The sequence below is a fragment of the Entomobacter blattae genome, from assembly GCF_014672835.1.
Classification (GTDB): Bacteria; Pseudomonadota; Alphaproteobacteria; order Acetobacterales; family Acetobacteraceae; genus Entomobacter; species Entomobacter blattae.
Genome location: NZ_CP060244.1, coordinates 500,344 through 558,014, shown reverse-complemented (window position 1 = coordinate 558,014; position 57,671 = coordinate 500,344). Strand labels below are relative to the sequence as shown.

Genomic DNA, 57,671 nt, shown 5'->3' with positions numbered 1-57,671 from the left:
GCACGGGTTTGGTCTGAATGTCGGGGTTGGTTGCAGGGTCGTTGATAAAAGTGCGGAACCGTTTAACTTTTTCTGGATCGTTAATGGTTGCTTTCCATTCACATTGGTAGGTATCGATCACGTGCTGCATTTGGCGTTCCAGCTCTTCGGCCAGCCCAAGTTTATCGTGGATGACAACATCCTTAATGTGATCAAGCCCGCCTTCTAGGTTTTCCCGCCAGACAGAAGTACGCTGCAGGCGGTCTGCCGTTCGGATATAATACATCAAGAAGCGGTCAACATAGCGGATCAGCGTGGTGTCATCGAGGTCAGAGGCAAGCAATTCAGCGTGGCGAGGGCGCATGCCTCCATTGCCGCAAACATACAGGTTCCACCCTTTTTCTGTTGCAATAATCCCAATATCCTTCCCCTGGGCTTCGGCGCATTCCCGTGTACACCCCGAGACGCCAAATTTGATTTTATGAGGAGACCGTAAGCCCTTGTAGCGATTTTCAAGCAAGATGCCAAACCCCACGCTATCCTTTACACCGTAGCGGCACCAGGTGTTTCCTACACAGGTTTTTACAGTCCGGAGGGATTTGCCATAGGCTTGCCCTGTTTCGAACCCAGCTTTGATCAGCTCATCCCATATCATGGGAAGCTCATGAACTTGGGCTCCGAACAGGTCTATCCGCTGGCCTCCTGTGATTTTTGTGTAGAGGTGATATTTTTTGGCTATTTGCCCTAGAGCAATAAGCCGATCGGGAGTAATTTCCCCCCCTGCGATACGGGGCACAATAGAGTAAGTGCCATTTTTTTGCATGTTAGCCAAGAAGGTATCGTTGGTTTCTTGCAAAGGGATAAGGTCTGGCTTGGTAATAAGCTCATTCCAGGTGGAAGCGAGGATGGAGGCCACAGCAGGTTTGCAAATATCGCATCCCATGGCGCCGTTGCCATGTTTTTGGATCAGCTCTTCAAAAGAGGTAATTTTTTCAACCAAGATAAAGGCATATAATTCTTGGCGTGTATATTTGAAATGTTCGCAAATGCTTTTATCGACTTCTACCCCACGGGCAGTGAGCTCAGAGTTAAAAACATCTTTTAAAAGACTGGCACAGCCCCCGCAGCCTGTACTGGCCTTCGTTTGGGCCTTAAGGGTGGCAAGATCCGTACAGCCCCCATCAATAGCCTGGATAATAGCCCCTTTGGTAACATTGTAACAAGAACAGATGGTTGCCGTTTCTGGCAGGGCACTGGCGCTTAATGTTGGAGCGCTGCTATTTGATGGCAGGATAAGGTTTGAGGCATCTTCTGGAAGTTTAATGCCATTCAGATAATATTGAAGAATAGAATCATAATAGCTGTTATCGCCTACCAATATTGCTCCCAGAACCTGTTCTCCATCTTCGGAGACGACCAGTTTTCGATAAGAATTGTGGGTTTGGTCAAGGAATTGGTAGTTTTTAGCCCCGGGGGTTTTGCCGTGGGCATCTCCAATAGAGCCGACATCTACGCCCAGAAGTTTAAGTTTGGTTGAGGTATCACCCCCTTTAAAAGTGGCTTCTTTTCCCTCTAGCTGATCTGCAATGACGCGCGCCATACTGTAGCCTGGGCCAATAAGCCCAAGAATACGGTTTTCCCATGCCGCGCAATCCCCAATGGCAAAAATATCAGGGTCAGAAGTCAAGCAGGAATCATTAATGGCAATTCCTCGAGGGTGGGCAATTTCAAGGCCCGCAGCACGGGCAATTTCGTCATTAGGGCGAATGCCAGCAGAGAAGAGAACCAGATCTGTTTCCAGGTTGGTGCCGTCTTCAAAATTCAGGCGGTAGCGAAAGTCTTGCCCTGGAACAATATCTTTTGTGGCATGAGAGAGGTGAATGTGGATGTTCAGTTCTTCGATGCGTTTTTTGAGCGCCTCACCAGCGACACTATCGAGCTGAACAGGCATAAGTTGGTTAGCAAATTCAATAATATGGACTTCAAGACCAAGGGTTTTAAGAGAATTGGCCGCCTCAAGCCCTAAGAGTCCGCCCCCAATCACAACCCCTCGAGCAGCTCCGTTGGCGGCTTCGCGAATGTGGTCTAGGTCATTCAATGTACGGTAAACGAGGCCAGCATTGCCATCACTTCCCGGAATGGGTGGAACAAACGGATAGGATCCCGTGGCCAAAATCAGCTTATCATAAGAAAGGGTGCCCTTGTCTGTCTCAATGGTTTTCCCTTGTCGGGCAATAGAGAGGACTTTTGTTTTAAGAGAAAGGGTAATGTTGTGGTTGGTGTGGTAATTGGCTGCACAAAGGGTAAGGGTTTCAGCGTTATTATTGTCAATATATTCGGAAAGATGCACTCGGTCATAAGCCTGGTAGGGCTCATCGCCTATGATATGGATATGATATTTTTTGTTGAGCCCCCTGTCGATGAGTTGCTCTACAAGGTAGTGCCCCACCATGCCATTGCCAACGATTATAAGGGTGGGAAGAGAGGATGTCGTATGTACAGGCATGAGCGTTATCCATTTCCAAAAATAAAAGGATCTACCACTGTTAGTGTGGAGTACTATAAGGGTAGTTGTCCGTAAAAAAGATAAAAAAAAGAAAAATTAAAAAAAATTAAGATTCAAAATCACAGGATTTAAATCAAGTTTCAAAAACCTACGCTGTTAACAACCGATTAGGCTGATACAGGGCAAGGTAAAGACAATATGTTTTATGGTTATCTCATTATATATATGTCATAAACGTTAACATAGTTTTAATGTTAAATGTAAGGAAAAAACGATGGCCCTGTTATAAAATTCATAGAGCGGGGTTTTGCTCTTTATGACTCGAATCGTTTCAGTCGGGTATTTTAGGTCTAGAGCATTTCACAGGCCCTTCACTGGTCACGAAAAACAAGGACGAAATGCTTAAGAGGTGCCAGGAAGTGGGCTTTTTAAGGACGGGCTTTCTGAAAGGAAGAAAGCGGGTAAGAAAAAGGCTTTAAAGTTGTCTCGTAAGCTCCTATCACTGGTGGGGGTCATTTAAAACTGGATAATGAAAATGAAAAGCATTATCGTTTCTATACATTTTTTTCTCGCGATCGTCATAAGCTATGGGGGAGCCTGGTGTCTTGGATATTGCGTCATACTGGCCATGTCGTTATGGGCAGAAAGCCCTGGCGAGTTGGGCTATCTTATCTCTGTTATGGCTTTTCCTATATTGCTGCCCTGTGTGTATTCTTTTCTTGCAGCGAGCAAGCTGTTGGCCAGTGGTAAAGTGATAGGAGGTCTTATGGGTTTGGCAGGGGCAGCTCTGGTGGGGTTTATGTGGTAAAGACATATTTTCTCGGAACATTCCAGTGGCTCCATTCCTGGGTTGGGTTTTATTGTGGATTAATTCTTTACTGTATGGCCCTTACTGGCACCCTCGCTATTTACAGCCAGGAGCTAAACGATTGGATGCAGCCAGAAGTCGCTCAGATTCGTTCTCCAGAGGTCTCTTCTATGGGGCTTTATGCGGCCTATCAGCAGGCTGTGGCCTTAAATCAAAAAGGTCAAAAAAATATTGTTCTTTTTCCTACCCAGCGCAGCTGGCCTTTACGAGTAGAGCATTTTAACGGTCATGTTTTTACAGGTTTGGTCTTTCACCCGCAAACAGGCCACCTCCTGCAGGTAAGAGAGACAGTAGGCGGTGAGTTTTTTTTCGACTTTCATTATACGCTCCATATGGGGCGGTTTTGGGCCAAATGGATTTGTGGGTTTTTTGGGCTATGGTTTATTGTGCTTATCGTAACCGGCTTTATAGCCCATTGGCCTTTTTTATGGTCTGACTTGTTCGTGGTCAGGCCTTTTGCCTCCAAGTTGCGGTATTGGCTGGATATTCACATTATTGGAGGGATTATTTTTGTCCCGTTTTTGGCCGGTATGGCTTATAGCGGTATGGTATTTCATCGTCACGCGTATTTCCATTTTCCTCAGCATAATCGGCCAGGCCATATTTTTGATCATGGTATGAACCATGAAAAAAAATTTATCCCACTGCATGGGGGCACGCTTTCTCCAGAAGATTTGTTTCAGATGTACCAAACAGCCCAAACCCTATTAGGCCGAGTGGGGTTTATTCAGTTCAGATCGCAAGGGAAGCTGACCTTTGTCCAGGCCATAGCCCATAGAATGGCAATAACTCGCGATTCTGTGGTATTTTCTACAACTTCTCCCACGCAATATACCCATAATCGATTGCAAGATTTTTCCCAGTTTTTACCCCGCGCAATAGAAGGGGCCCATATGGGTAATCAGCTGCCTTATCCTTTTAGGGCGGTTTATTTTCTCTCAGCTTTTGCCAGTAGTGTTATGATGGGAACAGGCCTGTTTTATTATGTATATAAACGGGAGAAAAAAAATAACGCCCTTCTCAAGAACGATCTTCGTAAACAAAGCCTTCTTATGAGGTGGCAAGGTGGAGTGGTGGTGAGTGTTGTTTTGGGGTTACCTGTGGCTTGTGCTGGGCTGCTATGGATTGCGCGTTTTTTACCCCCAACGCTTCCCCTTTGGTTGCCGGAAAGAATGACAGTGGAAACATTAGGGTTTTTCCTTTTGTGGGGTGGAGTTGGGATTTATGGTTTGGTTGTGACCTTCCTGAAAGGCTGGCAAAAGACTGGGAGGAGTTTGGCATTTCTATTGAGTGGCTTAAGCTTTGGTTTGCTGCCTGTTGATCTGGCAACGGGCTATGTTCCCTTGGCTTTTTGGGCTGTTGATGGAACAGCCTGTCTGATAGGGAGCGTTAGCCTACTGATTGGGTTAAGCTTGCAGACCGGAGTCCCCCAGTCAAAACCCACCAGCAAGGGATCTCGTCCGCCAGTTTCTGGTCAGACGGTTTCTGATCAGGCTATGAGTCATTCCTCTTCCTTGGTCAGCGGGGAATAGAGTGTGGCTTTTGTGGTTATTTTTCTTTTATGCTTTGGGGCATGCCATGCTTTGTCATGGTGTATGGCTAAACCTTTAAGGCAGATGCGTGCCCCTACCCTTCCCTTTGGCAGGCAAAGCATAATTTTAATTTATGCTCTATGTCTGACCGCTGGAGGAATGGGGGTTGCTGTGTTGTCGTTAAAAGTTACGGGCTTGCTGTGCTGGATCGGAGTGCAAAGTATAGCCGCTTGCTGCTGGAGCGTGTTATTGGCTTTCTTTCCGATGGCAGCTCGAAGGGCCGGGTGGTACGTTGTGCCGGCCCTATTATGGATACCGATATTTTTTTTCCAGTTATAATAGATTTACCAGTTATAGGTTACTCGGCCAATAATGGTGCGACTTTGACCAAAGGAGCATCCAAAGCTGGAGCTATAACAGCTGGTAATATAATGTTTGTTTAGAAGGTTTTGGGCTGAAAGTTGAAGATTCATACCTTTAAACCTCGCATCGGCATTGCCTACATTATAATGGATCTGACCATCCACTAACGCATAAGCAGGCGTCTGGAACTGGGAGGTTAAATCTCCATTGGTATTGCCTATATACCGTACCCCTACCCCAAGGCCTAATCCTTTGGCTGGCCCATCAGGTTGGGTATATGTGCCGTAAAAAGAGGCAAACTGGGCTGGGATTTGGGTAGGACGTACGCCCTCATATTCCCCTTTAGTGAGCTTGACAGACTGGTTGGTATAAGCGGCAATCAGGTTAATATCATCCGTAAGGGAGGCATGGATTTCAAGCTCCACCCCGCGCGAGCGCTGCTCAGCAGATTGTATACTAAAATTGGGATGGAGCGGGTCAGTTGTAAGGATATTGCTTTGTGTTAAGTCGTAAAAGGCAACTGTCATGAAACTTTTAAAACTTTTGGGTTGAAATTTTACCCCTACTTCATATTGTTCGCCACGAGTGGCCTTGAAAGGGCTGTGTTGATAATCTGTACCTTGTAAGGGTTGAAAAGACTGGGCATAGTTAAAATAGGGGGCTACACCCACATCAAATTTATAGAGGATTCCCCCCCGGTAGGTAATGGCCTCATCATTAGTATTGACAGCCGTGGCTTGGGACGAGGACTGGTCTCGTGTGTTGATTTTGGACCAGTCCTTCCGAAAGCCAAATTGGAAGTGCCAATTTTCAAAACTAGCCTGGTCTTGTACAAAGATTCCTTCTTGGTTGGTGGAGGTGCCAAAGATACCGCTAGGGGCTGCAATGGGAACGGTCATGCCATAAATAGGGTGAGTAAGGTTTAAAGCGGGGATGCCTGCAAAATTAAAAGCATAGTTATAGCTGTCTCGCAAATTCTGCCAGCTTACTCCAACCAGCACATCATGCCTTACATTTCCTGTATAAACAATGCCGTTAATGCGTTCTTCTAGGGTTATAGTATCAAAATGTTCTTTGGCACCGTAAGCATAACGATTGAGTAAAATATCGCCTGATCCTTGTGGGTCAAGAAACGGATCACCTGAAACACCAAGCTCATTATAATTCGTTCCCACATTGGCATAACGTGCCATGGAGTGTAAAACCCAGTCGGGATGAAATTGGTAGTCGAAGTTATAGCCTACCGAAGACTGGGTACGGTCAAACTTGTTATAATTAGGATCTCCCGTGTAAAACCCGGGGCTAAAATTAAACAAGCCTGGTAGAACGGTACCCTGAGTTGGCCAGACCTGATAACTCGCGCTGGTAGGGTCTTTTTGGTAACGGCCATAAAGGGTAAGGTTGATATCTTCATTGGGTTTGTAATTAACCGAAGGAGCAAAAGTATAACGCTCTGATCTGGTATATCCATCATAGCCATTCTGGCGAGTGGCTGTCCCTACCAAACGGTAGGAGAAGTCAGAAGAGCCAGGGATTTTATCCCCAATATCGAAAGTTCCGCGCCCATAATCAAAATTCCCGCCCTCAAGTGATATTTCTCTCACACGCTTACCGTTGGCCCATTTGCTGGTAAGAGCTACAATCCCTCCAGGGTTGCTCTGCCCGTAGACTACAGAAGGTGGGCCTTTCAGTACGTCAATACGCTCTAGAAGATAGGAATCGACTTGTTGGGTGGCGAATCCTCCTCCGCCGAAGAGTTTTAGCCCATCCAGATATTCTGAGGCACCAGCCGTACCTTCAATAAACCCACGGATAGATAATTGGTCATATCGGCTATTTCCCCCGCGTAGGTCAGCCACAACGCCTGAACTATACCGCAAGGCCTCATTAATGGAGCGAGCATTTTGCATGTCCATTTGCTCACGGGTGACAACGGAAACGGATTCGGGGGTTTCAATAAGAGGGGTGCTGGTTTTTGTGGCCGAAGAGGAAGTGGTGGCTACAAAAACAGGTTTGGTGGCTCGAATAACAACATGTTCTGTGGATTGGGCTGCTTGTGAAGCAGGTTGTTCGCTGTTTGTAGCAGTAGCTACCGGGAGGTTTTGGGAAGCAGATTTTTCTTTTCCCGTATTATTGGAAGTGTGTTTAATACCCAAACGTTTCTTTTTATGGTTATGATGCGGGTGCTGGGCCCAAGCTGGAAAAGTATAAAAACTTATTCCTGACCACGACAAGAAAACCAAGGCCAAGGTGCTAGTTGCACAGTGAGAAAGTAGATGGTCAGAAATTTTTTTTTTCATTGGTATAGACCGTTTGGGTTGTAAATAGTAACAGAATATTAATTGAGATTAATTCTTATTTATAAAAACAAAGTCAAGAGTGTTCTGGCCATTTTTGTAGAAAATATTGGATTATGAAGCTTTTTTTATTTAAATAATCGGAATTATTTATTGTTTAATAAATATCGATAAAAATATTAAAATTTTATAGTGAAGTAAAAATTTCATTTATGAAATGAACGATACTTAAAACAGCTGGTTAATAAGTCTGGTTAATAAGTAACGTGCTTCATAGGGAAATGAGACTGGGAATAAAAGGATCAGGTGTGCGTCAATACAGAAATGTTCTAATCGTGTGGGCTTTAGGTTTGCTGGGAATGGCCTATAAAGGGGAAGTGGTCTATGCGGCAGATCAAACCGCTCCTGTGACCACAATCCAGCCTGTGGAAGAAAATTTTTTTGGGGATAAGGTAACAGATCCCTATCCATGGTTAGGGATCTCCTCTAGCCCAGAGGTAAAGGCTTGGGATAAAGCCCAGAATAGGCGTACCCAAACCTACCTTAGTTCTTTGCCGCAGCGCAAAAAACTTTATACTCGTTTCATGGCTGCAGCTACCCAAACCTCCGGCGGTTGGAAAGGACTACGTGTGGCAGGGGAAAGAGTGTTTGCCCAAACACGCCTTCCTTCTTACCAACAGCCTGTGATTGTCAATATGGATCTTTCTGCAGATCCCCACACTCAAATTGTAAGCGTAAATCCCAATCTTTTGGATCCTTCAGGTCATACTGCTATTGATTGGTTTGTGCCTTCGCCTGATGGTAAATGGGTGGCGGTCTCCCTTTCTAAGAATGGAAGTGAAATCGGAGAACTTCATATTTTTGATGCCAGAACGGGAAAAGAAACCAAGGAAGTCCCCATTTCTCATGTTCAATACCCTACTGCGGGGGGAAGTGTGGCTTGGCGGGCGGATAGCACTGGGTTTTGGTATACACGTTATCCGGAGGGAAACCTCTCCAATAAGCGGCAATATTTTAACCAGCAAATCTGGTACCATTCTCTAGGAAAAAAGGATGGAGAAGATAGGTATGTTTTTGGTCGTGATCTGCCAAAAATAGCAGAAATCCGGCTGGATAACAGCCAGAATGCCCTTTATACGCTGATTTCCGTTGAGAATGGCGATGGGGGAGAATTTGCTCATTATGTTATGGATTCGCGTGGCCATATCCGCCAGATTACCCATTTTGCCGATCATGTAACTGCCGCTTCAATTGGGCCCGATAATGTGTTGTATCTTCTCTCTTACGATCATGCCCCTAAAGGGAAGATTCTGGCAATGTCTCTGGATGGTTCTGCAGCTGATTTGTTGTTAAGTCGTGCCAGATTGCTAATTCCTGAATCGGACTATGCCATTCAGGGGGAAGAAGAGCTTGGAGGGGCGGCTATCGTTGTTACAGCCGATAATCTCTATCTTAAAATGCTGGATGGTGGCCCGGTTCGGGTTGGTATTTATACCCATAATGGGAAACCAAAAGGTATGCTGCCCGTAGGGAAAATCGCTTCCGTTTCCGATATCGTTTCTACACGGAAAGGGCAGGTGTTATATGCTGAGGAAACTTACCTTACTCCGCAAGCGATTGTTCGTTATGATGAGCAAAAGGGCAAATCAGAAAAAACAAAGCTGGTCCAGAAAACCCCCGTAAGCTTTAAGGATATAGACGTTATAAGGGAGTTTGCGTTTAGTAAAGATGGCACGAAAATCCCTTTAAATATTCTTCGTAAGAAGGGCCGAAAGCTGAATAAGGAGACCCCCGCTATCCTGTGTGGTTACGGAGGATATGGAATATCCTTAGTGCCTCATTTTGCAGGTATTGGTGTTAAACAATGGGTAGAGGCCGGGGGGATCTATGTGGTGGCAAACTTGCGCGGTGGGGCGGAGTACGGGGCCTTGTGGCATCAGATGGGCCAATTGGAAAAAAAACAGACTGTTTTTGATGATTTTTTGGCATCAGCGCATTATATGGTACAAAAGCACTATACCTCCCCACAGCATTTGGCCATTATTGGGGCCAGTAATGGGGGATTATTAGTCGGGGCTGCTCTGACACAGGAGCCGACCTCTTTTAGGGCAGTTGTTGGCCTAGAAGGAATTTATGATCTCCTGCATGCGGAATATAGCCCTAATGGAGCCTTTAATGCCACTGAATTGGGGACGGTAGAAAACAAGAGTAATTATGAAAAAATGAAAACTTATTCTCCCTATCAAAACATTACCGAGGGTAAGTCTTACCCTGCTGTATTGCTGATGATGGGGCTTTACGATGGAAGGGTCAGTCCAGAACAGTCCCGTAAAATGACTGCACGGCTCCAGGCTGCAACAGCATCTGGTTTTCCAGTTTATCTCTCGGTAAGCGAGAGCACAGGTCATGGGAATGGGTTATCTTATAGTATTGGGCAAATGGCCGATTATTATGCCTTTATTTACGATCAGCTCGGTCTTGTGAGATCTGGAGTTAAAAAGAGCATGAAGGGGAGTAGAAAAATAATAAAATCTTCAAGACGCTGACTTACATCACGGCTTGACCTAAGCGGGTGTGATTTTGTAAAAGCCTTCTGCAAAGAACAGTATTAAGACCTCATTTTTTTAATTTGGGCAGTGGCCTTTGCGCTTTTGCCTGCCATTTAAGTAGCGAAAGTTGAAAAATAATGAGTAAAACAGAAGCTATAGAAAATTCTTTACCTAAACGGCCATTAAGTATCCGTTTAGGCAAGTATCTTCGCCCTCTATTTAATGATCTTATCGCAAGAAGTTCTACTGTCTCTAACGATCCTGTCCTTGATCCTGCCATTATGCCTTGGACGGCGATGTTGGAAAAAAACTGGAAGATCATTCGCGCTGAGCTGGATGCCGTTCTTAAAAGGCGCAATGCTATCCCCCCTTTAGGCCAGATCTCTCCTGATCATGCCCGCATTGCAGCAGACCAGCGCTGGCAGTCTTTTTTTCTATTTGGTTATGGGGTGAAAGTAGAAGAGAACTGCAAGCAGTGCCCGCAGACGACGGCTCTGATGAAGCGTATTCCTCGTCTGAATTCTGCATTTTTTTCCATATTGGGGCCAGGGTGTCATATTCCCCATCATATCGGGGTAACAAAAGGGCTACTCACCAGCCATTTAGGGCTTATTGTCCCCAAGGATAGAAAAAATTGCCGCTTTCGGATTGGGACTAATATGGTGCATTGGGAAGAAGGAAAAACGATTCTTTTTGATGAAACCTATGACCACGAGGTTTGGAATGATACAGATGAAACCAGGGTTGTTCTGCTCATTCAGGTTGAACGTCCGGCTCGTTTCCCTGGTAATATTGCTCGTAATATTTTTATGGAAGGGGTAAAGAAATCCGCTTTTGTGAAAGATGCTCAGGACAATATGGCGGAATGGGAAAGAGCCCATAGAGATGTTGAAGTTGCATTACGATAAAAATTTGCCGACAAAGCGGCATGGCGTAAGAGTATCTTTAAAGCCCCTTTCTGGGGCTTTTGTATTTTTGAAGGCGCTCTTTTTAATGCAATAAAAGGCTAATAAAGTAAAAGGTTCATGAAATAGAAGGTCTGTGCTTCTCTTATCATTTTGGTTACGCAACGGGTTGAGGTCTTTCACATCCTATTGATTCTAGATTAGAGATAAACCCAATGTGCAAATTTTATTGCTGCCTCTATAGATTTTTTCTATACATCAAGGATAAATCTGGGACTTGCTGAAAGTTTTAGTATTAAGGTTTTTGGCACTGGTGAAAGCTTCTCTGCTTTTTTCTATCAGGGCAAAATATCAGCAGGGAGTGGTTCAGTGAAAAAAATAAAAAAATAAAATTTCAGGGCCATTCTTGGAAAAAGCCACTCTTGAAATAAGAGTTGGTGCAGGCCTGGCAAGCTCTCTATTGGAAGCCCTTTCAAACAGGGGTTGCGGAAGAAAAGCCCGATCATGCAATCATAACCTCTCTGGTAAGACGAAAAGACGGGAAACTTCCCAAAATCTTACCAAGTTTGCTCGTTCTTTCGGCAGCACTTTCTCCTTTTGAGGCCATGTTACGTGAACAAAAAAGCTATAGTTTTGAAGATTTTCATTTAACGCCATCCTGTAAGGCAGATGATGTGCTTGTTATAGAAGGAGCTGGTGGTGTTATGGTACCTCTTACTGCTCATACCCTTCTCCGTGACGCCATTTTAAAATATGAAGGTGTTTAGTGGGGTATCCAGCCATCCATTTCCAAGGCTTTTCCGGCTAGGTATAAACTTCCACAAATAAGGATTCTTAGGGGCTTTTGGTGATCGTTCTGTGCTAGGAGTGTCGCAAGGGCACTGTTAATATCTGGCCCAGATGTGGCTTTATTATTTGATGCCGAAATAAGGGTAGGAATATCTACAGCCATATGTTGGCCCTTTTCACAAACAGCCTGGAGACTGGTAGCAAAGGGAAGCAGTGGGGCAATAAACCCTTGAACATCTTTAGTGTGTTTCATACCCAGAATAAGATGGAGAGGTTTATCCCTCCATAACTCCATTTGGCGGGCAAGGGCATGGCTGGCGTGGGGGTTGTGCCCACCATCTAGCCATAACTCCCATAGGGGAGGAAGTTTTTTTTGTAAAAACCCTTCAAGCTTTTGCAACCGGGCTGGCCAAAAAGTATGAGAAATAGCGGCATAGGTATGTGGTTTCACACTGAGCTTACTAGCTTGTAAGGCAGCGATAGCAAGACCAGCATTATCAATTTGATGGGGGCCTAGCAAATGGGGCAGTGGGGTTTTTATGTGGATCGTGCTCTCTTCGTATAGCGCAGTATGGTTAGAAGTTGGTGTAAATGTCCACTCTCTGTCTTGCACCATAAGGGGAGCATTTTTTTCTGCTGCACTTTGTGCAATTTCTGCTAAGGCCTCAGGGTGTTGACGTGCACAGACCACAGGCCTACCGGGTTTGATAATGCCTGCTTTTTCGTGGGCAATAGCCTTAAGGGTTGAACCGAGAAAGTTTTCATGATCCAAGGCAATGGGGGTTATAACCGAAACCAAAGGGGATGCTATAACATTGGTGGCATCAAAGCGCCCACCTAGCCCGACTTCCAGCAAGATCAGGTCAGCTGGGATACGGGAGAATAACAAAAAGGCGGCAGCTGTCAGTACTTCAAAAAGGGTAATAGGGGCATTTGCGTTGGTTTTTTCAATCTCTTCCAAAGTGGTGCGCAAAGTGGGTTCATCCACTAGTTTTCCTGCAAGGCGAAAACGCTCTGTAATATTTACGAGGTGGGGAGAGGTATAGGTATGAACTTTAAGCCCAGCAGCCGTTGCGATTGTATAAAGATGCGCTGTGGTGCTGCCTTTGCCATTCGTGCCAGCAATATGGATCACCGGGGCTATTTTTTGTTCAGGATGGCCAAGCTTGCCTAATAAGATTTCTAGCCGGGAGAGGGAGAGATCAATGAGGGTTGGATATAAACGGTTAAGCCGCTCCAGAATGGGAAGGATCGGCCCAGAAAATTCAGTGGCAAGGGTTTGAGAGCCAGACATTGTTTATCCATAAGGGCTTGGCATAAAAAGGGATATGGGGATTTAGGCAACCGGGGTAACAGTATTTCGGCGCTGCTCAAGAAGCCCAAGGATACGTCCTAACATGGGGCGAAGATCTTTTCTTTCCACCACCATATCAACCATGCCATGATCCTTAAGGTATTCTGAGCGTTGAAATCCTTCAGGCAGTTTTTCCCTGACAGTATCTTGAATAACACGGGGGCCTGCAAAGCCAATCAGGGCATTGGGTTCTGCAATATGGATATCTCCCAGCATGGCAAAGGAGGCCGTTACGCCCCCCGTAGTTGGGTGAGTATGGATAACAATGTAGGGAAGTCCCGCCTCTTTAACCATTTGTGTGGCAATAACTGTGCGGGGCATTTGCATAAGGCTAATGAGCCCTTCTTGCATCCTTGCACCGCCAGAGGCTGTAAAAACAATGAGGGGAACTTGCTGTAATGTGGCAAGCCTTGCAGCAGCCAGAAAAGCCTCACCTACAGCAGCCCCCATCGTGCCTGCCATAAATTCAAAAGCCATAATGGCTACCACACAATTATGATTTTCTATCCTGCCATGGGCAACCAGCAAGGCTTCTTCCAGGCGGCTTTTGGTTTTGTTTTCCTTTAGGCGGTCAGTATATTTTTTCTGATCCTTAAAATTTAAAGGGTCAAGGGGAACCTTGGGAAGCTCAATTTTTGTGGCTGTTTCTTTATCGAAAACCCAATCTAGACGTTTTTGGGCTGGCATGCGCATATGATGCGAACAGTGAGAGCAGACATAAAGGTTTTTCTCCAGATCTTTTAGTAAAACCATCTGCCCACAGGCTTCGCAGTTTGTCCATAAATTGTCTGGTACATCCCGTTTTAGCAGGCTGTTAATTTTAGGGCGAACATATTGGGTTAACCAGCTCATGATAAAACCTTGAAAATAAGGAGAAAAACCGGATGATAAAGATATTTCTTAGCGTTATATCATAGCCGTCAGGCCAGGAAAAGTTTAGTGTTTGGCATCGGCGAGGGTCTTCAGTTGAGAGAGTACAGCTGGTAAGGTTTGTTCTGTTGCCTGATGGTTGGCATCCAGGCTGTTTGCAAGGGTTTTGATAAGGGCAGAAGCGACCACTGCACCATCGGCCACTGTAAGGGCTTGGCGAATATGTTCTGGTGTGGAAAGGCCAAAACCTACAACCACCGGGAGATCCGTTTTCTTTCTTATACGGCTAAAAGCCGCATTGAGCTGTTCTGTGCTGGCGGTGCGTGTGCCTGTAATGCCATTAATACTGACATAATATAAAAACCCACTCGCCTGAGAGGTAATATATTCCAACCGTTCATCTGTTGAGGTTGGCGTGATCAGGCGGATAACATCAATCCCGTTTTTTTGGGCTGGCTCGCTCAGAAAGGCGGCTTCTTCAGGCGGTACATCTACAATAATCAGCCCATCTACCCCTGCTTGGGCGGCATCGTGACAGAAACGTTCAACACCGTAGTTTTCAACAGGGTTGAGGTAGCCCATAAGAATAAGAGGGGTGGTGGTGTTTTCTTGGCGAAAAGTGCGCACGAGGGAGAGCGTTTTTGCCATGGTTGCCCCGGCTTTCAAGCTACGCTTGGCCGCTTCTTGGATGACGGGACCATCGGCCATGGGGTCAGAAAAGGGCATGCCAATTTCAATAAGGTCTGCCCCTGCTTCAGGCATGGCCTTTAACAAGGCAAGCGAGGTATTATAGTCTGGGTCACAGGCCTCCAGATAGGAGATGAAGGCGCCTTTATTCTGTTTTTTCAGGGCGTTGAAGGTTTGGGCAATACGGCTCATAGAGAAACTCCAAGATGCTGGGCAACAGTATAGATATCTTTATCGCCCCGCCCTGATAGGTTAAGAACAATGGTTTGGTCGGCCTTCATACTGGGGGCTATTTTTATGGCATGGGCAATGGCATGGGCACTTTCTAGAGCGGGGATTATCCCTTCTGTGCGGGTACAGGTTTGAAAGGCCTTCAAAGCTTCCTGATCAGTAATGGAAACATATTCCGCCCTTTTGTGGTCTTTTAACCAAGAATGTTCGGGTCCAATGCCCGGATAGTCTAGGCCTGCACTGATGCTGTGGGCTTCCATGATCTGGCCTTCTTCATCTTGTAACAAATAAGTACGGTTGCCATGCAGGACACCTGGGCGGCCGCGCAGAAGAGAGGCAGCGGTTTTTCCACTATCAAGCCCATGGCCTGCGGCTTCAACACCAATGAGCTTGACTGAAAGGTTATCCAGAAAGGGATGAAAAATACCCATAGCATTGGAGCCCCCCCCAATGGCGGCTACGATGACATCGGGGAGCTTCCCTTCTGCCTCAAGGATTTGTTGTTTGGTTTCTTCTCCAATGACAGACTGAAAATCTCTGACCATTTGGGGGTAAGGATGGGGCCCAGCTACAGTGCCAATGAGGTAGTATGTCTCTTCAATATTAGTGACCCAATCGCGCATGGCTTCATTCATGGCATCTTTTAAAGTACCAGCCCCTGCGCTGATGGGCTTAACCTCTGCTCCTAAAAGATGCATCCGAAACACATTGGGCTTTTGGCGTTCTACATCGGTTGCCCCCATGTAGATGACACATTGCATTCCAAACAGGGCGCAAACAGTGGCGGTGGCCACGCCGTGCTGGCCCGCTCCAGTTTCAGCAATAATGCGTTTGCGCCCCATGCGGCGGGCGAGCAGGATTTGTCCCATAACATTGTTAAGTTTGTGGGAGCCGGTGTGGTTAAGCTCTTCACGTTTGAAATAGATTTTTGCACCTTTAAGCTGTTCGCTTAAATGCTGAGCATACCATAGTGGGCTGGGACGGCCGACATAATGTTTCAGGTAATAGGCAAGCTCGCTATGAAATGTCGGGTCGGCTTTTGCCGCCTCATAGGCTTTTTCAAGCTCCAGGATGAGAGGCATAAGGGTTTCTGAAACAAAACGGCCTCCGAAAATACCAAATTTCCCTTCAGAATCGGGCCCGTAACGAAGGCTATTAGCCTGAGAGGAAATGGAATTGCCTGAATGTTGACGCATGTTATAGACCTGATGATGAAATGTCATGGATAAGAGCTTTCCCTATAGTAAGCCCCTATATATGGATAAAGGAAGAGGATAATAGAGGTTTTTGGCATATCCTTCTTGACGCTGTAAAGGAATATTAGGATTTTAGACTATTAAGACTACTGGGTTTAAGGCGCTGAAAAAGGTTTTGTATGAGAATGTGTGTTTCTTAAATTTTCCCTATGAGGGAGTGGCTATGGAGAGAGTGGCCATATCAGTGCCCTTTTAAGGGGAATGTTAGGGAATTTTCTGACTCTGGACAAGAATAGACTTAAACCTTGGGCTGACAGTATGATAAAAGGGAAAACTATACGAGACCAGTTATTCCAAGAACGAGAACGGTAATGAACGATGCTTTTAGCCCATAACTGGGGACAATCCAGCCAGGAATATTCTGACCAGGAACATGCTGCGAAACTCCATGAGAATATTCCATGGCTTGACCTGCTCAACCCAACAGAAGAAGAAGAGAATATCGCTGAGAAAATTACTGGCTTTCGTATTCCTACGCGGGTGGATATGGAAGAGATAGAAAGTTCTTCTCGTCTCTATATGGAAGATGATCGTGTTTACATGACCACCCCCATGATCCGTTTTTTGGGTGAAAGCTTTGTGGTCTCTCCTGTAGGGTTTGTGTTGAATGGCTTGCAGCTTAACGATCCGCTTTTCAAATTTTACCTCTTTTGAGGAGGCTGCACGGGTTGTGGCATCTTCAAAAAAGCCGTTAACAGCAGAAGACTGTATGACAGTTCTTGTGGAATCAATTGTCGATAGGCTTGCGGATATTTTAGAAAATCTGGGACGCACAATAGATACCATTTCCCATGATATTTTTCAGGTGGGTCCCCATAGCCAGGGCAGGAAAGGCAATGAGCTTAAAAAAATGCTCAAAAGAATTGGCCGTTGTGGAGATGTGGCCTCTGCTATAAGAGATTCCCTTGCGGGATTGGATAGAATATGTAATTTCATTACAGAAAATGGCAAAAGGCCTTTAGCGCCCGTTTTGCAAGGGCAATGGGGTATTATTAATCGGGACATTACCTCGTTAACGGACTTTGTTTCACAAAAAAACGTTAAGGTGCAGTTTCTTCTGGATGCTATCCTGGGTTTTGTTAGTATTGAGCAAAATACAAGCGTGAATATTCTTACCGCTGTAAGTCTTAGTGGAATAATTCCAACTTTAATTGCGGGCATTTATGGCATGAATTTTAAGAACATGCCGGAATTACAATGGGCCTATGGGTATTATTATTGCCTTGGGTTAATTGTTGCCAGTATCCTTTTACCTTTATGGTGGTTTTGGTACAAAGGATGGTTTGGTAACAAGCTTTGAAAAAGCCTTTACTTAAGTTTGAAGAGTTTTTTAGCTACATTAGTAAGTTTAGCTGGGTTATAAGGCTGTTTTTTTACTTTAAGCCCAAATGTTGCAGGCCGCAGGGAGAGTTAAAATTTTTGAGCCCCTTTCGGCCTGAGATAAAGGGGTTATGTGATAATTTTAACGAAAGCGTTAATAAACACGATATTTTTATATTATACTATTGACCTCATAGAATGTTTGTGAGAAAAAAGTTTCACTAGCCTTTATTTTAAGCGCTGGTTTTCCTTACAATATCGAACAGCTTTCATACAGAACCATATTTGTATGTTGTAATTATTAATTGTGACACTGACGATCTGTTCTGATGCCAGGTATTAAGGCTGTTCTCATTCTCCCCAATTTTGCCACCTCAAGGCTCGTTTTCTATGCATCTTGCCGAATTAAAGGCCAAATCCCCCTCCGATCTGCTTGAATACGCAGAAGACCTTCAAATTGAAAATGCCTCAGCTCTGCGTAAGCAGGATATGATGTTTGCCATCCTTAAAAGGCTCGCAGAAAATAATCAGGCGATCTATGGTGAAGGCACATTAGAAATTCTTTCAGATGGTTTTGGTTTTCTTCGTTCTCCAGAGGCCAATTATCTACCAGGGCCTGATGATATTTATGTTTCTCCCCTTCAAGTTAGGCGATTCGGCCTTCGTACAGGCGACACTGTTGAGGGGCAGATCCGTGCTCCTAAGGATGGGGAACGCTATTTCTCGTTACTAAAAATTAATGCGATTAATTTTGAAGAACCAGAAGCGGTTCGCCATCGTATTAATTTTGATAATCTTACTCCTCTCTATCCCGATCAGCGTTTGCGGATGGAAATGGAGCAGACAGAAACAACCTCCAAAAACTCTGGTAAAGACCTAACCTCCCGGGTGATAGATTTGGTGACCCCTATCGGAAAAGGTCAGCGTGCCTTAATTGTGGCCCCTCCCCGTACGGGTAAAACCGTAATGTTGCAAAATATTGCCACAGCTATTGCTGCAAGCCATCCCGAGGTTTTTCTCATTGTTCTTTTGATTGATGAGCGCCCAGAAGAAGTCACCGATATGGCGCGCTCTGTTCGAGGAGAGGTTGTTTCTTCCACCTTTGATGAACCCGCTACCCGCCATGTGCAGGTTACGGAAATGGTTCTTGAAAAAGCGAAAAGGCTTGTTGAGCATAAACGCGATGTGGTGATTTTGCTGGATTCCGTTACCCGTCTTGCCAGGGCGTATAATACGGTTGTTCCTTCATCGGGAAAGGTGCTGACAGGGGGGGTAGATGCCAATGCTCTTCAGCGTCCCAAAAGGTTTTTTGGTGCGGCCCGAAATGTTGAGCAGGGCGGCTCTTTAACCATTATTGCAACTGCCTTAATTGATACGGGTAGCCGTATGGATGAAGTGATTTTTGAAGAATTTAAGGGAACAGGGAACGCAGAACTTATTCTTGACAGGAAATTGGCTGATAAAAGAACCTTTCCAGCTATTGATATTACCAAGAGTGGTACAAGGAAGGAAGAGCTGTTGGTCGATAAAGCAACCCTTTCCAAAATGTGGGTTTTGCGGAGGATTCTTGCTCCAATGGGAACAATGGATGCGATGGATTTTCTGCTAGATAAGCTTAAATACAGTAAAACCAACCAAGATTTCTTCGACGCTATGAATACTTAGATCATGAATATTTAGGCACGGGCAAAAATCCCTGTTGTCTTATGGCAGGTTTTCTCAAGAAAGATTAGCCAGGAGCTTAAAGGCCAAGAACAAATATGTTCTTGGCCTTTTGTAAAGCTAGAGATGTTCCAGATTAAGAAGAAACTGTTTTGTTGCAATGTCTCCCATGCCGGAATATCCTCCCAACCCTTGTTTACCAATAACCCGATGACAGGGAATAAGAATCGGTATAGGATTTTTGGCATTGGCTTGCCCTACGGATCGTGCAGAGCCACCAGCTTGCAGGGCGATATCGTAGTAAAAGCGGGTTTCCCCATAGGGAATTTGGGTTAAGGCCTGCCATATCTTTTTTTGGTAATCCGTGCCCCATGGTTGAAGGGGGAGAGAAAAACTAGGATTTTTTCCTTCAAAATAAGAACGGAGCTGCTCCTGAGCTTCCAGAAGAAGCGGGGTTTCTGCTTGATCCCGTCCCCAGCCCCAGTCTAGGGAGACAATAGAGCCGTTTTCTTCGGAAATCGTCAGATCTCCAATGGGAGAGTGGAGGGAAAGCTGGGGCATATTTTTTCTCTGGGTGAAGGGAAATGGGGGCATAATATCCTCAACCATTGAGGAAAACTTTTAAGATTTTAATGGTATTTTGCTAAGACTTCAACATACATTCATGCTTTCTACTATTTGGGTATTTTAAACAAGAGTTAGAGTCTGTGCAGAAACCAATCTCTTCATTTTCTACAACAATTTTTGCTTTGGCAACTGGGGCAGCTCGTGGGGCTATTGCGGTTATGCGGATTAGTGGCCCAGAGAGCCTAACTTTTTTGGAAAGGCTCTGTTATGGTGGTTGTCCTGCCCCGCGTCGAGCTTCTGTACGAAAAATTTTTAACCCCAAAATTCCCGATGATATGATTGATGAAGCCTTAATCCTGACGTTTAAGGGCCCTGCAAGCTATACTGGGGAGGACTGTGCGGAGCTTCATCTGCACGCCAGCCCAGCCGTCATTGAAGCTGTAGCAGAAGGTTTGGTCTTTTTGGGGGCCCTTCCTGCCGAGCCAGGAGAGTTCAGCCGTAGGGCTTTTATGAATGGCAGGCTAGATTTGGTTCAGGCCGAAGGAATTGCAGATCTTATAGCTGCAGAAACTCAAGGCCAACGCAGACAAGCCTTACAGCAGGCTCAAGGAAAGCTAAGCACAGTTTATCAAGATTGGGCACAGCGTTTAAAAAAAATTCTCTCTTGGCAGGAAGCGTTGATTGATTTCCCTGATGAAGAGTTGCCAGACGAAGTAGAACGGCAATTAAAGTCAGAAATTACTCAATTGGGGGTAGAGTTTTCTCACCATCTTGCAGAGGGGCGTAGGGGAGAGCTCGTTCGTGAAGGGCTTGTCTTTGCGATAGTTGGTGCGCCGAATGCAGGGAAATCCAGCTTGTTGAATTATTTGGCGGGTCGTCCGGCCGCTATTGTGTCTTCCCAGGCCGGGACAACCCGTGATGCGATAGAAATACGCATAGAAATTGCTGATGTACCGGTGACGTTGGTTGATACCGCTGGGTTGCGAGAAACAGGTGATGAGATTGAGGCTGAGGGAATCAAGCGTGCTCACGCCTATATGCAGCGTGCAGATTTAATTATTTATCTTATCGCACCACAAGATCCTCTTCCTTTAGAGGTTCCGGCTGAGGCTTTGTTGGTTTATAGCAAGGTTGATTTGGCCCCTCCGCCAATAGGGTGTTTGGGAATTAGCATAAGAGAAAAGATGGGCCTTGAAGAATTTTATCAAGAGCTTACTCAACGTACTAAAACCTTTTTAGGGCCAGCCACACAACCGCCACTGACGCGAGTGCGCCATAGGGCTGGCATTGAGCGGGCCTATCAGCATTTGGCACGGGCTGGGCAGGATGGCTGGCCAGAAACCAGAGGAGAGGAACTGCGGTTAGCCTTACAGGCTTTGGGGCAGATTACAGGAAAAGTTGGTGTTGAAGAAATATTAGATTCCATTTTTGGGGAGTTTTGTATAGGAAAATGATGATTGACCTGTCAGGAAATCTCTCTTTCTTAGGTGGAGTTTTATGTTTTGATCATTGTTTTTAATATTGTATGGCAGTATGGCGTATGGCAGAGCGAGGATAAGTAAGGTGACCAAGACAACCGGGTTGTATGATGTTCTTGTCATTGGGGGTGGCCATGCTGGCTGTGAGGCTGCGGCTGCGGCTGCGCGGCTGGGGGCAAAAACGCTTTTGATTACCCATAAAAAGGAAACCATTGGTGTTATGTCCTGTAATCCTGCCATTGGGGGAATTGGTAAGGGGCATTTGGTAAGAGAGATTGATGCTCTTGATGGGGTAATGGCGCGGGTTGCTGATAAGGCTGGCTTTCATTTCAAATTACTGAACCGTTCAAAAGGGCCGGCTGTTCATGGCCCTCGGGCACAGGCAGATCGGTATCTCTATAAAAAATTCATGCAAGAGGCGTTAGAGAACACGCAAGGGTTGGAGATTATCGAGGGTGCGGTTGAGGATATCATGTGTGATGATAAGGGAAGGGTAGCAGGAGTTTTCTGTGCGGATGGAAAAGCCTACCGTTCCGGTTCTGTCGTGATTACAGCCGGCACCTTTTTAAGGGGAACCATTCATTTTGGGCATAAGGTTATCTCCGCTGGGCGGATAGGGGCATCCCCAGCAAATGCACTGGGGCAACGGCTTGAAAATATGGGTTTGAGAATGGGGCGCCTTAAAACCGGTACGCCCGCTCGCCTTGAGCGTTCAACCATTGATTGGGAAGCCCTTAAGGAAGATAAAAGTGATGAGAACCCACAGCCCTTTAGTCGCTTGACACGGGAGTTTGCCAATTCTGTTTTATCTTGTCGCATTACTGCTACCACATCCAAAACCCATGATATTATTCGTAAGGCCTTGCATCTTTCTGCGGTCTATGGGGGAGAGATTTCTGGTCGTGGGCCGCGATATTGCCCTTCTATTGAAGATAAGGTTGTGCGTTTTTCCGAGCGAGAAAGCCATCAGATCTTTCTTGAGCCTGAAGCCCTCCCTGGGCATGAGGGGGATAATTTGGTGTATCCTAATGGGATATCCACCAGCCTTCCTCTGGAAGTGCAAGAGGAAATGATGAAAACCATTCCTGGGTTGTCACATGCTCGCATTGTTACGCCTGGATATGCTGTTGAATATGACTATATTGACCCCCGAGAGCTTTTGCCTACCCTTGAGCTTAAAAAGGTTCCAGGGCTTTTTTTGGCGGGACAAATTAATGGTACTACAGGCTATGAGGAAGCCGCAGCACAAGGGCTATTGGCTGGATTAAATGCGGCCTTGGTGGCTGGAGGGGGAAGAGGGATTATCTTAAGCCGTGGGCAGGCTTATTTGGGTGTCATGGTTGATGATCTTACCACGCAAGGGGTTACAGAACCTTACCGAATGTTTACCTCACGCTCAGAATATCGCCTGACTCTACGAGCTGATAACGCAGATCTTCGCCTGACAGCCATTGGGATAGAGTTGGGGTGTATTAGCTCCGAGCGTGCGGCTCTCTTTTCTGCTGAAAGCAAGCAGATTAAAGAAGCCTTAGCGCGTGCAAACACAGCAGAGTTCTTGCCGTCACAAATCGCTGCTTCAGGTCTTGATGTTTCATTTGATGGACGAAAACGGAGTTTGATAGATATGTTGGCTTCGGGCATTTCTATAGAGCGGCTTATAGGTTTAGCGCCCTGGATATTGGGTCTTTCTGACCGGGTTCGTGATCATCTCGTGACAGAAGCGCGCTATGGAGGTTATATTGCCCGTCAGAATAGGGAAATAGAACAGCTTGAAGTTGAATCAAAAATTCTTTTTCCACAAAATCTGGATTATGGTTTGATTGGTGGGCTGAGTAATGAGATGAAGGAGCGCCTTGAGGCTGTCCGCCCGCCAGATTTTAGCTCGGCGCAGAGAATACCCGGCATTACCCCTTCTGCTCTTATGGCTGTGTTAACTTATGTCAGACAGAAAAACAGGGATGTTTCACGTGAAACGCAAAGAGCACCATTATGAAAACGCTGCTGTTGCTGTTTCACGTGAAACAGAAGAAAAGCTGGAGGTTTTTGTAAAATTATTGGAGAAATGGAATCAAAAGATCAACCTTGTCTCTCGTCAAGATATAGAAAATATTAGAAAACGCCATATCATAGACTCACTCCAACTTGCCCCTTTTGTGAACGGGCACGACAAGGTGCTGGATATGGGGTCTGGTGGGGGGTTTCCGGCTATTATAGTCGCGATTGTTACGGCTGTTCCTGTTGTTATGGTAGAGTCTGATGCTCGAAAGGCGAGTTTTCTCCGTGAAGCCCTGCGGGTTTTGGCTTTAGAGGGGGAGGTCTTGTGTGCCAGGGTAGAAAAGGTGAATATCTCCCCTGTGAATGTTGTTACAGCGCGAGCCTTGGCTTCAATGGATGTTTTGCTGAAATGGGCTGTGCCGTTGTTGCGAAAAGAAGGAATGGGCCTATTCTTAAAAGGCAAGACGGTGACGGAGGAAATTGAGCAAGCGAGGCAGAATTGGGTTATGGATATAGAAGTGTATCCCAGCATAACCTCTTCCGAAGGTGTTATTATAAAGGTGACTAACGTTGAAGCTGTTTAGTAAAAAAGAAGAGCAGTCCTCAAAGCGCAACCCTGCGGATAGAATACGATATGCGCAGAAGAGAACCTATATTTTGGCATTTGCCAATCAAAAAGGGGGAGTAGGCAAAACGACAACCGCCATTAATTTGGCTGCTGGGCTGGCCCAGTTGGGCGCGCGCGTGCTGCTCATCGATCTTGATCCACAAGGAAATGCTTCAACTGGTTTGGGAATTGAATATGCCCAAAGGGTAGGAAGAGGGAGTTATTCCTTGCTCACGGGGTTGGGGGATCGGGATGAGACGATAACTCCTACGGATATTGAGGGGCTGGATATTATGACAGCCTCCCCCGATCTTGCTGGGGCTGAGCTTGAGTTGGTTGATGAAGAGAGACGTGAATACAAGTTGCGAGACGCCTTGGAGTTGGAAAAAGGGCATTATGACTTTATTTTAATTGATTGCCCCCCGAGCCTGGGATTGTTAACCCTCAATGCACTCGTGGCAGCAGATGGTGTGGTGGTTCCCTTGCAGTGTGAATTCTTTGCCCTTGAAGGGATTAGTCATCTTGCCAAAACAGTGGGAAGAATTAAAGAAGCTTTTAACCCCAAATTAAAGATAGAAGGGATCGTTTTAACAATGTTTGATAGGCGTAATAACTTATCATCATTGGTGGAAGCCGATGCGCGGGCTTTTTTTGGAAAGCAGGTGATGAAAACAACCATAGTTCGTAATGTGCGTATTTCAGAAGCCCAAAGCCATGGTAAGCCTGTTATGGTGTACGATAGTCGTTCTTTGGGGGCAATAGCCTATCAGGATCTGGCTGCTGAGCTTTTGGAGCGTATAACGGTTCCTTTAGTATAAGAGAAAGAATAGTATAAGAGAAAGAAGTCAATGGTTGGAAAGTTTTTATAGGCCATATGGGTGAAGGGGGTTTTCATGGAAGCTAAAAAAAGAAATACACGCTCTCAGCTAGGAAGGGGCCTTGCTGCACTGTTGGGTGAGCCCCCTGTGATGGAAAGGGAAAAAGGCCCAAAAGCTGAGTCTTCCATAGCCATACCCGTAGAAAAACTGGAACCAGGCCCCTTTCAACCGCGCCAGATTATGCATCCTCAAGCTTTGGAAGAGCTTGCAGCCTCTATTCGAGCACGGGGCGTTTTGCAACCTTTACTTGTGCGCCCTCATCCAAAGGAAGAAGAGGTTTATCAGATTATTGCGGGGGAAAGGCGTTGGCGTGCAGCCCAAATGGCTGGGTTACATGAAGTTCCCGTTCATGTCCGGCATTTAAGCAATAGCGATGCTATGGTTGCAGCCTTGGTAGAAAATCTTCAACGTGCTGATTTAAACAGCATGGAAGAGGCAGAAGGCCTCCACCGGTTGATACAGGATTTTGACTTAACCCAGGAAGAAGTTGCTCAGGCGGTTGGAAAGTCTCGCTCTCATATTGCCAATACTTTAAGATTGCTGAATTTGCCTTCCGCAGTGATCGAATGGGTTCGACGGGGAGATTTAAGTGCAGGCCATGCCCGTGCCTTACTTGGGGTAGCAGACCCTGTCCAAGAGGCGAGAATGGTGATAGATAAAGGGCTTAGCGTGCGCCAGGTCGAGCAATGGGTGGCAAGCCAGAACCGTAAGAAACCTAGTTCCCAGCAAAAAAAGGAGCATAAGGAGAATACCAAAGATGTGGATATCCTGGCTTTGGAAAAAGATTTATACCGTAAATTAGGCTTGGATGTAAAAATTGCCTTTGATGGGAAAGGTGGTCACATTAAGATAAATTATAAAACATTGGATCAGCTGGATTCTGTTTTGGCCCTTCTTAATGCAGGCCTGGAGGCGTAGCCGAGCGCTTTTGTTTTATTTTTTATAAATCCCCTTGTCTAAACCCTAAGGGAGTGTTACACACTTTTCAATTCATGAAGAAATGAGCGGGCGCATAGCTCAGTTGGTAGAGCAGCTGACTCTTAATCAGCGGGCCCAAGGTTCGAGTCCTTGTGCGCCCACCAAAACTCAATTTTGGTGGTAGAATATTGCTCAAATTGCAGAGAATTCCTGAGTTTTTTATGATCATAAGTTTCTTCTGATCATAAAATCCCCAAAATATTAAATGCCAGGCAGCTCATTGACGGTAACAATTCTCCATGCAGGAGGGTAATGCTCTATAATGGTGAGAGACAAGTTCTGTATGGAAAAATGAAGGGCTGTTTCTACGTGAATTTTCAAAGCGTGGGCTAAGGCAGCCCGTATAGTTCCCCCGTGGCTAACAGCAATAATTTCCCGCCCTGTATATTGTGTGGCCAATATGTTAAGGGATGTTGCCACTCGGGCAGCAACATCCATCATGCTTTCTCCACCGGGAGGGCGCTCTGTGGCGGAAAGAGACCAGAATAGATGAGAAGGCAGGGAAAGTTTTCCGGGCAGCTCCTCATGACGGGTGCCATGCCACTCCCCCATAGATTGCTCGATTAATCCAGGCTCGGTAATAAGGGCATGGGAACCATACCCAGCCTGCTGGATTGCTTTTGCCGTATGGTGAGTACGTGAAAGCGGGGAAACTAACCATACGGCCTTTTGGGGAAGCCGTGCAGCCAAGGCTTCATACATAGGTTTTTGGGCTATAAGGCTATCAGGGCAGAGCGGTACATCCTGGGCGCCATAAACCTTCATACGGGCATTTTCTTCTACCAGAGCATGGCGGATAAACCAGAAACGAGTAATACCAGGTTGGAGTTTGGGGGTATCTAGGAAAGTACCAAAATTTTCTGTATTCATGTTTTCGTAATAAAGTTAAAAAGCATTTTTAGAGTGTTGAGTGTAGAGCAGTATCATAAAGAGGTGTGGTTTATAACATAGACTTGAATAAGAAGTCAGATTTTTTTAACGTAAGGCAGACAGCAAGAGCGGGTTGGTTGGAGTAAATCGTATTTTTTGTGAAACTGGTTGTTGGATTTTTTTGTTCTGTAAGAATAAAGAGATAATTTTAACTGAGAAATGGTTGTTTGTTTGGAAAAAGGCTTCATAAAATTGTAAACATATTTTTTTCATGATTGTATATCATTTGTAAAGTGTAACCATTGGGAGAAAATCACAGGGCTATTCACTTTATGGGGGAGTTTTATGTAATGTTGGAAGGACAAGGGTAACTCTATAATGAAAATTCTGTTAACTGGTGGATGTGGGTTTATTGGTTCGGCTGTTGTTAGGCATATTATTCGTTCAACAAACCATTCTGTACTGAATGTTGATAAAATGACTTATGCCGCTTCGGAAGAAGCCTTGGAGGATGTGGGCTCAGATAGTCGTTATGCTTTTTTAAAAGCCGATATCGCCGATGGAACAGCCATGAATAAGGCGTTTGAATCTTTCCAACCTGATGCGGTTATGCATCTGGCTGCAGAAAGCCATGTTGATCGTTCTATTGATGGGCCAGGGCAGTTTATACAAACCAATATTGTTGGGACATTTACCCTTTTGGAGGCCGCTCGGAAGTATTGGCTCTCATTAGGCAAGGAGGCGCAAAAGCGTTTCCGGTTCCATCATATTTCCACGGATGAAGTGTTTGGTGCCCTGGATGTCAACGACCCGCCTTTTACAGAAACAACCCCTTATGATCCCCGAAGCCCATATTCTGCTAGTAAAGCAGGCTCAGACCATTTGGTTTCAGCGTGGTTTCATACTTACGGGTTTCCGGCTTTTATTACTAACACAACCAATAATTATGGGATTTGGCACTTTCCAGAAAAGCTTATTCCGCTCGTTACCATTAATGCGATTGAAGGAAAACCGCTCCCTGTGTATGGCAATGGCACCAATATGCGGGACTGGCTTTTTGTTCTGGATCATGCAGAGGCCTTGGTGAAAGCAGTTGAGATCGGGGAACCTGGCGAGACCTATGCTATTGGAGCCCGCCAACCCAGAACAAACCTGGAGGTGGTCAAGACCATTTGCTCAATTCTAGATGAATTGGCCCCTTCTGCTAAAGGCAAGCATGACTCACTTATTGAGTTTGTAACCGATAGACCTGGTCATGATTTTCGCTATGAGATAGATCCCCAAAGGGCCGAAAAAGCTCTGGACTGGAAAGCTAAGCATAATTTTGAAGCGGGAATTAGAAAAACAGTTCAATGGTATTTAGACCATAAAGACTGGTGGCAGAAAATCAGAGAAAAAAATTACAAAGGCCAAAGATTAGGCACAACCAAATAACAAATAAGAAAAGGTAGTTTAATGATGACAGCAGAGTCCAATGGTCAAGAAATGAAAAAAGGCATTATTTTAGCTGGTGGGTCTGGAACCCGATTACATCCTGTTACGACAGCTGTCAGTAAACAGCTTTTGCCAGTTTTTGATAAACCGATGATTTATTATCCTCTTTCAACGCTGATGTTGGCGGGGGTACAGGATATTATGATTATCTCTACCCCTGTTGACCAAGAGCAGTTTAAACGGCTTTTGGGGGATGGCTCTCAATTTGGGGTAAAGTTTTCTTATGCGGTGCAGGAAAAACCCGAAGGAATTCCCCAAGCCTTCCTGATAGCTGAAAAGTGGCTCGACGGGAAAGCTTGCGCCCTGGCATTAGGAGATAACCTGATTTTTGCCGCCTCTTTAAGTAAGTTGCTGGAAAGGGCAGAGAATAAGGAAAAAGGGGCCACTGTTTTTGCTTATCGTGTCAGAGATCCAGAGCGCTACGGGGTGGTCAAGTTCGACGAAAACGGTAAAGCTCTGCAGGTGATCGAAAAACCTATGACGCCTTTTTCACATTGGGCTATCACAGGGCTTTATTTTTACGATAACCGGGTGGGAGAGTTTGCCCGGAAATTGCAACCTTCTGAACGCGGCGAGCTGGAAATAACAGACCTAAACCGAATGTATCTGGAAGAAGGGACCTTGCAGGTTGAAAAACTGGGGCGGGGATGTGCCTGGTTTGATGCTGGTTTGCCAGAAAGCCTTCTTCAGGCCAGTACTTTTGTACAAACCATACAGTCCAGACAAGGGCTGTTGGTGGGCAGCCCAGAAGAAGCAGCATATCGGCGGGGATTTATTGATGCCACCCAGCTGCGTAAATTAGCCGATAAATTGAAGAAAACAGATTTGGGGCGGCTTTTATACGAACTGATTGAGGGGAATTCAGAAATCTAAAGATCCCTTTTTTGAGCATTTTTAAATTAATTATGGATTGAATCATGGAAGTAAAACGATTAGCGATACCCGATGTGATTTTGGTAACTCCCCCAAAATTTGCCGACAATAGAGGGTTTTTCTCTGAGACTTATAATGCCAGAAAAATGGCAGAGGCCGGTATTCCCGATGTATTCGTGCAAGATAACCAAAGCCTTTCACGGCAAAAAGGGGTTATTCGTGGCCTACATTGCCAACTTCAGCCTCATGGCCAGGGCAAATTGGTGAGATGTACAAAAGGTGCGATTTGGGATGTTGCTGTAGATGCAAGAACAGGTTCTCCTACTTATGGGAATTGGGTTGCAGAAGAACTTTCTGAAGATAATTGGTCCCAATTATGGATTCCTGTTGGGTTTCTTCATGGTTTTTGCACCCTCACAGAAAATGCAGAAGTGCAATATAAATGCACCGATTTTTGGGATAAGGAAACAGAACGTTCTGTTCTATGGAATAGTCCAGGGTTGCGGATTGATTGGCCGGTAAAAGAAAATGAAGCCGTGCTTTCAGAAAAAGATCTTCAAGCCCCTAAGTTTTTAGAAGTCAAAGATTGGTTTCAATATTAATGGATATGTTTCGTTTACATGGTAAAACCATTTTGGTAACGGGGGGGAATGGCCAGCTGGCTACCTCGTTAGAAAAGTTGGGGCAAGCAAATGTCAAGCGTGTGGGCCGTCCAGAGCTAGACCTTGAAAAACCTCAAACCCTTAAAGCCGCCATAGAGAAATACAAGCCTGATTATGTGGTTAATGCCGCAGCTTGGACTGCGGTCGATGCCGCAGAAACCAATGAAGAGCAGGCCAAGGATGCAAATTGTACCGGCCCTCGCTATTTGGCCGAGCTGTGTGCTGAGCGGCAAATCCCCTTTATTCATGTTTCCACGGACTATGTTTTTGATGGGGAAAAAGGTGGACCCTACAAGGAAACAGATGAGCCCCACCCTAAAACAGTGTATGGCAGCACCAAACTTGCTGGTGAAAAAGCAGTGCTTTCAGCTTGGGAGCGTTCCATTATATTGCGAACAGCTTGGGTTTATTCTGCTCATGGCAAAAATTTTGTAAAAACAATGTTGGTTGTTGGATCAAAAAACCCACAACTTAAAGTTGTGGGTGATCAATATGGTAACCCGACCAGTTCAGATGATTTGGCCAAGGCGATTTTGGAGATTATTTTCAAAATAGAAGAAACAGGCTGGCAAAAACAGTATGGGGGCGTTTTTCATGCGGTTGGTACAGGGGATGCCACATGGCATGAACTGGCTGTAGCAGCCTTACAGCAAGCCCGTCATCATGGGCAGGAAATGCCAGAGGTTTTGGCTATTACTACCGAGGAATGGCCTACTCCTGCGCATAGGCCTTCTGATTCCCGCCTGAATACGGATAAATTACAAGAGGTTTTTGGTGTTCGGCTTCCAGCTTGGCAGGAGAGTATACGTAAAATTGTTGATGAGTATTTTAAAACGGTTTGATCGTAGGTCTTGCTGTGTCTGAGGGGGAAAGTGCATTTGTGGGAAATAAAGCTCAACGCAGGGTAACTATTTTGCTGTCGGTCTTTAATGGTCAGGCTTTTTTGCCGCAAATGCTGTTCTCTCTTGCAGAGCAAAAAGGGGTAGAATGGCAATTACTTTGGCATGATGATGGCTCATCAGATCAGTCCGTTCAGCTTCTTAAAGATTTTGCAAGCCGTTACCCAGGCAGGGTAAGTTCGGGTCAGTCTTCAGGGCAAAAACTGGGAATTGCGAGGGCTTATATGGCCTTACTTCGTGAGGCCTCTGTCTATAGCCCATTTATGGCCTTTGCCGATCAAGATGATGTATGGCTCCCTTTTAAGCTTTATAAGGCAGTCCAAGCTTTAACGAGTATAACCCATGAGAAATGTGCCCTATATTGTAGCCGTCAAATTCTGGTGGATACGTCTTTAAATTATTTGGGGCTTTCTCCTGAAATAAAAAAATACGCTCCTTTTCCTTTTGCCTTAACCCATAATATGGCTACAGGCTGTACGGTTGTGTTCAATCAATCAACAGCAAAACTGCTGGCCTTTCTGCCAAACCCGCCTGAGGAAACCTTCCATGATTGGTGGGTTTTTCTGTGTGTTAATGCGGTAGGAGGAATAGTTTTTGCCGATGAAGGGGCTGATATTCTTTACCGTCAACATGCCAGGAATGTCGTAGGAACGACGCCGTCCTTTTTAAAACGGGCTAGTCGAGCCTTTAAGAGGGGACCTCAAAAATTTATAAAAACCCTAAAAGCAAATGTAGAAGCCTTGTTACAGGCAGAAGATCTTCTTCCAGCCCCTACGCTTTCTTGTCTTTATGATCTTCAGGCTGTTTTGGCAAGTGGCCGCCTTGTAAGGTATATCGGGTTTTTACGGGCACATTTTTCCACTTTTCGCCGACAGAATATTGTAGAAACCCTTGTGCTTTATCTATGGTTTATTGCCAATGCCTTCTCACGTCAAAAATTGTAAAGGGCTCGTTGGGTTATCACGAGGCCAACAATTTTAGAGGCCAACAATTTTAATTGAGGAATAAAATTAAGTGCTCTGCCATCCACAGGCCTTGAGTTGTTTTTCCATATGGGGTGGTGGTGGGGCTATTGCTCGGAGAGGGGGGGTAAGGAACAAATCTAGAGAAACAGCATGAAGATGCATTTTTACAGATCCCTTTAAAGATTTCTCGACCAAGGGGGAGGAAGATGGTTTTCCATAAAGCGGGTCTCCTAGTACGGGGCATCCCAGATGCTGGCAATGAACGCGAATTTGATGAGTTCTTCCAGAGTAAAGAGTCAGTTCAAGCCAGCTGTGGTGAGTATTTTGGCCGAGTAACCGCCATTCTGTTTTGGCAGGTTTACCATGGTGATGATCAATAACAACCTTCCAGCCCAATGGTGAAGACTGCTTGCGTAATGGGGTAGATATTATTCCCGTGGCCGTGGGCGGGTGGCCCACTACAATAGCCCAGTATTTTTTTAAAGCGGTATGGTCAGAAAAGCAGGCTTGAGCTTTTATTAAAGGGTCTTTGCGTAAGGCAATAAGAAGACAGCCGGAAGTCTCCTGATCTAGTCTATGGACTAACCATGGCCCATCCTTGCGCCGAGAGAGAGCAGGCAGATAGTGTTCAACCGAGGGGCGGTGTTGCTCACGAGAAGAGCAGGGGATGCCCGCAGGCTTGTTGATTATAACAAAATGAGAGCTTTGGTATAAAATAGGAAAAGGGAAAAGATCTTCCCTCATTATCGAGCACCAAAAAAAAGTGCTGAATCAATAGTCGGTAAAGGTGGAGTGACTTTCTTTGCGTGGAGTAAAGTTTTTCCTGAGAAATAACAGTTATCAAATTTAGTCATAATGTTGATCAATAAGGATTTCACGTTTTCCAACATGATTAGCAGGGCCTACAATACGGTCTTTTTCCATTTGCTCAATAAGTTTTGCGGCTCGGTTATACCCAATGGAAAGATGGCGTTGAATGAAAGAGGTTGAGGCTTTACGTTCCCGCGCCACGAGGGCAATGGCCTGATCATAGAGGTTATTGTCACCTTCAAAATTGTTATTGCCTTTTGAGGAGGCTTTGCCTTCTTCTTCCTCAGATTCCGTAACTTCATCGAGGTAAATCGGCTCTCCTTGGCTGCGTAGGTAAGTGACAACTTTTTCTACCTCATCATCGGAAACAAAAGGTCCATGGACGCGCATAATACGCCCCCCGCCTTGCATGTAAAGCATATCACCTTGTCCTAGCAGCTGTTCAGCACCTTGATCGCCAAGAATGGTGCGGCTATCAAATTTACTGATGACCTGAAAGGAAATACGGGTTGGGAAGTTCGCTTTGATGGTACCGGTAATAACATCAACTGAGGGGCGCTGGGTGGCCATAATCACATGGATACCCGCTGCACGGGCCATTTGGGCGAGCCTTTGTACGGCCGCTTCAATTTCTTTGCCGGCTACCATCATCAGGTCTGCCATTTCATCAATGACCACAACAATAAAGGGCAAGCTCTCAAGGGCAAGCTGCTGTTCTTCAAAAAGGGGTTTCCCTGTTTCCGGGTCAAACCCTGTTTGTACTTTTCGGCTAACAACTTCGCCTCTATTACGGGCCTTAGTCACACGTTCGTTATAACCATGTACGTTTCTAACCCCTAATTGGGACATGGCTCGGTAACGCCTTTCCATTTCTCTTACAACCCACTTCAGTGCGGTTACGGCTTTGCTTGGTTCTGTTACCACGGGTGTTAACAAATGGGGAATACCGTTATAGACGGAAAGTTCCAACATTTTAGGGTCAATGAGGATGAGGCGGCACTCATCAGGGGAAAGCCTGTATAGGAGGGAAAGAATCATGGCATTCACACCAACGGATTTTCCTGAGCCTGTTGTACCGGCAATAAGAAGGTGAGGCATCTTGGCCAGATTTGCATAGACAGGCTCACCAAAAATATTTTTGCCCAGTGCAATAGAAAGAAGGGTTGGGTTATTCTCCCATCGCTCAGAAAGGAGAAGTTCAGAGAGGTAAACTGTTTCCCGCAGGGCGTTTGGTACCTCAATTCCAATTACATTCCGCCCGGGAACTGTGGCAATTCTGACAGAAATAACAGAGAGCGAGCGGGCAATATCACTTGAAAGACCGATAACCCGGGCAGATCGAATGCCCGGTGCAGGCTCAAGCTCGTAAAGGGTTACGACTGGGCCTGCATGGATTTCCCCTATTGTGCCTTGTACACCGTAATCAGCAAGCACAGTCTCCAGAAGTCGGGCATTGGCTTGCAAGGTTTCCTCAGAGGGGCCAGCTTGCGCACTGGCCGAAATTTGATGGAGTAAGGTAATCGGGGGTGAGGTCCATATTGTTGCTGAATCGCTGTTGGCAAAAAGCTTACCCCCAGGAGAAGAGGAGGATGAATTTTGTGCGCGAGAGGAACGCGAAAAAAACTTTCCAAGTTTGGAAAGGCTTCCCTCTTTTTCAGCTGCGTTTTCCGGTAAAGAGAAAGCCGAGGCCGCTCTTTGTATCGTTTCAGAGGAATGATTTGTAGTAAAAGAAGAGGCATGGCTTACTGGTATCTCTTCTTCTGCAGGGTGGGAAACGGGTAAGGGAGGAGGTGGGCGCCTTCTTACAGATGGTGGAGAAGGCTCTTTGGAATGTGCTGATTGAAGAGAGGGCGGATCCCAGGTTTGATTATGGGTTTCTTCATGCGTTTCGTAAAGGGCAGGAAGATTGGTAGAGGAAGGAGAATCAGAATAAGGGGGGGAATGTTCAGGAACGGCAAAATGGTCTGTTGTTTCCGTGTCTTGAAATGGGTAGGCGGCCTGCTCGGGGTTTTGACGATAGCGGAAATGTGATGGACGTACAGCGCTTCGATAAGTCTTTTTTTTGTTACGTCGATAATAGCCAAATCCTGTAAAAGTCGTGTAGAAAATATTTTGCCATTCCCTTAAGGAAAGGCCAAAAGCCATAGGAATAAATAGACAGGATAGAAGACTGCCAATTCCCAAAACCAGGATCCCTTCTGCGTTAGGAAGAATGGCATGGGCCAGGGTGAGAAAACGCTGGGCCGTAATTGAGCCGATAAAGCCACCCACCCCGGCGCTGCTTGGCCAATCCTTTGGAAAAATCGGAAAGAGCTGGGCTAAGGTACTGATAAGGGTTGTGAGGAGAACAATGCTACTGATACCCCCTAATAGGCGCATAAAAAGTGAGCCTATTCCTTTGTAGCGCATCAGGCGCCACCCCCATATCATAAGGCACAACAATAAAAAAGCGCACCCCAGCCCAATCCACTGGATAAGGAGGTCGGCAATGTCGGCTCCAACCACCCCTGCTATGTTGGTTACAGGTGTATTGGTCGAGGTGTTAAGGGAGGCATCTTTGGGGTTATAACTCCATAGGGCAACGCCTAAGCCCAAAGAGATCATCCATAGGATAATGCCTGTTAGCTCCTGTATCCGGTTTTTGATAAATTGTTTAATCGTGGGGGAGACAAGGTTGTCTGGAATAAATCGGCTAAAAAAGGCCAAGACTGTTTTCCTGAGTTGGTATTAAATTGGTTTTATAAATGGGGTTATTGGCTATTTTCTGTATATTTGCTGCCAGAAACAAGGAAAATATGCAAGATTTTCGTTATTTATAAGGCAAAAAATATCCCCTTCAGGAAGTGTGCTCTGCAAAGAGTCCTGCCATTTGTTAGAATTGAGAAGGAAGAGGTTTTTCCTCTCCAAGTCAAAACTTCCACGTGCTTTCAAACCGCCAAATTCTCAGACAGGCCGCCCCGTGAAAACGCTCAGCCAATAATGATTCCTTGGGGAAGGGAAGGATTTCCTGGCGTGAAGTTTCTGTCACTATAAGGCTGTTGGGCAAAATCCAGCCTTGGGTTGTAAGGGCTTGCAGACTTTGTGCGATTAATTCCCTATTATAAGGGGGATCAAAAAAAGCCAATGAGCACGCTTGTTTGGCCATAGGAGGCGTTAAGGCAGAAGTTGGAATGATAGTGCTCTGGGCTTCTTTTCGGCAATGGCGGATATTGCTTCGTAATATGGGAAGCGCTGTGGCATCATTTTCAAAAAAATAACAATAAGCTGCCCCTCGTGAGAGGGCTTCAAGCCCCAACGCACCGGTTCCTGCAAAAATATCCAGCACAAAAGCCTGAGAAAGTACCATATTTCCACCCCAAGGGGCATGAAGAAGCATGTCAAATAATGCTTGTCTTACCCTTATGGCTGTTGGGCGGGTAGAGGGGCCAGGAGGGGTGGCGAGCTTTTTCCCTTTTAGGCTACCGGCAATAATGTGCATTAGCGGGACTGGGATTGGGGCTGAAAGAAAGTAGGGATTTGTTCACGAAGGACTTTCGTTGGAATCTCCTGAAGGCTACCTTTCGTAAGCTGGCCAAGTTGGAAAGGGCCATAAGATATACGGATAAGCCGGTTTACGGTTAAATCGTAATGCTCAAGGACTTTTCTGATTTCGCGATTTTTACCTTCATGGAGAGAGACGGTAAGCCACGCATTATCACCTTTTTGGGAATCCAGTGTCGCTTCAATAGGACCATATTGGACTCCGTTAACTTCTATGCCGTTTTTCAGGCGAGCAAGCTTTTCCTGGACTACCCGCCCATAGACCCTAACCCGGTAGCGGCGGTTCCATTGGGTAGAGGGAAGCTCCAGAAAACGCGATAAAGCCCCATTGTTAGTAAGGAGTAATAAGCCTTCGCTGGTGATATCCAGCCTTCCCACACTGACCACACGCGGGAGAGCCTCTGGCAGGCTCTCAAATACGGTTGATCTTCCTTGGGGGTCTTTGTGTGTTGTGACCAGTCCAGTGGGTTTATGGTAGCGCCACAATCGTATTCGAGTCGGAGGAGAAATAGTGGTTCCATCAACTTCTACATGATCTCCATCTTGCACAAAAGTTGCCGGGTGCTCAACAAGAATGCCGTTCAACCGTATGCGCTTTTCTGCAATCATATTTTCGCAGTCTCTGCGGCTGGCTACCCCAGCATGGGCAAGCCACTTTGCAATACGGTCAGGTTTTTCTGACATTATGGTTTTGACTCCCTAATGGACACAAAGTGTTTGGTAGAGGGAAAAGAGAGAAAAAATCAAGTTTTTTATGATTTTCTGTTCTTGGCTTGTTAATAAATAGCCACATCTTCGGTATAAGTAGCCATAAAATTAGTACTCAGTTATGATTCTGGGGTGTACAGGCTTTAATAAAGGCTGTAAAAATTTTTCTGTCCATTGGTGTAATGCTAAATTCTGGATGCCATTGAACGCCCAGGAAAAAAGGATGGGAAGGAAGTTCGATGGCTTCTACAACGCCATCTTCTGCCCAGGCTGTGAGTGTGCCTTTTCCCGCAGAAAGGATGGATTGGTGATGAGAAGAATTAACGGCCATGGCGGTGGTTTTGGTGATAGAGGACAGCAAACTATCAGGCAGGATGTTAATGCTATGACTGGCTTGGGTACGTGGTGTGGGTTGCTCATGAGGTAAGGCATTGGGATAGTGGCTTGGAATATGTTGAACAAGGCTACCGCCGAGGGCTACGGCCATCAGCTGTGCTCCACCACAAATTCCTAAGAGGGGAAGAGAATGGTAAAGGGCATATTGGGTGGCGTAGAGCTCGCACTGGGTTCGATTGGGTTTTAAAATCAAGGGGTGATATTGCGGGGATTGATGATAAAGGGCTGGGTCAATATCAAAGGCGCCGCCTGCAATAATAAGCCCATCCAAACGGGGTAAGAGGTGTTTAAGGGTAATAAGGGATAAGGGCAATCCTACCGGCATGCCACCTGAGGAAATTATGCAGTCCATATAGTTATTGCGTAAAGCATACCAGGGAAAAGATGAGTAAGAAGGAGGCACTGGGCCTGGGGCTTCCTGATCTAGCAATATGCCGATAAGAGGGTAAAAAGCTGCCATAATGGGTAAAGCATTTACAGTTATGGCAGCTTTTTACAAGGGAAAATAGTGGAAAATAATCGGGAATGTTTTAACTTTCTGAAATTTATCCGGCAACAAGACTAGCAATACGGTTAGATGATTGCACCATAAGCTTTCCAGAAGATTGTGGATCAAAAGCAGAAAGTCCCATAACAATAGCAGCGGCTGTTAAAATAAGCATGAGTGTGTGCATGAGACTGTCTCCTTTCATTGAATGGCTTGCCCCAAAAAGCAACCTGCGTTTTCTTTCGTGTGAGGAAAGTATTTAATTTAACAAAGAATATAAGAAAAAGTTTCATTACAATTTATTACACAGATGGAAAATAAAATGAATAAAATAAAATGGTCTTTTGAAAAAACTTTATGTTTTGAAAAACGGTGAAAAATAAAAAAGATGAGAAACAAAAATATGACTGCCTGGCTGTGGAAAATCCGCTTTTAATGACAGGAGAAGTGGGTATAAAAAGGCCTCATCGTGAAGGTTAAGGGCCATAAATATGTGCGGTGTTGGCGTGTGTTGGAAGAGGTTAGCCAGGATGTCCAACATCTGGAGTTGGGCTTGTGCTGTGCCTGTGTGGTGGACATATTAGGATTCAGCCGTTGTCGGTTGCAGGCTTTCAAACCCGTATATTATTGAAAAGTCGTGGTGATCTGCATAAAAAGGTTTGTTTGTGAAAAAAGCCAGCCAGTTCTTGTTTCCTTTTATGGATCAGGCTCTTGAAGAAGCTAGAGCAGCAGCCTTACGGGGGGAAATTCCTGTGGGGGCTATTGTGGTGTCAGCCGAAGGGGAGTGCCTTGCTGCAGCCGGGAATGAGGTTGAAGCCCAAAAAGATGCCTCCGCTCATGCCGAAATTCTCGCTCTGCGAAGAGCGGCACACAGGCTTGGTTGTGCCCGGCTGACGGGATGCACTTTATATGTAACTTTGGAGCCTTGTGCCATGTGTGCGGCAGCGATAGGCTTGTTTAGGGTAAAAAAGCTGGTTTTTGGAGCCTATGATCCAAAAGGCGGTGGGATAGACCATGGTGCGCAAGTGTTTCAGCGTTCTTCTCATTTTTTTCAGCCGGAGATTATCGGCGGTGTTAAAGAACAAGCTTGTCGCCAAGTGTTGGTAGAATTTTTTCATCACCTCAGACTGTCGTGAGAGTGTGAGGTGGGTATGGGCAGGCTCTTCATCATTGGTGCAAGATTGATGATTGCTGCAAGATTTATGCCAGCACCTCATGTTTCTAGCGTAAAAAATGTGTCTTCTCGATAGGCTTCAAAAGTCGCTACAGGAATCATAAAACTGCCCTAAGCAGGAAAAGGCCTACCTTTAGATGATAATTAATAGAGTCTATCCCCTTGAAATAAGGAGATCTCTCCTTGACGTTACTTTAAGAAAGAACAAAATAAAGAATAAAGTTTTAGAGAAATATTTTGATCTATTTATAATTTATGCCAGGAGCGCATGAAAGAGTATGAAAGAGAATGTTATGTTTGCGGCTAAGCGGGGGCAGCGCTTATTAAGCGCTCTTCTTATTGGAACAGCAATGGGGTCGCTAACAGGGGGTGTAAACCAACAGATTGCCCGCGCAGAAGGGGCCATTTCTCCCAGCCCAGCGGCAGCACATCTGCCCAATTTTGTTAATCTTGTTAAAGAGGTCAAACCGGCGGTGGTTTCCATTACGGCAACCATTAAAGTAAAGAATTCAGAAATGGAAATGCAGGGCGGCCAACAGGCGATGCCTTTTCCTTTTCCCTTTCCTTTCCAGATGATTCCTCAGCAATCTGGTCCCCGCATGGTAGAGGCTCGAGGTTCAGGGTTTATTATTTCGGCAGATGGCTATGTGGTAACCAATAACCATGTTGTTAAAGATGCCTCAAAGGTGAGTGTGCATCTTGAGAACGGACAGGTTTTTTCGGCCAAGATTATTGGGCGCGACCAAAAGACAGATCTGGCATTGTTAAAAGTCCACTCTTCAGCAAAGCTTCCTTTTATCCAGCTGGGCGAATCGAATGACGTTCAACCGGGTGAATGGGTGATAGCTGTGGGTAATCCTTACGGTTTGGGGGGCACTGTGACTGCAGGCATTGTCTCTGCTCGGGGGAGAGATATTGGAGATGGCCCTTATGATTCTTTCATTCAGATAGACGCCCCCATAAACCGTGGGAATTCTGGTGGGCCCCTTTTTACACAGGATGGCAAAGTGGTCGGCGTAAATACCGCCATTCTTTCTCCTTCAGGGGGTTCAATTGGGATTGGGTTTGCTATCCCTTCGGATGTTGTTAAAAACGTCGTAGAACAACTTCGGAAAAATGGGCATGTCGTAAGGGGATTTTTGGGGGTTACAACCCAGATTATTTCTCCATCCATGGCTCAAGCTCTTAAGCTGAAGCAAGAGACTCCCTCAGACCCTTATCATGGTGCACTCGTTGCTTCTGTCACCACAGATAGTCCAGCAGATAAGGCCGGGATAAAAGTGGGGGATGTTATTTTATCTGTCAATAACCACAAGGTTGATAACCCGCATGATCTTGCTGTGCAGGTGGCTGCCCTTGCCCCAAAAAGCCCGGTAGATATTATAGTTTGGCGGAATGGAACCAACACGAGCTTAAAGGCAGTTATCGGCAATCAGTTAGAAATGATAGGGGATGGTGGGCAAAATGGAGGCCCATCCTCAGGGAATGTCGGTATGGCTCTCTCTACCCTCAGCCCGGATATTCGCCAGCAGCTTGGTGTGGATGAAAGTGTCAAAGGGGTTGTGGTAAGGGAGATCTTACCCGGCTCTCCTGCTGATCAGGCGGGGTTACGCCCAGGTGATATTATTGTTTCGGTGAACCGTCAGGTTATGGTAAACCCAAAGGCGGCTGCAAACCTTATTAAAGAGCAATTACATAAAAACCAGCCTGTTTTATTGCAGGTCATTCACGATGGGCAAAATGTTTTCGTAGCCCTTCCCCCCGGAGAGAATTCTGAGGATAATTCTTTCTTAGGGGAAGATGGTGCGGGTCATTAATCTTTTTTAAAATCGTCTCTAATAAACAGCCACCAAATTACAATTGGTGGCTGTTTTTTTAAGGTGACCAAGGGCGAAAAGGAAAAATGCCCCTTGGTATTAAAAGTTGTAAAAGGTTGCTTTTTGTCCAGACCTAGCAGATTCCAATAGGGCAATCCTCTTACAGGGCAAAGGAGAGGAGAAAGGCAAAAAATAGCCCAAAAACAGCAATCAAGGTTTCAATAACTGACCATGTTTTCATCGTATCTCCCACAGTCATACCGAGATATTCCTTGATCTGCCAGAATCCTGCATCGTTAAGGGGGCCAAAGGCCACCGAACCAGCCCCTGTTACCAAAACCATCAATTCAGGAGAGGCAGCGTGGGTCTGCATGAGAATAGGGCCTATAATACTGGCAGATGTTGTCATGGCTACCGTCGCTGAGCCGGCTGCCACCCGGACAATAGCGGCAATAAGCCATGCCAGAAACAAAAGGGGAATATGGGCCATTACAGCGAGATCTGTTATGACTTTAGAGACACCGCTATCAACCAGTTCTCGGCCAAAACCACCGCCGGCTCCCACAAGAAGAATGATCAGTGCGGTAGGAGCAAGACATTCATTGGTGAAGGTCAGAATGGTCTGCCGAGAAAACCCCCGAGCGATCCCAAGGGTGTAAAAAGACATAATGGTGGCAATCAGCAGGGCCATATCGGTATTGCCAATAAAATGTAAGGCCTGATTGAAGGTTGAGCCTTTAGGGGAAAGAGTATCAGCGGCAGAGCCAATCAACATCAGGATAATAGGGGCCATGATTGTGGCAATGGTTATACTAAAGGGGGGAAGGTCTGTGCGCTCTTCCCGGCTGGTAAACTGAGTGGCCAGCGGATTATTTTCAGAGGGATGCACTTTATTGACAATAAACTTTGTATAAAGTGGGCCTGCAATGGCAGCTGTTGGAATACCAACAATAAGCCCGTAGAGAATAGTAAGCCCGATATCAGCATTATAAGATTGTACTGCCAGCATGGCTGCTGGGTGAGGGGGTAACATACCATGAACGACGGAAAGGCTGGCCCCCATCGGTAAGGCTGCCATAAGAAGGGGGGCATTGAATTTTTTTGAAAGAACAAAACACAAGGGGATCAGAAGAACAAACCCTACTTCAAAAAAGACGGGTAAGCCCACAAGGAGGCCTATAACCATCATGCCCCAGCTAATACGCTTTTCACCGCATAACCGAACAATGGTTAGGGCAATTTGGTCTGCCCCGCCGGATTCTGCCAGCATCTTTCCAAGCATAGTGCCAAGGGCAATCACGATGGCCACATGGCCAAGGACTTTCCCCATACCCTGTTCGAAGGATTGGATAACCTGTGTAGGAGGCATACCGGCAATAAGGGCCACGGCAATGGATACCGACATGAGAACAATAAAAGGGTTGAGATGGTAGCGGGCAATAAGGATGATAATTGCCAGTACCGCAGCAAGGGTAAGCCCAACAGCAAATAACGATGTCATGAGTTTATGATGATCTTTCTTGGTTGAGAACTTGTAGAGGGTTTTTGGTCTTTTGTTTTTAAAGTTGTTCTAGAATGACTTATCTTTATTTTTTTTTAAAATAAAAAAAAAATGAGTAGATGGCTGAACTATTTACTATGCAATATTTATAAACCCGTATTTTTTTCATGTTTTTAAAGGGAGAGGGAAGATATATTGGGTAAAACTTAAACGCGGATGATAAGTTAAGTAAAAATTTGGGATCCTATTCAGGATGCAACCATAGATCGGAGCTTTTTTCTGCTTTTGTGTAACCCGGTATGTAATCTGGAAAGACGGCTGCATTTTTAGTGCCTTTATAGTGGGGCTTTCTGTAGAAATGGGCAGAGGGTCTTCTGGTTTGTGGAACGCTAGACGCCCAGAAGAGAACTTCTAGATGAGACTTCCAGAGAATTTGGACTCTGAGGAGAATAAGGGAGCTATAGCCTGCGTTATACCAGTCAGCATTTTTTCAGAAACGTCCGTTTGTTCACCCCAGATCAGAAATTTCTCTGTATGGAGGGGATGGCCGCCCCAAACAGTCTCTTGGCGGTGGCGTTTTGCGAAACTTCTCTTCTGCATGGAGGGGAGAGCCTCTTCCTAGCTTGGAGTAGAGAGCAGAGTTTTACGGCGGATATGGTTTTTGTGTTGGGAATAGGAGGAGTGGATTATTTAAAAAGGCTGGCGTCTAAGTCGTATTTTTTTTAAAAATATGTCTGAGATAAAAACCAGCATAAGGAGCAAAAGAAATGCTGATCCGTAGCGATGAATTTGAGGATATTGAGACGCCAACAGGTCCAATGCGCACCTATATTTTTAGGCCTGCTGATGAAGGGCGATCTTATCCAGGGGTTGTGTATTTTTCTGAGATTTTTCAGCTTACTGACCCCATACGTCGCTTTGCCTCCTTTATCGCAGGGCAAGGCTATGTGGTTGCTGTTCCGGAAGTCTATCATGAATATGAACCAGCCGGTACGGTTCTAGGGTATGATCAAGTCGGTGCAGATCGGGGAAATGAGCTTAAATACCGTAAGCCCCTCAAGGCGTATGATGATGATGCCACGGCTGTCTTAAAGTGGTTAGCCCGTTATAAGGCCTGCTCTGGCAAGCTTGCCACATTAGGGGTGTGTCTAGGGGGGCATTTAGCGTTAAGGGCTGCCTTTAATCAGGGTGTATTGGCCGCAGCCTGTTTTTATGCCACCGATGTTCATAGCGCCACTTTAGGGGAAGGCAAAAAGGATGACACATTAAAGAAATTGCCAGAGCTTAAGGCAGAAACCATGTTTGTATGGGGTCGGCAAGACCCCCACATTCCCTATGAGGGGCGCAGGCTTATCCGTGATCGGTTAGAAGAATCCCAAATCCACTTTGAATGGCATGAATATAACGGCCAACATGCCTTTTTGCGCGATGAAGGCCCTCGTTATGATCCGGCCTTGTTTATGCTTGCCATAGAGCATATTAAGGCGCTCTTTGCTAAAGCCCTAGTTTAGGTTTATTTTAGGATATTTTTAGGGATAGTATTTTACTATTGAAGCTTGTGAAGCTTACGGGCCAGTTTTGAAAAATGCATAAGAGAGGGCAATAAGTCCCAACATCCTGGCCTGATCTTGCTGACTGTCTATGAAATGGAGAAAAGAGGTGGGTGAAACTTTAGGAGATGAAGGCTTGTACGGAAAAGCCCGCTTTTGGGCCATGTCGGCCATTTTGCTGACAGTCATGCTTTCCGTGCTCGATTATGCGATCGCCAACGTGGCATTGCCCCAAATTGCCATAGATATGCATACCACCAACTCTGCCTCTATTTGGGTAGTGAATGCCTATCAGCTGGCCTGTATGGTAACGATTCTGCCTTTTTCGTCTCTCGGTGCAAAAATTGGCTTTGCCCGTATGTATTATATTGGCTTGGCCTTGTTTACGATTGCTTCATTATTATGTGCAGTCTCAACCTCTATTCTTGAACTGGCTATTTTTCGTGCCTTACAGGGAATGGGAAGTGCCTCGGGTATGAGTGTTGGGGTTGCCTTAATTCGCTTTATTTTTCCTGCCAAGGAAATGGGGAAGGGTATGGCCATTAACGGTATGGTGGTGGCATTGGGCGCAGCCATGGGGCCATCCATAGCGGGAGGAATTTTGGCTTTTGCCAGCTGGCCGTGGCTGTTTTTAATTAATGTACCGTTGGGAATTTTGGCCTTTGTTGTCTCTTGGTTTTCCTTGCCCGAAACACCGCGGGTGGATAGACCATTTGATGTCATGTCAGCCTTTTTAAGTGTCGTGGGGATAGGCGCATTGATTATTGGTGGAGATGGTTTTGCTCATGATGGCAATGTTATACTGGCCGGCAGTCTTATTGTTGCGGGGATGATTTTTGTTGGCTTGCTTACTCAGCGCCAGGTTGGGAACCCACAACCCCTTCTTCCAGTAGATTTGTTGATGATCAGGGATTTCAGGGTTGCATTTATTGTCAGTATTACAGGTTTTATATGTGCAACCTCTTACATCGTCTCCATACCCTTTTTTCTTCAGGAACATTATCATTACACAGCAGCCCATACGGGCTTGATTATGACTTCGTGGTCTTTGGCTATTTTATGTATGGGGCCTATTGTCGGCAGGCTTGCCGATAGAGTGTCGGCAGGTATTCTGACTTCTATCGGGTTGTTCATTACCGGGATAGGGTTTGTTTTCTTATGTTTTTTACCGCACCCTCCAACAGATTTTGATTTTATCTGGCGTATTGGCTTGGCAGGGATTGGCTTTGGCTTTTTCCAACCTCCCAATAATAAGGAGATGATGGTTTCAGCACCTGCAAGCCGCTCGGGGGGTGCTGCAGGAATGGTCGCCATTGGTCGGCTTACAGGGCAAACTTTGGGTGCCATGCTGGTGGCCATGGTGTTTGAGCTGATTACTTACGAACCAAACAGGGTATGTTTAGCCATTGCTGCGGGCACTGCATTTTTAAGTGCCCTGTTAAGTGTAAGCCGGGTTTTTCTGAAAAGAGAGAAAAATTATCCGGGTTAAGGCGCGCTTTCGCCGATAAAGGCTGTAACATCGCCCTTTAATTTCATGGTTAAGGGGTGGCCTTTTCGATCCAGTGTTTTCCCAACGGCCACACGAATCCATTTTTCACTGATGCAGTATTCCTCTACGTTGAATTTTTCAACACCATTGAAGAGGATCCGAACATTTTGCTTTAAAAGCTCTTCATCATAAAAGGGGCTTTCAGGGTTGATGGAAAGGCGGTCTGGTAAGGATGCGGACATAAAAACCTCATAGAAATATAAAGATGATAAGCGTGTTTATACAGTGCCAAGTCTATAAAAGCCAATAAGCGGTTAAGAGTCTTCTTGATATTTTTTTTACGATCTTTCCTCTTCTGGTAAGCCATAATAACAGGCTAGTATAGTGCGGTTGAGCCGGGGGATGTCACTGGTTATAGGCATGAAGGAGAAGATATGCATAAGAAGATGAAAAAATGGCTACAGGGTTTTATTACGCACACACCGTTCTATGCTTTTTCGCTTTTTGCCGGTGTCGCCAGCAGTGCTCTTTATTTTGGTTGCTATCCTGCTAAGGCTGCTGGTTCTCCTTTGGATTATGGTGGCAGGCAACCTGTATTTATGCGTTTTCCAACCCTTAAAAATAACCAGATTGTTTTTATTGCTCATGGCAATTTATGGTCGGTGGATCGTAAAGGGGGGACAGCCCGTAGACTGACCACAGAGCTTGGGGATGAGTATATGCCCCGGTTTTCTCCCAATGGGCAGTGGATTGCCTTTACAGCCAGTTATCAGGGGAACCGCGATGTTTATGTAATTCCTGCCAGTGGAGGGAGCCCACGGCGGTTGACATATCATTCCGATATTACCCCTCAAGCTCCAGAGCGGTGGGGGCCGGATAATCTTGTCATTGCCTGGACACCGGATTCCAAAAAAATTATTTTTCTTTCCCGAAGGCAGGCTTGGAATAGCTGGATTACGCTTCCTTTTCAGGTGTCGGTGGAGGGTGGGTTGCCCGAACGCTTTCCATTGGATCGCTCAGGCTTGATGAGCTTTTCCCCTGATGGCAAAAAAATTGCCTATAACCGTATATTTCGGGATTTCAGAACTTGGAAACGCTATAATGGCGGTCTGGCCCAACAACTTTATACGTATGATTTGGTCTCACAGGAATTGACCCCTATTGCTAAGGGGTGGGGAAGCGCTACGAACCCTATGTGGTATGGTCAAAAGATTTATTTTATTTCTGATAGGGGAGACCAAAAACGGCGGAACCTTTGGGTTTATAACCTGGAAAATCACAAGGCAGAACAAGTCACCCATTTTACGGATTATGATGTGGATTTTGCCTCGCTAGGTGATAACGGCCTTGTTTTTCAGCAAGGGGGGAACCTGTATGTATTGGATCTTCCCGATCATACCCTTCATAAGGTTGAAGCCCAAGTTCCCGATGATGCTTCTCGTACGGGAAGGCGCTTCATCACTATAGATGAATATGTTCGCTACAAAGATACGGCTGAACAGCCAGATTACGATTTGGCCCCCAGCGGCAAACGGCTTGCGATTTCAGCCCGTGGAGAGGTGTTGACTGTGCCCGTGGACTATGGTGCTGTGCGTAACTTAACCAAAACGAGTGGGATAGATGAGGACCATCCAGCATGGTCACCCGATGGGCGCTTGTTAGCATATGCTACTGATAAAGATGGGGAGTATCAGCTTGCCATTCGCCCCGCGTTAGGGGGAGAAGAAAAAATTCTTACCCACTTTAAAAATGGTTATTTATATCAGCCTGTTTTTTCTCCAGGGGGGAAATATCTTGCCACGGCAGATGCAGGCCATAACCTTTGGGTAACCTCCATAGAAAATGGTCAGACGGTTCTGGTTGCAACGGATAAACATAGCGAGATCCATGACCAGAGCTGGTCGCCGGATGGTCGCTTCCTGGCCTATAGCCTGGTAGAAGAAAACCAGCAACGGAGTGTGTGGATTTACAATAGGGAAAAGGCTGAAGCTAGAAAGGTCAGCATGGGCGAGAATAGCGATTTCAATCCTGTTTTTTCTGCCGATGGTCACTATCTCTTCTTTGCTTCCCAACGGCATGATAATGCGGTGTTCTCAGAACATGAATTTAATGTTTCCACGGCTCAGACGATCGGCATTTATGTCACTCCCCTTACAGCGCAGCTCCAACCTTTATTGGGTATTCGCTCTGATGAAGGAAAATGGGTAAAAGATAAAGAGAAAAAAAACATTCCTACGGAGGATGCTCCCAAAACCACTATAGAGTTTGAAGGCCTTATGCAACGGGCAACCCCAGTTCCCCTCAAGCTAGGGAGTCTCCAGTCTTACGCCATTAGGGGGGATAAGCTTTTTTATCTGCTTGGGCCTGCACAATCTATCGAAGGGCCATTAGAGGGGGAGGATAAGGGCCGCTTATTTTCCTTTGATCTGAAAGAACGTAAGGATACCCTTATCCAAGGTGGGGTTGAAAGCTTTGTTCTCAATAGGGATGGCTCAAAACTTGCTTATCTTTCAGAAAAAAAGCTTTCCGTTATAGACGCGAAGGAAAAACATGAGCCCCCGAAACCTCTGGATTTTTCGACCGTAGGATTGTTTGTTTCTCCCCAAGACGAGTGGAAGGAAATGTTTCGTTCGGCCTGGCGCTTAGAGCGAGACCTTTTTGTGAACCCCCACATGAATGGTGTGGATTGGCAAGAGGTTTATAACCGTTATGCCAGCCTTTTACCCTATGTCGGTTCACGGAGCGATTTGAATTATCTGATTGGTGAGATGCAAGGCGAGCTCGGGAATTCCCATACCTATGTTGGGGGTGGTGATTATGGTGATATACGGCCACGCGCTCCCACCTTATTGCTTGGGGCAGAATTTACTTTAGATAAAGCTTCAGGGCGCTACCGTATAGAAAAAATCTATCCAGGGGATGCCACCCGTAGCGATTATCGTAGCCCGCTTGCTGAACCTGGCAGTATAGCCAAGGAAGGAGAGTATCTTCTGGCCATTAACGGGCAGGAGTTACGTAGCCCCCTTACGCCATATCAGCTTTTGGCAGGTGTTAAAGGCCCGCTCATGTTAACCTTAAGTGATGAGCTTGCTGGCAAGCCCCACGATATTACGGTTAATCCCATTTCTTCTGAATTGAATTTGCGTGAGAAAGCCTGGATAGATCATAATCGTGCTTTGGTAGAAAAAGAATCCCATGGACAGATTGGCTATATCTATCTTTCTGATATGGAAGGCCGTGGCATGGAGCAGTTTATTCGCCAGTTTTACAGCCAGTTAGATAAAGCCGGGTTAATTATTGATGACCGCTGGAATGGCGGTGGCTTCATTGATCAGATTTTGCTTGAGCGCCTAAGGCGTATCTTGGTGGGGATGTCTACTAACCGCCAATTAGGACAAGGAACCATCCCTCAACAGTTAATTAATGGTCCTAAAGCAGTATTGATCAATCAATATTCTGCTTCTGATGGGGATATATTTCCCTATTATTTCAGGGCCTATGGTCTTGGCCCTGTCATTGGCAAGAGAAGTTGGGGGGGTGTACGTGGTATTAGGGGAGAATGGCCTTTGTTGGATGGTGGCTATATTACCATTCCAGAAGAAAGCATCTATGGATTAAATTCCACATGGGTGATTGAAAACCAAGGTGTAAAACCTGATATTGAGGTAGAAAATACCCCTCAAGAGGTCTTGAACGGTAAGGATCAGCAGCTTCTTACGGCCATCCATTACGTTATGGATCAATTGGGCCAAAAACATTCCCATTTCCCACCCCCTCCTTCTTGGAGCAACCCTTATCCACCACAGGAATAGGGCAATGCGATCGGTAGTGAGTGGTTCAAAGAGCATGGGCCTAAACCGTAAGCCCCAGAACAGAGGGAAGTTTTTAGAATGAGCTGGATAATGAAACGAGCAGGAAAAGACAAATCAACCGAGCCCTTTAAACAGTGCTTCTTAAACAGCCTGGCTCACCAAAGCTCCTTAAGAAGGAGGGAAGAGAAACGCTGATGGAATGCAAGAGTTCTCTGTGTTTTTGTTTAAGCCCTCTTGTTAATGAGGGGAGAGCAATCAAAATACGTAGTAGAGTTTATTTTTAATAGTTCTATTTTTAAAGGAAGAATGATGCCCAGTTTATTTGATCCTATACAGGTGGGTGCCATATCAGCAGCAAATCGTATATTTATGGCGCCGCTTACGCGTGGGCGTGCGACAAACGAGTTTGTACCCACATCTATTATGGTGGAGTATTACGCACAAAGGGCCGGGGCAGGCCTTATTATTTCAGAAGCAAGCCCGATTAGTGTTGAAGGGGCTGGTTGGCCCTATTCAGCAGGGATCTGGAATGACAAGCAGGTCGAGGGGTGGAAGCCAGTGACAGAGGCCGTCCATAAGGCTGGTGGGCGTATTATTTGCCAGCTATGGCATATGGGCCGTATCGTTCACCCAGATTTTCTGGATGGAAAACCAGGGGTTTCCGCCTCGGCGACCATTGCTCCAGATTATGCCTATACCTATAAGGGAAAAAAACCTTATGAGCGCGCTAGGGCCTTGGGGGTTGAGGAAATTCCCCGTATTTTAAATGATTATGCCAATGCTGCTAAAAACGCCATGAGAGCCGGATTTGATGGTGTGCAGATTCACGCAGCGAATGGGTATTTGATTGATCAGTTTCTTCGTGAGGGGTCTAATTTCCGGAGTGATCAGTATGGTGGCTCGGTGGAAAACCGTGTACGCCTGCTAGATGAAGTCACCGGTGCTGTGGTGGATGCCATTGGGGCAGATCGCACAGCGGTAAGGCTCTCGCCGAATGAGCCGATTCAAGGTGTGTATGATAACAAGCCCGTACCTTTGTTTACCGAGGCAGCTAAAAGACTTTCTGCCCATAAAATTGCATTTTTGGAACTGAGAGAACCAGGCTCTAATGGCACATTTGGGAGAGGGGTGCATCCGCCAGTTGCGCCTGATATCCAAAAAGCATTTAAGGGGCCGCTGGTTTTGAATAGTGATTATACAGAAGAAATGGGCCAAAAAATCCTAGATGAAGGAAAGGCAGATGCCGTAGCTTACGGGCGTCCGTTTATTACCAATCCTGATTTGGTGCAGCGTTTTCGCGAGCATCTTCCCCTTCGTCCAATGGCAGATATGAAATATTGGTATGGTAAGGGGCCAGAGAGCCTGGAAGGATATCTTCAATTTAGTTAACTCTTGTTTTTATGAGAGTGTTGACGAGCGAGAAGCCAGCCTTACAACAGGGCTGGCTTTTTTGTGGGTGTCAATTTCCCCTTGCCTTACCGCCAGCAGAGGCCAAATATCGCTAGGGCTAGGGCTAGGGCTAGGGCTAGGGCTAGGGCTAGGGCTAGGGAGTTGGGAAAGTCCCTTCATTGTTTTATAGGTGTGGGGGTTTTATAGAAGTGGGGTGCTGACTTGATGAATACGCCATTTTCGCCGGTGGGTGAGGCTGCTAACTGTTAAAGGGGCAATGTCTACCGGAAAGTTTGGGGATAGAGGGCATTGCAGCACCTCACAAAGAAGGCCTTTTATTATGGCAGGGTGAGTAATAGCCATAATTGTTTTTTGGGATGGGAAGTCATGCGTGGTTAGGGTATGAATCCACTGTATGGCGCGTTGTTGCACATGAAATAGGCTTTCACCCTGGGAGGGTATAAAGTCGCTTTGCTGAAGCCATTTTTGATAGTCTGTTGGGTGTTGATCTGCAATGGTTTTTAGAGGCATTCCGCCCCATGTACCATAAGAGCAATCCGCAAGGGCGTTTGTGCAGGAAGAGGGTATTTCTAGCCAATGAGCGGTTTGCTCTGCGTTGCGATAAGGGCTGCAATAGCTCTGAAAAGGCCCAGTTTCCATAAGAGAAGACCTTTTGTTTTTGGGGAAACTGGCTGTGGGAATGAGTGCTTCATCCATCGGGGTTGAAAAAATGCCTTTTTTAAGCGCCAAGGTAGGAGCTGCTGAGATGAGATGCAATACAACCATGAAAGTGAAATCCGTAAAAAAAGAAAAAGACGGAGAGACAGAACAGAAAAGAGAAGCAGCAAAATAAAAGAAAATATCGTAATGACCAACTGCTGTGTTACCCCTTTCCACAAGTGATAGGGAAATGAGGAGATAGTAAGGTATTCCTGATCAGCTCAAGAGATCAGCAAAAAACGCCCCTCTGTCTAACAATTCTTTATAAATGGATATTCTCTGTCACCAAAAGGAGAGTAGCTCCTAGCGCTCTATGGGTTTCGATCGCATCTTCATTATTCACTGGGGCATAACGATCAGAAGCTGCTTTAACAGATTTTACAACCCCAATCGCATCCCATAGTTATCCGCAAAGGTCTGTCAAACAGTAAAAGGGATTACCCCGTAGCCTCCATATTAAAAAACAGCGCTCCTAACACTTCAACGGCAGAAGGTGCTGTGGGCCATATTTTGAGAAATACTTGTGGTGAGAAGGCGAGGTTATTCCAGAAGCTTCGGGTAATAGGATTTAGGGTTTTTAAAAGGGTTTATCCTTGTGAGATAAAGGATTATCAGTTACAGTCTAATATCATATACATAAGAGAAGACGAATATTTTGGTGCGGCCGCGCCACTGTATGGGTTATACCTACACCCTAGCCAGACCTTTTATGCCCTTTTGTCTATTTGTTTGTTTTGGGGCGCATTTCCCCCGTTAGGAGCCTATATGTTTCAATCTTCTGCCGTATCTAGACAAGACATTTTACCCACCATTCCTTTACGTCAGGTTATGCCCTGGGCACTATTTTCCCTCGTTTTGTTTACAGTCCTTCTTTATTTTGTTGGGGCCGAGCAAGGGGCAACAGCCGTTGTTTCAGGCCATTATATTCATGAGTTTGTTCATGATGGGCGCCATATTCTAGGATTTCCTTGCCACTAATATTTTTTGCTAACAGTCTTTGTTCCTGTTAAAGAAAGGGGCCCGAAGTATGGGGGCGCTATTGGCACGTGGCATGGTATCGGGATTTTTAGCAGCCTGCCTTGCGGTATTGGTAGCAGTATGGTTTGGTGAGCCGCAAATTACAAAAGCCATCCAGTTTGAAGAGCTGCACGCTCATGGGGGACCTTCTCATTCCCATCATCATGAGGGATATGGGGAGGAGAAGATGCACACTCAGCCATCCCCTTCTGAAGTCTCAGAGGAAGAGCCGGTGAGCCGGGGTGTTCAGAAAACATTGGGTCTGTTTGTGGCTGTCGCTGTTTACGGGGTTGCTTTTGGGGGTGTTTTTTCGATTGGGTTTGCCTTGCTCTACGGGCGTTTTTTTGGCAATGCCCTTTCCGTAAGAATGGTTTCTTTGCTGTTGGGTATGGCCGGTTTTTTGGTCTTTGTCCTCGTGCCTGGTCTAAAATATCCTGCTAATCCGCCTGCTGTTGGGTTGGCTGCGACAATAGGAATTCGTACGGCAAGCTACTTTGAAATGCTGTTATTTTCTTTTTGTTCCGCCATTTTTGGGGGGATTTTTTTCTTAAAGCTGCGGCAGGTTCTCTCTTCATGGAATGCAGCAATTGCAGGCGGGATTCTTTATCTGGCTTTGGTTGGTGTGTTGCAGCGGGTTTTACCACCTATGGTCGAAGTGCCGCCTGATTTTTCAGCCCTTGTGTTGTGGTCTTTTCGGATAGCCTCTTTTGCTATGCAGGCTGTGTTATGGGTTGGTATGGGGCTTATTTTTGGGGCCATGGCTGAAAAATATATGGCTACCCATTATCATGCCCTTCCCAAACAGACCTGATAGGGGAAAGAGGCTCTCTTGCTATCGGTAGGTTAGGGCCTCTTATAAGAGTTAGGGCTTCCCATAGAGGTGAGAATGGAATGAGGAGCTATATATTGCCAGGATATAATAAAATAACTGGGATTTTGGTTTTTTTAGTGGGCATCGGGTTAGGTGTGTTTCCCCCTTATTCAGCTCGCGCAATAGAGCTTGTCAAGGTTGTGCCCACTTCTCAGGTGCCTCTTTCTCTTCATCATCCTATTTTAACGTTCTATTTTAATGAAAAATTTAATCCTTTTAAAAGCCGGGTAGAACTTATTGAGGCCAAGGGGCCACCACAGTTGCTGACTATGGTTCCATCGGATGATTATAAGGCGTTAAGAACCAAATTGCAGCTACCCGTTGGGCATTATTCCTTACGTTGGCATGTTCAGACATGGGAGGAAGAGAAGGCCAACGGGGTTTATTCTCTCATTATTGTGCCCTAATAGTAGGGATGTTTGAAACGACTGTTTTCGCCTTTGTTTATTTTAGAGATGAATTTTAGAGATGATACGTGCGGGGGTATTGGGAACGCCATAAGGATCGCATGTCTTTGTTAGATGTTTCCGTCCGGCGGGAAAAATAGGCTTTACCAGCCAAAATAGATCAGGAGAAAGAAGGATTGAGGGGCCCTGGAGGAGGGTTGGGGAAGGTTCTTTTTTAGGAGCCCTCGCGTTTACTTAGCAGGCTTTCTAGCTGGTGGGGTGTGCGCGTTAGAGCGAAAAGGAGAGAATGTTATTCCAATGCTGCAGCTAACCCGGCTCCCGCTGCTAAAGGGCATAAAGGGAGCATAAGTGCCAGCAAGGCGGCTAGCAATTCCAGTTGGGCAGTGTAAGGCAAGTGATTTTGGGCGGCATCTAAGGCCGATGCGCCAAAAATAAGAACAGGAATTGCCAGTGGAAGAACCAATAAAGGCAAAAGCAGGCTACTTTTTCTTGCTCCTAAGGTAAGGCTGGCAATTGTACCACCCAAGAGGGAGAGGCAAATGGTTCCCACGCCCAGGCCCGTTAAAAGGATGGGTAAGGCTGAAAGGTCTATGGAGAGCATGATCCCCAAGGGTACAGCTATAATAAGAAGGGGTACTCCTGTTAGCAGCCAATGTGAGAGCATTTTTACAGCAGCAATAAGGGCTGGGGAGTAACCTAGCAATAAGAGCTGTTCAAGCGTGCCATCCTCATAATCTGAGGTGAAGATTTTCTCAAGGGGGAATAAACTGGCCAATAAGGCACAAACCCATAAAATTCCAGGAGCGATTCTGTGGAGGAGGGTTGGGGAGGGCCCTAAAGCCAACGGAAAGAGAGTGATTGCAATAATAAAAAACAGGATGCCCGCTAATGTATCGGTCCCTTGTTGCCAGGTAAGGCGTCTATCTCGCTGTAAAAGAGAGAAGATGAATTGAGGGAGGGTCATGACAAAAAATCAGAAAAATGCGAAAGGGGAGGAGTATGAAGGGTGTAGGGTGCCAGTTCCAGGGTTTGGGTGTTTTTAAAAGGCAAGGGGGTATGGCTGGTTACAATGGTTATACCCCCTTGCTGTTGGTGCTGCTCTATCATCTTACCCAAAAGGCTTGCGGTACTGGTATCAAGCCCAACATTGGGTTCATCGAGAAGCCACAGGCTTTTGGGCACTAGCAAAAGCCGGCAAAGGGCGACACGCCGTTTTTGGCCCGAGGATAAAAGATGAATGGGGATATCTGCCAGATTGTGTACATTCAGCTGTTCTAGGGCATTTAAAATAGTGGGGCGATCTGGGCAAAAGGGAAGAAAATTTTCCGTAGGGGTTAAGGCCTTTTTAAGGCTGTCCAGATGGCCGAGATAACTCAGTTGGCTGGTGTAAAGAAAAGGGTTGGCTGCTCTTACGGTTCCATCAATGCTAATAGAACCCGTTTGGGGTAAAATAAACCCTGCGATAGCCCGTAAAAGAGTAGATTTTCCAATTCCGTTTCGGCCCGTAATATAGAGGATACTCCCCGCTGAAAGCTGGAAAGAAAGATTGTGGAGAAGGGGAGTGTTGTTGCGGAATAGAGTAACCTGTTCAACTTTTAATGTCGCAGTATGCAATATTTTTGGGCGAGGAAAAGCAGTCATAAATAAAGGGTGTTTAAGTTAAAGGGTGTAGAAGACCCTTTTTAAGGTACTCTATTTTCTCGAAAAACAAAAGAAAACAAAAAGGAAAAGATGATCTTCCACCAGTATGAGGTTGAAAAGTTTGTAAAAAAATAGAGACAAAAAAACAGGTTTGGCCAGAAACAAAGTCGTGGCATAAGGAGAGTAATCGGCAAGCAAGGTCTTGTATAGGGTCTTTGCGTTTTTGCTAGGCGCATGCCAAATATAAAAATGAAATCTTAAGGGGAGCATACTAATGCAATCTGTGGGTCGGGATAAGCTGGAAACCTGTCAGGTTTTGGAAGTAGATGGAAAACCATACCATTATTTCTCTTTACAGGAAGCCCAACGGCATTTAGGCGATATAAATCGGTTACCGATTAGCCTCAAAGTCTTGTTGGAAAATATCCTAAGGTATGAGGATGGAAAAATCTATACTGTTGAGCATGCCCAAGCCTTGGCAGACTGGCAAAAGCAAGCCCATAGTGATCAGGAAGTTCCCTTCAGGCCCGCTCGTATTCTGATGCAGGATTTTACAGGTGTGCCCGCGGTGGTTGATTTGGCTGCCATGCGTGATGGGATAAAACATTTAAAAGGCGACCCCCAGAAAGTAAACCCCTTGGTGCCTGTTGATTTGGTCGTCGATCACTCTGTGATTGTTGATTATTCTGCAAGCTCTGATTCCCTCCAGAAGAATGTTGCCCTTGAGTTTGAACGTAACGCAGAACGTTATGCTTTTTTGCGCTGGGGGCAAGAGGCCTTTCAGAATTTTAGGGTTGTTCCACCGGGTATGGGGATCTGCCATCAGGTGAATTTGGAGTATCTGACGCAGGCTGTATGGGTGGCAGAAAGTGCCCAGAAAACATATGCTTATCCTGATACCTTATTTGGAACGGATAGCCACACCACCATGGTGAATGGGGTGGGGGTTTTGGGTTGGGGCGTTGGGGGTATTGAAGCTGAAGCGGCCATGTTGGGTCAACCGATCGCCATGCTTATTCCCGATGTGATTGGCGTTAAGCTGACAGGTCAGTTACAGGAAGGGGTTACGGCAACAGACCTTGTTCTAACGGTGACAGAAATTTTAAGAAAAAAAGGTGTTGTTGGAAAATTTGTTGAATTTTTTGGCTCAGCCCTTGATCATTTGCCCGTGCCGGATAGGGCAACCATTGCCAATATGGCTCCCGAATATGGGGCAACCTGTGGTTTTTTCCCCATTGATGCCCTAACGCTGGACTATTTTTACCAAACAGGTCGTTATACCCACCGCATCGCCTTAACAAAAGCCTATTTACAGGCGCAAGGGATGTTTCGAAATACAGAGACCCCAGATCCTGTTTTTACTGATGTGGTCGAGCTTGATCTAGGAAGTATTGAACCATCACTTGCAGGCCCTCGTAGGCCACAGGATAGGGTTGGTCTTAGTCAGGCTGCTATATCCTTTAAGAAGGTCTTGGAGAAAGACTATCATATCCTCGGGGCTGAGCAAGGCAAAGAAGTACCGGTAGAAGGGGCAAATTATGCCTTAAAACATGGGGCTATTGTCATAGCAGCCATTACCTCTTGCACGAATACGTCTAACCCTGCAGTGTTATTGGCTGCGGGTCTGGTGGCCAAAAAGGCTCGTGCCTTGGGGCTTAAACCAAAGCCGTGGGTTAAAACTTCTTTTGCGCCCGGCTCGCAGGTTGTGAGTGATTATTTGCAGGTGGCTGGGGTACAAAATGACCTCGATGCATTGGGTTTTGAAGTGGTGGGCTATGGGTGTACAACCTGTATTGGCAATTCCGGACCTTTACCCCAACCCGTGATAAATGCCATAGAAAGCCATAACCTTGTTGGTGTCTCTGTTCTTTCGGGGAACCGTAATTTTGAAGGACGGATTTCTCCAAATGTTAGGGCGAATTATTTGGCAAGTCCGCCTTTGGTGGTAGCTTATGCCCTTCTTGGCACCATGACAGATGATATTACCCGTGTACCACTAGGCTATAATTCCCAAGGAAAAGCCATTTATCTTAAGGATTTATGGCCTCGCCGCCAGGAAATAGAAGAGTTAATGGCTAAGGCCATCACGCGTGAGCAATTTGTGAATCGTTACAGTCGTATATTTGAGGGCACGCGTGAGTGGCAATCTCTCAAAGTGGCTCAGGGGTCAGAAACCTATCCATGGGATGATCACTCAACTTATGTGCGTAATCCTCCTTATTTTACTGGGATTACCTTTGAGCCCTCTCCTCAGAATTCTATTCGACAGGCCCGTATTCTTGCTCTTTTGGGTGATAATATTACAACAGATCATATCTCACCCGCAGGTTCCATAAAAAAGTCTTCTCCAGCTGGGATTTACCTTCAAAACCACCATGTGCAAGAGAAGGATTTTAACTCTTACGGATCTCGTCGAGGGAATCATGAGGTTATGATGCGGGGGACCTTTGCCAATATTCGTATTCGTAACCGTATGGTAGCAGACCGTGAAGGAGGAATTACCTGCCATTATCCCGATGGGAGGGTTGCGCCTATTTATGATGTGGCGATGGAATATAAAAAAGAGGCAATCCCGCTAGTGGTGATTGGTGGACGAGAATATGGAATGGGGTCTTCTCGCGATTGGGCTGCCAAAGGGGTGGCTCTATTGGGGGTTAAGGCCGTTATTGCCGTAAGTTTTGAGCGTATCCACCGTTCTAATTTGGTGGGTATGGGGGTTTTGCCATTAACGTTTAAAGATGGGATGACAGCAGAAACATTGGGGCTCACCGGTAAAGAGCTGTTTGATATTGATATACCAGAACAGTTAAAGCCGCGTCAGGAGTTGTCGGTTACCATAACCTATGACGATGGAAGCAAAAAAACAGTTTCGGTTCTTAGCCGGGTCGATACTGTAGACGAGGTTGGG

The 57,671-nt window shown here is 45.8% G+C and carries 49 protein-coding genes and 1 tRNA gene (2 of these 50 only partly in view); 31 read left to right on the top strand and 19 right to left on the bottom strand.

The genetic code is table 11. From position 1 onward, the window contains the following. Nucleotides 1–2,485, bottom strand: partial view of a nitrite reductase large subunit NirB gene (gene nirB / locus JGUZn3_RS02510; protein ID WP_203414179.1) — the 5' portion only. The gene continues 431 nt to the left of window position 1, outside the view; the window shows 2,485 of its 2,916 coding nt (coding positions 1–2,485); its start codon is at nucleotides 2,483–2,485; its stop codon lies beyond the left edge, outside the window. Between the two features lie 535 nt (nucleotides 2,486–3,020). On the opposite strand from nirB, the gene JGUZn3_RS02505 reads away from it, so the two are divergent. Genes JGUZn3_RS02505 through JGUZn3_RS02495 form a run of 3 tightly spaced genes read left to right on the top strand, consistent with a single transcriptional unit; the run spans nucleotide 3,021 to nucleotide 5,224 of the window. Beyond that, nucleotides 3,021–3,293 carry a hypothetical protein gene (locus JGUZn3_RS02505; RefSeq protein WP_203414178.1) on the top strand — a complete coding sequence of 91 codons (273 nt, stop codon included), beginning with the start codon at nucleotides 3,021–3,023 and terminating at the stop codon, nucleotides 3,291–3,293. Further along, on the top strand, nucleotides 3,287–4,885 hold the full coding sequence (locus tag JGUZn3_RS02500) for a PepSY-associated TM helix domain-containing protein (RefSeq protein ID WP_203414177.1): 1,599 nt from the start codon (nucleotides 3,287–3,289) through the stop codon (nucleotides 4,883–4,885). Before JGUZn3_RS02505 ends, JGUZn3_RS02500 begins: the two co-directional genes overlap by 7 nt. A gap of 3 nt (nucleotides 4,886–4,888) precedes the next feature. Continuing rightward, nucleotides 4,889–5,224 carry a hypothetical protein gene (locus JGUZn3_RS02495; protein ID WP_203414176.1) on the top strand — a complete coding sequence of 112 codons (336 nt, stop codon included), beginning with the start codon at nucleotides 4,889–4,891 and terminating at the stop codon, nucleotides 5,222–5,224. A gap of 5 nt (nucleotides 5,225–5,229) precedes the next feature. Here JGUZn3_RS02495 and JGUZn3_RS02490 read toward each other — a convergent pair whose 3' ends face one another. Further along, nucleotides 5,230–7,548: a TonB-dependent siderophore receptor gene (locus tag JGUZn3_RS02490; protein ID WP_203414175.1), complete on the bottom strand. Its 2,319-nt coding sequence runs from the start codon at nucleotides 7,546–7,548 to the stop codon at nucleotides 5,230–5,232. A 305-nt stretch (nucleotides 7,549–7,853) separates the two neighbouring features. On the opposite strand from JGUZn3_RS02490, the gene JGUZn3_RS02485 reads away from it, so the two are divergent. The 3 genes from JGUZn3_RS02485 (at nucleotide 7,854) to JGUZn3_RS02475 (ending at nucleotide 11,766) form a co-directional block, all read left to right on the top strand. Next, nucleotides 7,854–10,091, top strand: a complete 2,238-nt coding sequence (locus JGUZn3_RS02485) for a prolyl oligopeptidase family serine peptidase (protein WP_203414174.1) — start codon at nucleotides 7,854–7,856, stop codon at nucleotides 10,089–10,091. A gap of 140 nt (nucleotides 10,092–10,231) precedes the next feature. Then, nucleotides 10,232–11,002: an aspartyl/asparaginyl beta-hydroxylase domain-containing protein gene (locus JGUZn3_RS02480; RefSeq protein ID WP_203414173.1), complete on the top strand. Its 771-nt coding sequence runs from the start codon at nucleotides 10,232–10,234 to the stop codon at nucleotides 11,000–11,002. 434 nt (nucleotides 11,003–11,436) lie between these two features. Continuing rightward, entirely contained in the window at nucleotides 11,437–11,766 is a 330-nt protein-coding gene (locus JGUZn3_RS02475; protein ID WP_203414172.1) for a dethiobiotin synthase, read from the top strand. Here JGUZn3_RS02475 and JGUZn3_RS02470 read toward each other — a convergent pair. The 4 genes from JGUZn3_RS02470 to trpB all read right to left on the bottom strand — a co-directional run bounded on the left by JGUZn3_RS02470 (nucleotide 11,763) and on the right by trpB (nucleotide 16,126). Next, nucleotides 11,763–13,082 carry a bifunctional folylpolyglutamate synthase/dihydrofolate synthase gene (locus tag JGUZn3_RS02470; RefSeq protein ID WP_203414171.1) on the bottom strand — a complete coding sequence of 440 codons (1,320 nt, stop codon included), beginning with the start codon at nucleotides 13,080–13,082 and terminating at the stop codon, nucleotides 11,763–11,765. The two genes, JGUZn3_RS02475 and JGUZn3_RS02470, sit on opposite strands and share 4 nt — an antisense overlap. 42 nt (nucleotides 13,083–13,124) lie before the next feature. Beyond that, entirely contained in the window at nucleotides 13,125–13,994 is an 870-nt protein-coding gene (accD, locus tag JGUZn3_RS02465; protein ID WP_203414170.1) for an acetyl-CoA carboxylase, carboxyltransferase subunit beta, read from the bottom strand. Between the two features lie 84 nt (nucleotides 13,995–14,078). After that, complete coding sequence (gene trpA / locus JGUZn3_RS02460; protein WP_203414169.1) at nucleotides 14,079–14,891, bottom strand: tryptophan synthase subunit alpha; 813 nt, start codon at nucleotides 14,889–14,891, stop codon at nucleotides 14,079–14,081. Next, entirely contained in the window at nucleotides 14,888–16,126 is a 1,239-nt protein-coding gene (gene trpB / locus JGUZn3_RS02455; protein WP_203414757.1) for a tryptophan synthase subunit beta, read from the bottom strand. The genes trpA and trpB overlap by 4 nt, the downstream gene beginning before the upstream one ends. A gap of 378 nt (nucleotides 16,127–16,504) precedes the next feature. Here trpB and JGUZn3_RS12250 point away from each other — a divergent pair, with 378 nt between their 5' ends. The 3 genes from JGUZn3_RS12250 (at nucleotide 16,505) to rho (ending at nucleotide 19,171) form a co-directional block, all read left to right on the top strand. Continuing rightward, nucleotides 16,505–16,840, top strand: a complete 336-nt coding sequence (locus JGUZn3_RS12250) for a magnesium transporter CorA family protein (RefSeq protein WP_238996870.1) — start codon at nucleotides 16,505–16,507, stop codon at nucleotides 16,838–16,840. Then, nucleotides 16,794–17,486 carry a CorA family divalent cation transporter gene (locus JGUZn3_RS02450; protein WP_238996869.1) on the top strand — a complete coding sequence of 231 codons (693 nt, stop codon included), beginning with the start codon at nucleotides 16,794–16,796 and terminating at the stop codon, nucleotides 17,484–17,486. Before JGUZn3_RS12250 ends, JGUZn3_RS02450 begins: the two co-directional genes overlap by 47 nt. Before the next feature lie 410 nt (nucleotides 17,487–17,896). Further along, entirely contained in the window at nucleotides 17,897–19,171 is a 1,275-nt protein-coding gene (rho, locus tag JGUZn3_RS02445) for a transcription termination factor Rho (protein ID WP_203414168.1), read from the top strand. 117 nt (nucleotides 19,172–19,288) lie between these two features. Here the strand turns inward: rho and JGUZn3_RS02440 are convergent, their stop codons facing one another. Then, a complete protein-coding gene (locus JGUZn3_RS02440; protein ID WP_203414167.1) occupies nucleotides 19,289–19,729 on the bottom strand; it encodes a methylated-DNA--[protein]-cysteine S-methyltransferase in 441 nt (146 codons plus the stop codon). 158 nt (nucleotides 19,730–19,887) lie between these two features. On the opposite strand from JGUZn3_RS02440, the gene mnmE reads away from it, so the two are divergent. The 6 genes from mnmE (at nucleotide 19,888) to JGUZn3_RS02410 (ending at nucleotide 25,775) form a co-directional block, all read left to right on the top strand. Next, complete coding sequence (gene mnmE, locus JGUZn3_RS02435) at nucleotides 19,888–21,189, top strand: tRNA uridine-5-carboxymethylaminomethyl(34) synthesis GTPase MnmE (protein ID WP_203414756.1); 1,302 nt, start codon at nucleotides 19,888–19,890, stop codon at nucleotides 21,187–21,189. A 109-nt stretch (nucleotides 21,190–21,298) separates the two neighbouring features. Further along, a complete protein-coding gene (gene mnmG / locus JGUZn3_RS02430; protein ID WP_238996868.1) occupies nucleotides 21,299–23,206 on the top strand; it encodes a tRNA uridine-5-carboxymethylaminomethyl(34) synthesis enzyme MnmG in 1,908 nt (635 codons plus the stop codon). Next, nucleotides 23,181–23,792: a 16S rRNA (guanine(527)-N(7))-methyltransferase RsmG gene (gene rsmG, locus JGUZn3_RS02425; protein WP_238996867.1), complete on the top strand. Its 612-nt coding sequence runs from the start codon at nucleotides 23,181–23,183 to the stop codon at nucleotides 23,790–23,792. The genes mnmG and rsmG overlap by 26 nt, the downstream gene beginning before the upstream one ends. Before the next feature lie 43 nt (nucleotides 23,793–23,835). Continuing rightward, nucleotides 23,836–24,633 (top strand): ParA family protein, encoded by a 798-nt coding sequence (locus JGUZn3_RS02420; protein WP_275402864.1) that lies wholly within the window; start codon nucleotides 23,836–23,838, stop codon nucleotides 24,631–24,633. A gap of 75 nt (nucleotides 24,634–24,708) precedes the next feature. Further along, the gene (locus tag JGUZn3_RS02415; protein WP_203414165.1) at nucleotides 24,709–25,611 is read left to right on the top strand and encodes a ParB/RepB/Spo0J family partition protein; all 903 of its coding nucleotides are present in this window, start codon (nucleotides 24,709–24,711) and stop codon (nucleotides 25,609–25,611) included. An 88-nt stretch (nucleotides 25,612–25,699) separates the two neighbouring features. Beyond that, nucleotides 25,700–25,775 (top strand) — tRNA-Lys (locus JGUZn3_RS02410). A 97-nt stretch (nucleotides 25,776–25,872) separates the two neighbouring features. Here JGUZn3_RS02410 and JGUZn3_RS02405 read toward each other — a convergent pair. Then, nucleotides 25,873–26,541: a histidine phosphatase family protein gene (locus JGUZn3_RS02405; RefSeq protein WP_203414164.1), complete on the bottom strand. Its 669-nt coding sequence runs from the start codon at nucleotides 26,539–26,541 to the stop codon at nucleotides 25,873–25,875. A 378-nt stretch (nucleotides 26,542–26,919) separates the two neighbouring features. On the opposite strand from JGUZn3_RS02405, the gene rfbB reads away from it, so the two are divergent. Genes rfbB through JGUZn3_RS02380 form a run of 5 tightly spaced genes read left to right on the top strand, consistent with a single transcriptional unit; the run spans nucleotide 26,920 to nucleotide 31,413 of the window. Next, entirely contained in the window at nucleotides 26,920–27,975 is a 1,056-nt protein-coding gene (rfbB, locus tag JGUZn3_RS02400; protein WP_203414163.1) for a dTDP-glucose 4,6-dehydratase, read from the top strand. 24 nt (nucleotides 27,976–27,999) lie between these two features. After that, the gene (gene rfbA / locus JGUZn3_RS02395) at nucleotides 28,000–28,908 is read left to right on the top strand and encodes a glucose-1-phosphate thymidylyltransferase RfbA (protein WP_238996927.1); all 909 of its coding nucleotides are present in this window, start codon (nucleotides 28,000–28,002) and stop codon (nucleotides 28,906–28,908) included. Nucleotides 28,909–28,952: 44 nt separating this feature from the next. Further along, nucleotides 28,953–29,510, top strand: coding sequence for a dTDP-4-dehydrorhamnose 3,5-epimerase (gene rfbC / locus JGUZn3_RS02390; RefSeq protein WP_203414162.1), 558 nt, complete (start codon nucleotides 28,953–28,955; stop codon nucleotides 29,508–29,510). Further along, nucleotides 29,510–30,412, top strand: coding sequence for a dTDP-4-dehydrorhamnose reductase (rfbD, locus tag JGUZn3_RS02385; RefSeq protein WP_203414161.1), 903 nt, complete (start codon nucleotides 29,510–29,512; stop codon nucleotides 30,410–30,412). The genes rfbC and rfbD overlap by 1 nt, the downstream gene beginning before the upstream one ends. A gap of 38 nt (nucleotides 30,413–30,450) precedes the next feature. After that, the gene (locus JGUZn3_RS02380) at nucleotides 30,451–31,413 is read left to right on the top strand and encodes a glycosyltransferase (protein ID WP_203414160.1); all 963 of its coding nucleotides are present in this window, start codon (nucleotides 30,451–30,453) and stop codon (nucleotides 31,411–31,413) included. A 66-nt stretch (nucleotides 31,414–31,479) separates the two neighbouring features. Here JGUZn3_RS02380 and JGUZn3_RS02375 read toward each other — a convergent pair whose 3' ends face one another. The 6 genes from JGUZn3_RS02375 to JGUZn3_RS12560 all read right to left on the bottom strand — a co-directional run bounded on the left by JGUZn3_RS02375 (nucleotide 31,480) and on the right by JGUZn3_RS12560 (nucleotide 37,562). Then, nucleotides 31,480–32,178, bottom strand: coding sequence for an RluA family pseudouridine synthase (locus tag JGUZn3_RS02375; protein ID WP_203414159.1), 699 nt, complete (start codon nucleotides 32,176–32,178; stop codon nucleotides 31,480–31,482). Between the two features lie 102 nt (nucleotides 32,179–32,280). Next, nucleotides 32,281–34,950 (bottom strand): DNA translocase FtsK, encoded by a 2,670-nt coding sequence (locus tag JGUZn3_RS02370; protein ID WP_203414158.1) that lies wholly within the window; start codon nucleotides 34,948–34,950, stop codon nucleotides 32,281–32,283. Nucleotides 34,951–35,152: 202 nt separating this feature from the next. After that, nucleotides 35,153–35,722, bottom strand: coding sequence for a 16S rRNA (guanine(966)-N(2))-methyltransferase RsmD (rsmD, locus tag JGUZn3_RS02365; RefSeq protein WP_203414157.1), 570 nt, complete (start codon nucleotides 35,720–35,722; stop codon nucleotides 35,153–35,155). Then, nucleotides 35,722–36,468, bottom strand: coding sequence for a pseudouridine synthase (locus JGUZn3_RS02360; protein WP_203414156.1), 747 nt, complete (start codon nucleotides 36,466–36,468; stop codon nucleotides 35,722–35,724). Before JGUZn3_RS02360 ends, rsmD begins: the two co-directional genes overlap by 1 nt. A gap of 139 nt (nucleotides 36,469–36,607) precedes the next feature. Continuing rightward, nucleotides 36,608–37,348, bottom strand: a complete 741-nt coding sequence (locus JGUZn3_RS02355; RefSeq protein ID WP_203414155.1) for a gamma-glutamyl-gamma-aminobutyrate hydrolase family protein — start codon at nucleotides 37,346–37,348, stop codon at nucleotides 36,608–36,610. A gap of 85 nt (nucleotides 37,349–37,433) precedes the next feature. Beyond that, complete coding sequence (locus JGUZn3_RS12560; RefSeq protein ID WP_275402850.1) at nucleotides 37,434–37,562, bottom strand: hypothetical protein; 129 nt, start codon at nucleotides 37,560–37,562, stop codon at nucleotides 37,434–37,436. 511 nt (nucleotides 37,563–38,073) lie between these two features. On the opposite strand from JGUZn3_RS12560, the gene JGUZn3_RS02350 reads away from it, so the two are divergent. Continuing rightward, on the top strand, nucleotides 38,074–38,511 hold the full coding sequence (locus tag JGUZn3_RS02350) for a nucleoside deaminase (protein ID WP_203414752.1): 438 nt from the start codon (nucleotides 38,074–38,076) through the stop codon (nucleotides 38,509–38,511). A 316-nt stretch (nucleotides 38,512–38,827) separates the two neighbouring features. Next, nucleotides 38,828–40,366, top strand: coding sequence for a Do family serine endopeptidase (locus JGUZn3_RS02345; protein ID WP_203414154.1), 1,539 nt, complete (start codon nucleotides 38,828–38,830; stop codon nucleotides 40,364–40,366). A gap of 160 nt (nucleotides 40,367–40,526) precedes the next feature. On the opposite strand, the gene JGUZn3_RS02340 is transcribed toward JGUZn3_RS02345, so the two are convergent. Further along, a complete protein-coding gene (locus JGUZn3_RS02340; protein ID WP_203414153.1) occupies nucleotides 40,527–41,867 on the bottom strand; it encodes a GntT/GntP/DsdX family permease in 1,341 nt (446 codons plus the stop codon). A 767-nt stretch (nucleotides 41,868–42,634) separates the two neighbouring features. Between JGUZn3_RS02340 and JGUZn3_RS02335 the strand changes: the two genes are divergently transcribed. Both JGUZn3_RS02335 and JGUZn3_RS02330 read left to right on the top strand, forming a co-directional pair. Next, nucleotides 42,635–43,378, top strand: a complete 744-nt coding sequence (locus JGUZn3_RS02335; RefSeq protein ID WP_203414152.1) for a dienelactone hydrolase family protein — start codon at nucleotides 42,635–42,637, stop codon at nucleotides 43,376–43,378. A gap of 148 nt (nucleotides 43,379–43,526) precedes the next feature. Beyond that, nucleotides 43,527–44,906: an MFS transporter gene (locus JGUZn3_RS02330; RefSeq protein ID WP_238996866.1), complete on the top strand. Its 1,380-nt coding sequence runs from the start codon at nucleotides 43,527–43,529 to the stop codon at nucleotides 44,904–44,906. Here JGUZn3_RS02330 and JGUZn3_RS02325 read toward each other — a convergent pair. After that, nucleotides 44,903–45,148 (bottom strand): DUF3297 family protein, encoded by a 246-nt coding sequence (locus tag JGUZn3_RS02325; RefSeq protein WP_203414150.1) that lies wholly within the window; start codon nucleotides 45,146–45,148, stop codon nucleotides 44,903–44,905. The genes JGUZn3_RS02330 and JGUZn3_RS02325 overlap by 4 nt on opposite strands. 192 nt (nucleotides 45,149–45,340) lie before the next feature. Here JGUZn3_RS02325 and JGUZn3_RS02320 point away from each other — a divergent pair, with 192 nt between their 5' ends. Continuing rightward, nucleotides 45,341–48,718, top strand: coding sequence for a S41 family peptidase (locus tag JGUZn3_RS02320; RefSeq protein ID WP_203414149.1), 3,378 nt, complete (start codon nucleotides 45,341–45,343; stop codon nucleotides 48,716–48,718). Nucleotides 48,719–49,027: 309 nt separating this feature from the next. Continuing rightward, nucleotides 49,028–50,107 carry an alkene reductase gene (locus JGUZn3_RS02315; RefSeq protein WP_203414751.1) on the top strand — a complete coding sequence of 360 codons (1,080 nt, stop codon included), beginning with the start codon at nucleotides 49,028–49,030 and terminating at the stop codon, nucleotides 50,105–50,107. 201 nt (nucleotides 50,108–50,308) lie between these two features. Here JGUZn3_RS02315 and JGUZn3_RS02310 read toward each other — a convergent pair whose 3' ends face one another. After that, nucleotides 50,309–50,767, bottom strand: coding sequence for a histidine phosphatase family protein (locus JGUZn3_RS02310; protein ID WP_203414148.1), 459 nt, complete (start codon nucleotides 50,765–50,767; stop codon nucleotides 50,309–50,311). Nucleotides 50,768–50,807: 40 nt separating this feature from the next. On the opposite strand from JGUZn3_RS02310, the gene JGUZn3_RS02305 reads away from it, so the two are divergent. The 4 genes from JGUZn3_RS02305 (at nucleotide 50,808) to JGUZn3_RS02290 (ending at nucleotide 53,122) form a co-directional block, all read left to right on the top strand. Next, nucleotides 50,808–50,960 carry a hypothetical protein gene (locus JGUZn3_RS02305; RefSeq protein WP_203414147.1) on the top strand — a complete coding sequence of 51 codons (153 nt, stop codon included), beginning with the start codon at nucleotides 50,808–50,810 and terminating at the stop codon, nucleotides 50,958–50,960. A gap of 632 nt (nucleotides 50,961–51,592) precedes the next feature. After that, nucleotides 51,593–51,805: a CbtB domain-containing protein gene (locus JGUZn3_RS02300; protein ID WP_203414146.1), complete on the top strand. Its 213-nt coding sequence runs from the start codon at nucleotides 51,593–51,595 to the stop codon at nucleotides 51,803–51,805. Nucleotides 51,806–51,854: 49 nt separating this feature from the next. Further along, nucleotides 51,855–52,655, top strand: a complete 801-nt coding sequence (locus JGUZn3_RS02295) for a CbtA family protein (RefSeq protein WP_203414145.1) — start codon at nucleotides 51,855–51,857, stop codon at nucleotides 52,653–52,655. A gap of 80 nt (nucleotides 52,656–52,735) precedes the next feature. Beyond that, a complete protein-coding gene (locus JGUZn3_RS02290; protein WP_203414144.1) occupies nucleotides 52,736–53,122 on the top strand; it encodes a hypothetical protein in 387 nt (128 codons plus the stop codon). 289 nt (nucleotides 53,123–53,411) lie between these two features. On the opposite strand, the gene ccmB is transcribed toward JGUZn3_RS02290, so the two are convergent. Beyond that, nucleotides 53,412–54,086, bottom strand: a complete 675-nt coding sequence (gene ccmB / locus JGUZn3_RS02285) for a heme exporter protein CcmB (protein WP_203414143.1) — start codon at nucleotides 54,084–54,086, stop codon at nucleotides 53,412–53,414. Then, entirely contained in the window at nucleotides 54,083–54,763 is a 681-nt protein-coding gene (gene ccmA / locus JGUZn3_RS02280) for a heme ABC exporter ATP-binding protein CcmA (RefSeq protein WP_203414142.1), read from the bottom strand. Before ccmA ends, ccmB begins: the two co-directional genes overlap by 4 nt. A 274-nt stretch (nucleotides 54,764–55,037) precedes the next feature. Between ccmA and acnA the strand changes: the two genes are divergently transcribed. Beyond that, nucleotides 55,038–57,671, top strand: the 5' portion of a protein-coding gene (gene acnA / locus JGUZn3_RS02275) for an aconitate hydratase AcnA (protein ID WP_203414141.1). 63 nt of this gene lie beyond the right edge of the window; 2,634 of the gene's 2,697 nt are visible here — the first part of the coding sequence; it begins with the start codon at nucleotides 55,038–55,040; its stop codon lies off the right edge, out of view.

What these genes read in the sequence shown, in the direction of transcription:
- JGUZn3_RS02360 (WP_203414156.1), bottom strand. Translation starts at nt 36,468, where the DNA reads ATGTCAGAAAAACCTGACCGTATTGCAAAGTGGCTTGCCCATGCTGGG.
- JGUZn3_RS02305 (WP_203414147.1), top strand. Translation starts at nt 50,808, where the DNA reads ATGAGTGCTTCATCCATCGGGGTTGAAAAAATGCCTTTTTTAAGCGCC.
- rfbC (WP_203414162.1), top strand. Translation starts at nt 28,953, where the DNA reads ATGGAAGTAAAACGATTAGCGATACCCGATGTGATTTTGGTAACTCCC.
- rsmD (WP_203414157.1), bottom strand. Translation starts at nt 35,722, where the DNA reads ATGCACATTATTGCCGGTAGCCTAAAAGGGAAAAAGCTCGCCACCCCT.
- JGUZn3_RS02325 (WP_203414150.1), bottom strand. Translation starts at nt 45,148, where the DNA reads ATGTCCGCATCCTTACCAGACCGCCTTTCCATCAACCCTGAAAGCCCC.
- JGUZn3_RS02505 (WP_203414178.1), top strand. Translation starts at nt 3,021, where the DNA reads ATGAAAAGCATTATCGTTTCTATACATTTTTTTCTCGCGATCGTCATA.
- trpA (WP_203414169.1), bottom strand. Translation starts at nt 14,891, where the DNA reads ATGAGCCGTATTGCCCAAACCTTCAACGCCCTGAAAAAACAGAATAAA.
- JGUZn3_RS02375 (WP_203414159.1), bottom strand. Translation starts at nt 32,178, where the DNA reads ATGAGGGAAGATCTTTTCCCTTTTCCTATTTTATACCAAAGCTCTCAT.
- JGUZn3_RS02295 (WP_203414145.1), top strand. Translation starts at nt 51,855, where the DNA reads ATGGGGGCGCTATTGGCACGTGGCATGGTATCGGGATTTTTAGCAGCC.
- rfbA (WP_238996927.1), top strand. Translation starts at nt 28,000, where the DNA reads ATGACAGCAGAGTCCAATGGTCAAGAAATGAAAAAAGGCATTATTTTA.
- JGUZn3_RS02355 (WP_203414155.1), bottom strand. Translation starts at nt 37,348, where the DNA reads ATGGCAGCTTTTTACCCTCTTATCGGCATATTGCTAGATCAGGAAGCC.
- JGUZn3_RS02450 (WP_238996869.1), top strand. Translation starts at nt 16,794, where the DNA reads ATGGCTTGCAGCTTAACGATCCGCTTTTCAAATTTTACCTCTTTTGAG.
- rfbD (WP_203414161.1), top strand. Translation starts at nt 29,510, where the DNA reads ATGGATATGTTTCGTTTACATGGTAAAACCATTTTGGTAACGGGGGGG.
- JGUZn3_RS02480 (WP_203414173.1), top strand. Translation starts at nt 10,232, where the DNA reads ATGAGTAAAACAGAAGCTATAGAAAATTCTTTACCTAAACGGCCATTA.
- rfbB (WP_203414163.1), top strand. Translation starts at nt 26,920, where the DNA reads ATGAAAATTCTGTTAACTGGTGGATGTGGGTTTATTGGTTCGGCTGTT.
- JGUZn3_RS02335 (WP_203414152.1), top strand. Translation starts at nt 42,635, where the DNA reads ATGCTGATCCGTAGCGATGAATTTGAGGATATTGAGACGCCAACAGGT.
- JGUZn3_RS02345 (WP_203414154.1), top strand. Translation starts at nt 38,828, where the DNA reads ATGAAAGAGAATGTTATGTTTGCGGCTAAGCGGGGGCAGCGCTTATTA.
- JGUZn3_RS12560 (WP_275402850.1), bottom strand. Translation starts at nt 37,562, where the DNA reads ATGCACACACTCATGCTTATTTTAACAGCCGCTGCTATTGTTATGGGA.
- JGUZn3_RS02405 (WP_203414164.1), bottom strand. Translation starts at nt 26,541, where the DNA reads ATGAATACAGAAAATTTTGGTACTTTCCTAGATACCCCCAAACTCCAA.
- JGUZn3_RS02350 (WP_203414752.1), top strand. Translation starts at nt 38,074, where the DNA reads ATGGATCAGGCTCTTGAAGAAGCTAGAGCAGCAGCCTTACGGGGGGAA.
- JGUZn3_RS12250 (WP_238996870.1), top strand. Translation starts at nt 16,505, where the DNA reads ATGCTTTTAGCCCATAACTGGGGACAATCCAGCCAGGAATATTCTGAC.
- ccmA (WP_203414142.1), bottom strand. Translation starts at nt 54,763, where the DNA reads ATGACTGCTTTTCCTCGCCCAAAAATATTGCATACTGCGACATTAAAA.
- ccmB (WP_203414143.1), bottom strand. Translation starts at nt 54,086, where the DNA reads ATGACCCTCCCTCAATTCATCTTCTCTCTTTTACAGCGAGATAGACGC.
- JGUZn3_RS02340 (WP_203414153.1), bottom strand. Translation starts at nt 41,867, where the DNA reads ATGACATCGTTATTTGCTGTTGGGCTTACCCTTGCTGCGGTACTGGCA.
- accD (WP_203414170.1), bottom strand. Translation starts at nt 13,994, where the DNA reads ATGAGCTGGTTAACCCAATATGTTCGCCCTAAAATTAACAGCCTGCTA.
- JGUZn3_RS02470 (WP_203414171.1), bottom strand. Translation starts at nt 13,082, where the DNA reads ATGTCTGGCTCTCAAACCCTTGCCACTGAATTTTCTGGGCCGATCCTT.
- rho (WP_203414168.1), top strand. Translation starts at nt 17,897, where the DNA reads ATGCATCTTGCCGAATTAAAGGCCAAATCCCCCTCCGATCTGCTTGAA.
- JGUZn3_RS02310 (WP_203414148.1), bottom strand. Translation starts at nt 50,767, where the DNA reads ATGGAAACTGGGCCTTTTCAGAGCTATTGCAGCCCTTATCGCAACGCA.
- JGUZn3_RS02415 (WP_203414165.1), top strand. Translation starts at nt 24,709, where the DNA reads ATGGAAGCTAAAAAAAGAAATACACGCTCTCAGCTAGGAAGGGGCCTT.
- JGUZn3_RS02300 (WP_203414146.1), top strand. Translation starts at nt 51,593, where the DNA reads ATGTTTCAATCTTCTGCCGTATCTAGACAAGACATTTTACCCACCATT.
- JGUZn3_RS02290 (WP_203414144.1), top strand. Translation starts at nt 52,736, where the DNA reads ATGAGGAGCTATATATTGCCAGGATATAATAAAATAACTGGGATTTTG.
- JGUZn3_RS02440 (WP_203414167.1), bottom strand. Translation starts at nt 19,729, where the DNA reads ATGCCCCAGCTTTCCCTCCACTCTCCCATTGGAGATCTGACGATTTCC.
- JGUZn3_RS02490 (WP_203414175.1), bottom strand. Translation starts at nt 7,548, where the DNA reads ATGAAAAAAAAAATTTCTGACCATCTACTTTCTCACTGTGCAACTAGC.
- trpB (WP_203414757.1), bottom strand. Translation starts at nt 16,126, where the DNA reads ATGCGTCAACATTCAGGCAATTCCATTTCCTCTCAGGCTAATAGCCTT.
- JGUZn3_RS02315 (WP_203414751.1), top strand. Translation starts at nt 49,028, where the DNA reads ATGCCCAGTTTATTTGATCCTATACAGGTGGGTGCCATATCAGCAGCA.
- JGUZn3_RS02320 (WP_203414149.1), top strand. Translation starts at nt 45,341, where the DNA reads ATGCATAAGAAGATGAAAAAATGGCTACAGGGTTTTATTACGCACACA.